This window comes from Streptomyces sp. NPDC012825 (assembly GCF_042900925.1).
Classification (GTDB): domain Bacteria; phylum Actinomycetota; class Actinomycetes; order Streptomycetales; family Streptomycetaceae; genus Streptomyces.
In genome coordinates this window covers 1-56,517 of sequence record NZ_JBIBBZ010000017.1, presented here as the reverse complement: position 1 = coordinate 56,517, position 56,517 = coordinate 1, and the positions used below count along the sequence as shown (strand labels likewise).

The window sequence follows — 56,517 nt, the reverse complement described above, 5'->3', positions numbered from 1 at the left end:
TGTAGGACAGCGTGACCTTGGGGGTCAGACCGCCGGGAGCGGAGGGAATGTCAACCGGCACACTCCAGCCGAAACCACCGGAGTTCCCGCCCGCCGACCACGAGCCGGAGGGAGCCAGCGAGGATGCCTTGAAAGAACCGTCGCTGCCCTCGGCCCCCGAGGTGGCCGCCAGGACGGTGGCACCGGCCGTGCCCGCGGCGAAGGAGGCCGACGCTGCCGATGCCCCGGCCTTGGCCGCGGTGCCGGGCCCGGTGGGCGGCAAGGTGGCGGTGAGGGTGTGGGCGCTGGTGTTGTTCTCAGTGGCCAGCGGGATCTGTGTGCGGCACTCAGACTTGGCCGGCGTGGTCAGGGCACACGTTGGCAGCGTTACTAGCCGCAGACGCGAGGACCATCCGGCCCCGTAGGCGCCGCGGATGGAGCTGTAGTCGATCCCGACCCGAACCTGATCGGCGGAGGCTCCCGCTGTTCGTACCCCACCCAGGGTCATCAGCAACCCATCGATGCCGACGGCGCGAGCAGCGGCACGGTTCTTGACCGTGACCTCCAGGCGGTCCGGGGTACGAGCGGGGTCCGCGGCGCGCGTGGTGGCCGCAGTAAGGCGGACAGGCAGACCGCCCACCGACTGGGCGACGTCGGATCCGGGCTGCACGGAGAGTTCCGCGGTGGCGGGAGCGGGCCAAGCCACGGCTGGCGCCTTCCACGGCAGGGATGGTTGTGGTCTTCGCTTCAAGCCCTTGGGCATGAAGTCTTTGCCCGCGACGGACTTGGTCTGAGGTATAGACGGAGGGCCGGGAACCTCAGCGGCTGCGGTCCATGTGGGCACAGTGAGTAGAGAGACGCTCAGCGCTGCTGAAAGCACACCGACGGTTCCTGTTCGCGCAGACTTCGTCAGTTTCTTTTTCCTGCGCCTATAAAAGGGCATGGCGAAGCCATTACGGAACAGCACGAAGATCCCCACCCCGGTCGTACGTAAATTATTGATGATCAGGCGAATCAAACACCACCTACAGGCGGCCGACAAGGGTGATCGAGAGAGGATGGTCAAGTGTGTCAGGTCCAGGAACCTGCTTTCGTGCGCCACCTCCATCAAGTCGACCCAATCGCCTGACCAGCACGTTTACCAGTCATGTTCACACAAAAGCCACATCTTCGCGGTGCTTCATTTATGGAACTTGAAATTCCACTTGCGCTGCCGAGGACCCTTCGCAAGTCGTTGAAGGTTCAACCGAGCATCCATCGTGCAGAGATGCGTCCTCGTCGGGTTAGAGTCCCCGCCAAAGAGAAGCGGAGATTCTTTCTCGCTTATGGCAGCAAACCGTGCACTCCGGAAAGGCGCCAGTACATGCGCACCACTAGATTCAGACGTGGCAGCAGAGCGGTGGCTCTGGCAATAGCCGCGACCATGACCTTGCCCACCTCAGCGGCTGTTGCTCTCCCCTCTCTGCCCGTAGCTTCGCCTTCGGCCCTGACCGCAGCGGAGACGGACGGCTCACAGGCGCCGTCTGCGGTGTTCGGGGAGGTCGCGTTCGACGAGGCGGCCAGAACGGGCAAGCGGGTCGAAATCCTCGACCGTAGGCAGGAGAGCACTGAGCTCTTCGCCAACCCGGACGGTTCGACCACTCGTCGCTCCTACGGCGTCCCGAAGTGGACGCGGTATGACGGCATGTGGCGCGAGACTGATCCCTCGCTCGTGCGACTGGCCGACGGCTCTGTCGGTCCGGCGGCCCCCAGCTTCTCCATCGCCTTCTCCGGCGGTGGAGACCAGCCACTGGCAACGATGGTCAAACAGGGCAGGAAGCTCGCCCTGACCTGGCCCAGTGTGCTTCCCGAGCCGGTCCTTAGGGGCAGCACCGCCACCTACCTCTCGGTTCTGCCCGGCGTCGACCTGGAGCTCACCGCCGAGGTTGACGGCTTCGCCCAGCATCTAATCATCCGTACGGCTGAAGCCGCCGCCAATCCCGCGCTGCGCAGTATCGAGCTCGGCATGCAGACCGACGGCATCACTCTGGCCGAGACCGCCGACCAACGGTTGCTGGCCAAGGACGAGAACGGTGAGGTCGTCTTCAGCGCCCCCAGCCCGAAGATGTGGGAACAGCCCGCACTGCCGGCTGACGAGGGTCAGACCGGTGCAGTCCCGAAGACGACCGCACGTTCCACCGTTGCGAATCCCGCGCAGCCCGACAGTGCGCCGGTAGCCGTGGACATCAGCGAGGACTCGTTCACGCTCGTACCGGACGCGAAGCTGCTTGCGGCAGCCGATCAGTTCCCGCTGGTCATCGACCCCGTTTTCAGCGGTGGTTATCGTGAAAAGTGGGCGGTTGTCTACTCAGCCACGCCCAACGCCGATTACCCCAACGGGTCAGGCTGGAACTCCTCCAACCCCGCCGACGAGCCCCGGGTGGGCTTCAACGGCACCGGCGACACCGCCTCGTTCTTTGCCATGAACACCGATGGCCTCGAGAACGCGACCATCAATGATGCCAAGTTCGCCGTCATCCAGACCCACTCTTATGAGTGCAGCGCCTCCACCGTCGGCCCTACCGAACTGTGGTCGGCCGGCGGCATCGAAACCGCCCCCACCTGGAACACGGCACCTTGGGCAGCCAGACTCGACTACGCCTCGTTCTACGGCGGTAATGACCAGTTCTGCCCCGGCGATAAGGGACACGACTTCACTAGCGCCGCGCTGAAGGCCTACGTCCAGAAGGCCGCCGACAACGGCTGGGGCACCCTCGTCCTTGGTATGAAGGCCCCCGACAGCTACGCCGGCAACACCAGGGCTTACAAGCGGTTCCGCAACAACCCGGTGCTCGAGGTCGACTACAACTACAAGCCCGTCGTCACGAGCAAGTCCGCCTACGAGGGCTACTACGTCGAGTCCGGAGACGGCAATGTCCCCGTCCCCTGCGGCGGGCGCATCGGCAACAGCGGCATCACCCTGAACGCGAAGGTCAAGGACCAGGACGGCGGAAACGTCACTACCTACTTCACGGTCAAGAACTCCAGCGGCACCGCCATCGCCCTCTCCCCCAACTACGACACCGTGAACGGCTCCGGCGAGGCCAGCGTGATGGTGCCCTACACAAAGTTGGCCAACGGTACCTACACCTGGAGCGTCTACGCCAAGGACAACGAGAACACAACCAGCGCCACAACTGCAGCCTGCTCCTTCGGCGTCGATCTGGTCGGCCCCAACAAGCCTGTCACCGTCCTCGACGCCGACGGCACGAAGGCCGGTGAGGCCACCGACAGCTACGCGGCACGGGTACCGCGCCAGTTCAAGTTCACCAACACCGTCAGCGACATCGACGGCTACTGCTGGGCCATGGACCGCCCGTTGTCCGCAGTGAAGACTCCTCGCTGCCCCAACGGCACATGGGTCGACGCCGGCACCGACGCCAACCACACCGCGACCGTCACCATTACGCCTTTTGCGCACCCTGTCAGCAAGCTGAACGTCGTCGCCTACGACAAGTTCGGCAACCGCTCCATGCTTGCAGGGGGTGACGACCAGGTCTCGCTCACCACAACACCACCGGAATTCATCTACGAAAAGGAAAATTCTGACCCATCTATCGGCAGCAGCAAGCACGACCGGCCTGGTGACCTCAGCGGTGACGGGTTCGCAGACTTCGTCGCCACCGATCCTGACGGCAAGCTGTGGCTCTACCCAGGTAACGGCGCACTTAGTCCCATGGGCGCACGCCAGAACGCCGGTAGCGGGGGCTGGAGCGAAGCGCTTATCGCCCACCGCGGCGATCTGAAGGGCATGTCTTCCAGGGACAGCGCTCCTGACGGCTACGAGGACTTCCTCGTCCGCCTGTCCGACAAGAAGCTCTATGTCTACCCCGGCAACGGAGTGGGAACCCCCTGGTACTACACCCGCAAGGAACTCGCCCACCCGTCCCAGGGCTCGGACTGGAGCGGTCTGCGCCAGATACTCCTCCCCGGCAACATCGACGGTAAGGCGGGCAATGACCTCATCACCGTCGAGTGCATCTACGACGCGAACAAGAACTGCGGCAACGCCCGGCTCATCCTCTACAGCGGCCGTGCCATCGGTGGTGGAGGCCAGGACCAAACACAGCCCTTCGAGTGGGGCAGGCCGGTCGTCCTGGGCACCGGCGGCTGGCGCGATCTCACCAACCTTGCTGTCGACGACGTCAACGCTGACTCCTACGCCGACCTCGTCGCCCGCGACCCCAGCGACGGCAAGCTCTACCTCTATCCCGGTTGTCTCAACGACGCGGTCAAGTGCCCGGGCGGTGATTACAAGCTCCTTCAGCGTAGCGTCTACGGCACCGCCGGTTGGACTCAGCGGCCGCTTCTGACCTCCCCCGGCAACATGCAGGGCGTCCTGCAGAACGCCATGGTCACCACGGAGCCCTCGCCCGACCTTCCACCTGGCCCCGGCAATGAAGCCATCACCTATAACTTCAAGCGGTTCATACCGACCGCCGGCCAGGAATCCGGTGATTTCTGGGCCACCACACCCGCTGATCCAGACACCCCCGTCCAGTACGTGGATTCAGCGGGGAACTGGACGAGCAGACTCTGCCCCACCGGATGCCTCCTCACCTACCCTGGCACACCCACCGGCCATGGAGCGCCCCGTCTTGCGGGCACTGCCGGATGGGCCACTACGATCATCGGCATCTTCTAGCCGACCCCACTCCACTTGCTGACCGGCCGGCTTGCTGTACCTCTCAGGAGGTACAGCAAGCCGGCCCGTCTCCTCTGCGCTGTCGACATTTGGTCGTCCTAGGACGGCCCACGCACCGGCGCAACCACACTCTTCGTGAAGGACGCATGAGACACATAACCCGCCGTACAGCCATGCTCAGCGCGGCTACCGGACTCCTCACCGCAGCAACCCTCCTCACCCCACGTTCAGCGACCGCCGCCGACGATGTGCGGCTATCGGGGTACGACGTGGTGGCGGCGCCGGGATCGGCACCGCGCTTCTACCCCCTCGTAGAATCCGGGCGCGTCACCGGCAAGGTGGTCGTCGCCATCGGCACGCAACCGATGACCGATTCCACGGGCGCGGGCGCAGGCCTCCCCAAGGGATACGCGTTGCGCGCCAACGAGTGTGCTCAGCTAACTGGTTACATCGGTGTTCTCGTCTGTGATGGGCCGACGTACCAGCAGCCCGACACTGTTGTCCCTAAGGACGCCGGGGACGCGACCCTTTACTGGGGGTTCGCTGCTCTGCCCGTCGGTGGTGACCTCTCCGAGACCGTGAAGCAGGCCCGCAGTGCGGGATCGTTCCCGGCGAACGGGCGGCACGGTACCGGCAAGGTCACCGTCAAGTCCCGTGCGCACGCGCTGCTGAACACGACCGGTTTCGACCTTCCGGCCGTCCCGGACGGCGGTACGGTCCGCCAGCAGCTCCGCGTCCACGCCAATGACGCAGGGCAATTGTCCCTTCGTATCGATCTCGCCGAGGGACAGCTCGTCGCCTCCGCGCCGCCCATCCGGATCGGCAAGATCACCACAGGGACGGGCGTCACCTGTGAAATCCGGCAGACGGTAGTACCGGACACCCTTGTCAACCACCTCGTCTGCACCCTTGAAGCCGGGGACCACATCATTGGCTACGAACTCACCAGCGAGAAAGGCCAGTACGCACAGAACCTCCAGGCCCACATCCGCTACGACATCTACGACCAGGGCGTCTGGGACGAGTCCGATGTCAAACAGACCAGCGTTCCGTTCGCCATCCAGGGGCGTACGGTCCGACCCCAGCACAGCCTGCTGGCCCGCGACACAGCAGGCAGGCTCTGGAGTTACTCCGGCACCGGTACAACTACTCGGCCACTCGACGTGCGCTACCAAATCGGATCCGGCTGGCAGACATACACAGCAGTCGCCCCTCTCTCCCCCTTCCGGCAGCCTCTCCATTACCGCAGTGCCGTCAGCCCGTCGGCCCTCACCCAGGGCACAGGCGATCTGGTCGCCCGTGACGCGTCCGGCACCCTCTGGTACTACGACCGTCAGTTCGTCAACGCCAAGCCCTACGCTCCCCGCATCCGCATCGGCTCCGGCTGGAACGCCTACGACCGGCTCACCGGAGCCGGAGACCTCGGCGGTGACAAGCTCGTGGACCTCGTGGCCCGTGACAAGTCCGGCGCTCTATGGGTCTACGAGGGCACCGGCAACCTCACCGGCGGGGCCCGCTTCAAGGCACGCATGCGCGTAGGCGGGGGCTGGCAAGGATACGACCGGCTGGCCGGCGGCGCGGATCTGAGCGGCGATGGACGGGCAGATCTGCTAGCCCGCGACAGGGCTGGGGTCCTGTGGCTGTACAAGGGCACTGGCAAGGCCACCACGCCCTACACGGCCCGTGTTCCGGTCGGTAAGGGCTGGCAGGAGTACGACCAGCTCATCGCCGTGGGCGACCTCACCAATGACGGACACGCCGATGCCGTCGCCCGCGACAAGACCGGGAGCCTGTGGCTGTACAAGGGCACTGGCAAGGCCACCGCCCCCTTCACCGCTCGCACCCGTATCGGCGGAGGCTGGAACACCTACAACCTGCTCTTTTGACCCTCTACCGTGCCCCAGGGCAGAAACCCTAGTCCTGGGGTACCCCTGCACTCGCATCCGCCACCGCAGGCGGGGACTGTAAATCGTTCGGTGTAACTCCCGATCAAGGAAGATGCACCGATGACCAGTGAGAACGTGACCGAGGCCGGGACCGTCGAGCTTGCGGAGCCGAAGTCGTCGAAGGCGGTGGATGACCGGCTGATCGACGAGTTGGTCTCCCGGGCTCAGGCCGAGGGCCTGCAGCTGACCGGTGAGGGCGGGCTGCTGCAGCAGCTGACGAAGCGGCTGCTGGAGTCCGCCCTGGAGGGCGAGATCACCGACCATCTCGGTTATGACAGGTACGATCCGGCAGGGAAGAACGGCGGCAACAGCCGCAACGGCACCCGTGCGAAGACCGTCCTAGAAGTCATCTCATTTGGGTTGTTCGATAGTCTGACGTCGTGGGGATCGTTGAGCGTCTTGTGCCGGATGAGCTGTGGGAGCTGTTCGAGCGGGTGGTGCCGCCTGCTCCGTCTCGGCCGCAGGGTGGCGGTCGCCGTCGGTACGGAGACCGTGAGGTGTTGGCTGCGATCATCTTCGTGGCCACGTCAGGGTGTACATGGCGGCAGTTGCCTCCGTCGTTCGGGCCTTCGGGACCCACGGCTCACCGCCGGTTCGCCGAGTGGAGCAAAGCACGGGTATGGGCCAAGCTGCACCGTCTGGTCCTGGACGAGCTGGGCAGGCGGGGCGAGCTGGACTGGTCCCGCTGTGCGATCGACTCGGTGAACATGCGGGCCCTGAAGGGGGGGAGCTGACAGGTCCGAATCCTGTCGACCGGGGCAAGAAAGGATCGAAGATCCACTTGATCACGGAGCGTACGGGTCTGCCCCTCTCGATCGGGATCTCCGGTGCCAACCTCCACGACAGTCAGGCCCTCGAGCCCCTCGTCCGCGGTATCCCGCCGATCCGATCCCGCCGCGGCCCGCGACGGCGGCGCCCCGCCAAACTCCACGCAGACAAGGGCTACGACTACGACCACCTGCGGCGATGGCTACGCCGACGTGGGATCGCCCACCGGATCGCCCGCAAGGGCATCGAGTCGTCCAGGCGGCTGGGCCGACACCGCTGGACCATCGAACGCACCATGTCCTGGCTCGCCGGCTGCCGCCGACTCCATCGACGCTACGAGCGCAAAGCCAGTCACTTCCTGGCCTTCACCGCCATCGCCTGCACCCTCATCTGCTATCGCCGCCTAGCCAAATGAGACGATCTCTAAGAGGCGCGCTTTCCGGGCCCCATGAAAACGGGCCAAGGGGAAGAAGCCTCTAATAGCTCCCATAACGGCTAGCCGGTGGGCCCCCGGGATCTGGGCGTCACGGTGCACAGGAGGCGCGGATCGCTCTGCCGGGAGCAGGCTTGCTACGACCTATGGGCGGGGTCGCCAGGTGCGGAGCTCAAGGTGGAGGATGTTCGCGTCGGAGTGGATACGTCCGGTTTCGACGAGCCACTGGTGAATGGCGGCGGTGACATCTCCTGCGGCCTGGTCGGTGCGGCGGGCGAAGTCGGTCGCGTCGAAGCCGCCGGTGGCGGAGGAGCCGTAAGAGCGTTCCTCGGTGTGGTCTGCCCGTTGGACGATGTCGCGGCGGATGCCAGGTGAGTCGGTGCGGCTGCCGGAGGGATGGACGAAGGCGGTCCTGGCCAGGCGGACGGTGAAGGCGATGCGGAGCCTGTGCCGGGCGGCTTCGGCGATCAGGGTGCGCAGGCGGGTGGAACCGGAGGCGATGGCCTGGGCTCCGGCGCGGCCGGTGCCGGTTCCGGCGGGCGTGATGAGGACCGCTTTGGTCCGTACCCGGGCGCGGGTTCCGGAGGCGGTGGTGCGGCGGGTGATGTGCGGGGCGGCGATGGCGGCAAGTTCGGCGGTGTCGGTGATACCCGCGGTCTGGACGGCGGTTAGGACGTGGGTGAGGGCGGGGACGAAGGCGGCGCCTTTGTGGCGTGTGTAGAACTGGGAGACCAGGGAGGGGTCCCGGCCGATGATGCGGGCGATGTCGCGCTTGGTGAATCCGGCTGCCTGGAGCTGGTCGGCGAGCTGGGCTGCCTCGTTCAGTTGCGGCTCGGAGGTGGGGCGTCGGCTGGGGGGCATCAGGCCTCCCCGGGCGTGGCGGCTGCGGTCTTGTGAAGGGCGGCGCGGCCGGCGTCGCGCAGGGTGAGGAGTTCGTCCTCGGTGGCGGGTGCGGGCAGGGGGCCGGTGAGGTGGCCCTTGTGGAGGTAGTCGCCGGGCTGGCTGTGGTAGGGCCAGGGCTGGGGGGTGGTGAGGTAGACGGCGTCGGTGCGGAAGGCGATGACGCTGCCGGGCGGGGCGTGGAGGGCTCCGGCGTAGGTGTTGTCGTCGCGGTGGCGCTGGGAGAGCAGGGCGGCGCGGGCGCCGGACCAGATCGTGGCGGCCCATTCGGGGTGGGCGTTGGGGTCGCGGGTGAAGCCGGTGGGGCGCTGCCAGGTGATCTGCTCGTTGGTGAAGCCGATGATTTCGGCGTCGGCGGGGACGTCGTGCTCGTGGGTGCGGGGGGTGGTGCCGGTGACCATGCGGGGGCGCTGGGCGAAGGAGCCGATGCCGTAGAGGAGGAGGGAGCGGACGGCGCGGGATGCGAGGCGGGCGGCGTGGCGCTGGTTGGGGTCGCCGTGGAGGCCGGCCTGGGCGGCGAGTGCGGACCAGGCTTCCTTGAGCTTCTTGGCCCAGTCGTCGAGGGGTTTGCCGTCGTCGAAGAGCAGGCCGTCGAGGATTTCGATGCGCCAGGGCTGGATCGGGTTGGTCAGCGCGGTGTGGATCTCGGGTCCGCCGGCCCAGGTGGTGAAGGTGGTGCCGGGCTTGGCGGGGTAGTGCCAGGCGCGGTCGCCGGGGGCGGGTGCGGGCAGGATGCCGACGTGGTTCCAGGTGTCGGGGACGGTGACACGGACGTGCCAGTGGCCGCAGCCGTAGAGGGCCTTGATCTGTTCCTTCTCGCTCCAGGAGGCGAACGGGGCGGCGGTGATGCGGCGGGGGGTGCCGACGGGTGATTTCCAGGTGTGCTTGGCGTAGGCGAAGGTGCGGTCGTACTCGATCAGGGCGGGTAGCTGGTCGGGGACGGCGGGCGGGGTGATTAGTTCGGTGCGGCCCTGGCCGGCGGTGGCGTGGAGCAGGCTGCGGAGTTCTTCGGACAGCACGGGATAGCCGTCGGCGTACTGGCCGCGAGTGGGGATGGTGCGGGTCCACAGGTCACGGCCGGTCTGGGACGGGGAGCCCATGAGGACGGCGTCGTTCCAGTGGGCGCGCAGGGTCTTCCAGAGAAGGACGAACGCGTCACGGACGACGGCGGGGTCGGCGCCTTCGGGGTCGAACCACTCCCCCACCGAGCGGATCTCGACGTGGAACCGGCCGTTGTCACTCTGGTAGCGGCCGACGGGGTTGCGGGGGTGGACGAAGTGGCCGGCCATCTTGTCCTTGCCGCGGCCGGTGTCGGTGCGCCAGCCGGGAATGGGGGCGTTCAGCCAGGCTGCGGCCGCGTCCTTGAGGAAGGGGTGACGGTCGGCCTGGTGGTGCCAAGGGTCGCCTGCGGTGATGAAGATCCGCTCGGTGCCCTCCGGGATGGCGTGGAAGACGGCCTGGAGAATCGTGGCGGCCGATGCGTCGGGGAGGTTCAGGCGCAGGGTCTGGTCGCGGTGGACCAGGATCCCGGTAGCAGTGTCGAGGAAGACGGTCGAGCGGGCCTGCTGGGTGAAGTTCGGGTGAGTGGAGGCGAGGTTCGAGGTATGGGCAAACCAGCGGTTGCCTTGGGGCCTTGAGGGATCGAGGGCAGTTCTCGCCCGTACCCGGCTGTGGGGGTGTTGTTCGCGGGCTCCGGCGAGGGCACAGCAGTCGCCTCCAGTGCGGCAGGGGTGGTTGCCGTCGGTGCCGCGGGCGTCGCAGGGCGCTCAAGAGGTGTGGTGGCCTCGTCGAGGCGGGTCGCGTGGGCAGGAACGTTGATTTCGGCCTGCTGGCCAGAGGCGGCAGGAAGCGGAGTCTCCCCGTCAGGTTGGGCTCCGGGGGCGGTGAGGTGCTCGGGGGCGAGGACAGGGGCGATCTGGACGATGTCGGCGAGGCTGAGGCCCGCAGCCGGAGCGATGCGTTCGGCGTTGGCCTTCTCGTAGGCGGCGAGCGTGCGGATCCTCTTGTCACGGGCGGCTTCGAGCCTGGCCAGAGCGGCGCGGGCCTTCTTGATCTCATCCCGGTCCGCGCGGAGTTCGGCGAGGACAGCGTTGTAGGTCTTGGTGTCCATCACGGTCCCTCGGGGTCGGGGTGGTGGGTGGAGACGTAGGCGATCGGGCCTCCGGATTCGGAGGGCAGGCGGGCCGCGAGCAGCAGTTCGGCAGCGGCGCGGTCTTCGCCGGTGGTCGCTGTGATGCGGATGCGGGGGCTGACCAGGTCGGTGACGTAGCCGGCGAGCTGCATGCCGGGGAAGCGGTGGCGTCCTCGGTCGTTGCTCTCCCAGTGCTGCAGGCCAGTGAGGACGGCCACGACGTATCCGGCGACGGTGACGGGAAGCACGCGACCCGCGGCAATGCTGGGGGCGTCACATCGCCACCAGCCGGTGAGCCGGTCCAGCACGGCTCGTTCGTCCAGGTCGGCCGAGAATCCGGATCCCGGGCCGTCGTCGGGTGCCTGCTGACTGTCCGACGGTTTGGCCGGCTCGACGCGCAGGACCGCAATCTCGCGAGCGGCAAGGTGGTGCAGCGGGGCATGGCTCCGTGCGGCCAGCGCCTGGACCGCTTCCAGTGGCACGACGACCCGCACGCCCCGGGACGTCGTTCCGGGGATCAGGTTCGCGCGGGTGAGGCGGCGGAATGTGGTGATGGCCATGCCGAGCTCGTTGGCGGCCTGCCCTGTTGTCAGAAGCACGCTCCACCCTCCTTCATGCTCGATCAGATATCTGATTTAGCGCATACTTTAGCGGATGACGGAGCATCGCCTGCAACCAGCGGCCGTCAGCATGTCAGCGTCTCAGAGCCGAGCGCCGCCGCCGGGCGCTGCGGGGTGACCGTGCCCGGCGAACAGGGCGGGCCAGCCAGCGCTTTCCCGTTCACCGGCATGCGAACTTGAGTGTCTGATTGGGTGCGATCTGCGTCGGCTGCAAAGGGGTCCGCCCCTGTTGAGCGCGGGCTCCGTCCGCAGTGCGCAAGGGCATGGCAGCGGCTTACTGATCGTTTCAGAATGATTGCGAGAGCCGCCGCAGGTAGATGATCGAGCAGGCCAGTTCGAGGAGTCCCTGGTGAAGGTCTGCCCGGTGCTCGTAGCGGATGCGCAGGCGCTTGAACTGGTGCAGCCAGGCAAACGCGCGCTCCACGACCCAGCGCACTTTGCCGAGTCCGGAGCCGTGAGCGATACCGCGTCGGGCGATCATTGGCTTGATGCCGCGCTTCCATAGCTGACGGCGGTACTTGTCGAAGTCGTAGCCCCGGTCGGCGTACAGGCGCCGAGGCCGGTGGCGGGGCCGACCTCGCAGGCCCCGGATCGGCGGGACCGCATCAAGCAGCGGCAGGAGCTGGGTGACGTCATGTCGGTTGCCGCCGGTGAGCGTGACGGCCAGCGGGGTGCCGTTGCGGTCGACGATCAGGTGATGCTTTGAGCCGGGGCGGGCGCGGTCGACCGGCGAGGGACCGACGTGATCCCCCCTTTCAAGGCTCGGACGTGTGAGCCGTCGACAACACAGTCGTCCAGGTCCAGCAGGTTCGCCCGCCGGAGCTCGGTCAGCAGGGCGGCGTGCAGTCGGGGCCACACGCCAGCTTCGGTCCAGTCCCGCAGCCTGCGCCAGGCCGTGATTCCGGAGCAGCCCACGGTCTCTGCCGGCACGTCGCGCCAGGCAACGCCGGTCCGCAGCACGTACAGCACGCCTGCGAGCGCTGTCCGGTCGGGAATGCGCAGACGCCCAGGATGGCGACGACGACGCTCGGGAAGGGGCGGCAGCAACGGCGCGATGCGCTCCCACAGGGCATCCGGAACAAGATCAGCACGCATCCGCACAGCCTGCCGACCAAGATCGTCAGATGCAAGATCGCGGACTCACTGAAGCCATCGATAGGATCAGCCGGTGGTTTGGTTCTGGCAGGATCGACATACTGCCGACGCTGCTTTCGCCGCAGCCTGCACCGCAATCGGTCACGGCCCCGACGAGCGTCACGAGGAAGCTGCTGGTACAGCCTTCTGGTGGACTAGCAGCCTTCCTGCGTGGCCTCACGGGGTGATCGTGTTCTGGCGGCATGGTCGGGACTGGCGGTTCATTCCCCTGGATCGTGATGAGAACCCAGTCCGGGGCGGCGCTGAACGACTCTCCTGGCCGGCCGAGCTGCCGCCAGACGAGGCTGCCCAGCGGGTTGCAGAACTGCTCGGGCAGGACCCCTAACGTGAGCCTGAGGTGGGCACAGCTGTCATTCTGAAACGATCAGTTAACCGCACCGCCGACGTCGACGCCCTCCCCGACGCGCACCCCGAGGTCGACTGAGAGGAACTCCGCCGCGTCGAAAAGGGCCGGCGCTCGCCGCTCGCCGCACTGCGCCCAAAGACGAAGGCGAAGGCGCCGTCGGTGTAGGGGCCGGGCAGGCGAAAGGGGCGGCCGCCCGGGGTTCCCGGGTGGCCACCCCTTGTTGGTGTGCCGGTCGGGTCAGGCGGGGGTGGAGGAGGTCAGGACGGGGTGGTCGATGTGGTGGTGCTCGATGTCGACGCCGTACGCGCCGCCCCACGCCTCCCAGACGAGCCGGCCGACCGTCTCCGCCGCCGCGACACTCCTGTGACGGCCTCCCTGGCACGCCACCGTGAGGCGGACCAGGCGGCCGACGGGGACTTCGTCGGCCAGGGCGCGAAGCTGGACGGCGGTCCGGTTGATCAGGGTCAGGGCGCCGGGGGTCTTCAGGACGTGGGCGTAGACGTCGTCGTCCAGGCCGGTGCGATAGCGCATCGTCGGCCGGATTGCGCAGGACACGGCTGAGGTCGAGGTAGAAACCGGTGTCGACGAGGGCATGGGCACCTTCGTGACGGATACCGATCGAGGAGATGACAGCGGCGACCAGGCCGCGCCCGGGAAGGTGTGTGGTCTGCATGTCCCCCAGCCTCGTCCGGCTTCAACGCCTCCGGAAGGAATTGTCCGTTGCCTCCGAGAATACGCAACGAGCAACGAGACGCGGCGTATCGGGGTGTGGGTGCGGGCGAGTCAGCCACGGACGGGCCCAGTTCGTCCAGTTTGCGCGGCTCGCTCAAAGGCGGGTCATACAGCGTGCGGCCGCCAGATCGGGTGCCAAGTCCGGTGATCCTGCGTCAGGTGTGGTGGTTGGTGGTGGGTGGGGTGCGGACGGCGAGGAGGGCGACGTCGTCGGTGGGGTCGGGGGCGAGGCCGGTGAGGAGTTCGTCGAGGAGGGTGTCGGGTCTTTCGCGGGCGAGGGCGGCGGCGTGCTGGCGCAGGCGGGTCATGCCGTTGCCGAGGTCCTCGCCGCGGCGTTCGACCAGGCCGTCGGTGTAGAGCAGGAGGGTGGAACCCGGTGGCAGGGGCTCTACGGCGCTGGTGCGGGGCAGGGTGGGGGCGACGCCGAGGAGGAGGCTGCGGCCGCCTTCGAGGTAGCGGGTGTCGCCGTCATGGGTGATCAGCAGGGGCGGGGGGTGTCCGGCCGCGGCGTAGTGCAGGTCCCAGGGGCCGTTGTCACGGGTGTGGAAGGTGGCGAAGATGCAGGTGGCGGTGGCGCCGGGATAGAGGGTGTGCTGGGCCAGGTCCAGGCGGTGCAGGATCTTCTCGGGGGGTTCCTGGCGGTCGCAGGCGATGCCGCGGATCATGTTGCGCAGCTGGCTCATGGTGACGGCGGCCTTGAGGTCGTGGCCGGTGACGTCGCCGATGATCAGGGCGTGGTCGCCGCCGGGGAGGTGGAAGGCGTCGTACCAGTCGCCGCCGACCTGGGCGGTGGCGTGGGCCGGGGTGTAGCGGGCGGCGATGGTGAAGGGGGTGATGTCGGGCAGGTCGGGCAGCAGAGAGCGCTGGAGACGTTCGGCGATGCGCTCGGTCTCCCGATGCAGGCGGGCGTTGTCGACGGCCAGGCCGATGCGGTGGGCCAGGTCTTCCACCAGCGCCAGATCGTTCACGTCCAGGGCCGGGCGGTCGCTGCCGCGGGTGAGGGTCAGAGCACCGAGGACTTCCCGCCGGGCACGCACCGGCGCGATCACGGCACTGGCGGCATCCGGTTGCGCGAAGCCGGTCGTCGTCCCCGGGTCCAGGAGGTCTCCGGCCTCCGGCTTTCGTGGAGCGGCGTCAAGAAGGAGCGGGCCGGCACCGTTGAAGACCCGGGCCAGGGGATCTTCGGGATCGTGCGGCGGCGGCCGTCTGCTGTACAGGTCGTGCGCGACGGGCCGGTCGGCGCCCTGGTGGGACACGCACAGGCGCTCCAGCTCACGGTGGTCGGTGAGCAGGTCGACCGTGCACGAGGCGCCGAGCCGGTGGGCGATGATCCGGCACACCCGCCGCACGCCCTCGGGGCCGTCCAGAGTGCTGGCCAGGGCCGTGCTGACGTCGGCCAGCAAGGTCAGGCGGTCCAGTGCCTGCTGGAACACCGGCTCTACGTCATATGCGTCCATCACCGCAGTCTGCCCCCTGATCTGCCTCCTTATCGGTCCTGCCAGCCCTGCAGCCGGTTCGCGTCCAGCGAGTGCTGGCCTGGACAGAAAGACCCGAGATCTGCTCTGGTACCTCGCGGGCAGGAGCGGTCAGCACCCGGCTCTGCCGCACTGGCGACGTCGACGCCCTCGTCGACGCTTCCCCCTGAGACCGGCTGAGAGGAACTCCGCCAGGTCCGGGAAGGCCGGCGCTCACCGCTGCGCCCCAAGCCTGAGGCGGAGGCAATGTGGAAACCGGACAGTGCAGCAACGCGAACGCGACGGGCAACGAGACGCGGCGCACCGGCGAGTGAGGAGCGGCGGCGGAGTGCTGTGCACAGCGAGGGAAGGGGAAACGGCCCGGCGGTACTGCGTCCCAGAGCGCATCTGGGCACCGGGCCTGACCCGTGCACGCCATATCGGCACGGGCTGGCACGGACCCTACCCGTTCCAAAACGGCCGATCGTCATCTTCGCAGCGAGTGCGGTGCCGGTCAGGGGTGCCGCCGCTGTGGTAAAGGCGGCCGGTCCTCTCCGAGGCCGGGCTCGCGCACCTCGCCAGGGCGCGGATCGTACAGCGCACGGCCAGGAGAGTGCATTGCGGCGGCCCTCCGGCCCGAACAGCGTGTCCCGATGTGCGGGTGGAGGCGGGTGCTGGTGGAGTTTGTTGTGTCCCTGACCTCCGTTTCCTGGAGAGAGATCATGCTGTCTTTCCATAAGACCTTCGTGGCCGTCGCCCTGGCCGCCGCCGCGGTGATGACCGGCTCCGATATGGCTTCGGCCGACGACTACTCCGGGCGGGGTGAGGAGCCGATGTACTACGGGCAGTGCAACGCCGCCGTCACGCAGGTCGGCGCGGTGAACGTCAACCAGGGTCCGGTCTGCATCGACTTCGGCCCCCTCTACGAGGAGGACGAGAACAAGGGCGGTGGCAGCGGTGACATGAACTTCAACTGCAACGCCGCCGTCACGCAGGTCGGCTGGGTCAACGTCAACCAGGGTCCGGTCTGCATCAATTTCTGACCCGCGCATTGGCAAGCCGGCTGCTCCGCACCGCCGTCGTGGGCACGCTCGTCGCGGTGAGCCTCGAGGACGATCGAGAACAGCCGCGTGCGATCGGGAAGAGCCGGCATCCGCCTGCTCGCGTCGCAGCGGTCCGCGCAGGAGGCAGCACCGGCACAGAGGCGGATCGGAAGAGGCGGTTGCCCGGGGAGACCCGGGCGGCCGCCTCTTCGCTGCGCCGCGCCCACCCGCTCACGCCATTCGGATTTCCAATCCTGAGCGTGGGATGTCTGGGTTTTATCTGTTGGTCGCCTTGCTCCCTCTGCTTGTGCTCGTGGCGGATCTCTGTGTCTGTCTGCCTGCCAGGGCCGCTGCAGCGAGAGTGGCGGCCAGGAATTCGGAGGTGATGGAGGCAAGTCCAAGGGGTTCGGTCCAGTTTCCTACGTCGTCAGCGATCTGCGGGAGTGGGGTCAGCCGGGATACCAGGTAGGCGAGGACGGCGGCCACGGTCACCACTACAACGGCTGTCCAGACCAGCACGGTGTCGTACCGCAACAGCATCGGAGCCAGGCCGAAGCACACGACGGTCAGCACGATGAACAGGATCCCGATGTAGGGGGCTTCCTTGAGGTGGCCGGGAGTGACGGGGATGTGGACGATGCCCGCGATCAGCAGCAGTGCAGCGGCCGGGAACCGTACTGGGTGGCGAAGCGGTGTGTGCCGTGAGCGTGACCGCGGGGAGGGCGCGGAAGTATGTCGAGCCATGGCGTCTCCAGGGTGCTTGGCCGCAAGAGGCTCACGGACGGCGGCTGCAGCAGGTGGCGCGTGTGGCGCCATCCGTGCGCGTGACGGCAGAAGGCATCCAGGTGGCTGGCCTCATGAGGGGATGAGTCGTGCGGTGATGACGAGGTTGGATCGGTAGGTGCGGGAGGTGCTGTCCCAGTCGGCGCAGGTGATCAGCGTCAGGGTCGCGGTGGTGGTGGGGCCGTAGACGTGTCGGGAGGGGAAGGCGTTCTTCGCCCAGACCTCCATGCCGGTGACGGTGAAGCGGGCGGCGCTGCCGTCGCGGCGGCTGACCGTGAGGGGGAAGCCCTTGCGCAAGGCTCCCAGCGCGTAGAAGGCGGCGGGGCCCGCGCCGGAGTCGACGTGGCCGACGGCGATCGCGTTGCCTCTCTCGCCCGGTGTGACGGATCCGGTGTACCAGCCGGCGTGATCGGGGTCTGCGGGCAGAGCGATGGAACCGTCGGCGGCCCGGGTGACCCTCTCAACCTGGGTGCGCAGGCCGATCCTCGGACTGCTGATGGCGACAGGTTCCGAACGGGGCAGGGCCGCATTGTGCGGTTGCGGGGACTGGCGCTCTTGGACGGGTGCGGTGCGGGCGCTGGGGGGCGGGGCCGGGGGTGGCTGCGGCGCGGTCATGGCGGCGGCGAGGAGTGCGAGTGCGCCGGTGGTGAAGGCGGTGGCCGCCGCGGTGTAGATACCGCGGCGGCCACGGGGCCGGAAGCCGGTCATACGTGCCGGTGCCGGTCAGCTCTGGCGGCTGGAGCGGCGACGCAGGTACAGGGTGCCCACGGCAGCGGCGAGCAGGCCGCCGGCGGCGCCCAGCGCGATGGTGTCACCGTCCTGTGTGCCTCCCATGCCGCCGGCGACTGCTCCGGCGGGGGCCATCTTCAGCGGCCCGCACAGAGCGGGATTGGTGGCCTCGGAGGGCAGCGTGGGGTCGAGGTCGCTGGCGCCCAGCACGTTGTCGTACTTGCCGTTGCCGTTGAAGTCGATGCCGTGCACCACGACGACCGCGTTCTCGGCCCGCAGCTCCTTCGCGGTCTCGTCATCGACGGTGATGGTGCGCTGGTAGGTGTACGAGGAGCCCATGGGGAAGCGCGCGACGGCCAGGGCGGAGTGGTCGGCGCCGGTGTCACCGGAGGTGGTGAGCGAGGCGCCGATCTTGCCGTAGAACGGCAGGCCATCCGTGGTGTTCAGGCTCAGCTGCCCGTTGTGCTTCTTCGCCGCGGACGCCGGCGGGCACTGGCCCTTGGCGCCGATGTGGAAGTGCTGGGCATGCGGTGCGTCCGCCAGCAGGCCCTGGGTCTTGATGGTCACGGTGGCCTGGTTCCCCTTCAGGTGCACCATCGCCGTCCCCGAGCCGGTGACCTTGCTCGTCGGTACCGGGGAGAGCATCGCGTGCAGCTCGTCATCGCCGTGCGCAGTGCCACCCGCGAACGCTACCGGGGCCAGGACCAGTCCGGAGGCTATCGCCGCCAAGGCAACCACCGACGTGGCCGTCGTCTTCTTCATGCGTACTCCAGCTAAGAGTTGGTACCGGCTGCCCCAGAAGCGATGAGGACGTGCGCGCAGAACGCATACCGGTGCTTCACGTGACAGCTTCGACACCTACGCGTGGAACAGCCACCGCAGACAGCCATTCGAGGGAAAGCCCCAGCGGACCACATACAGGCGTGCCCGGTGAAGCACGGCCGACCCAGGGATTCGTCCAGGTCACCAAAGACCTCCTGCCTGCTCACGCCGAAGCCGATCAGCGGCGCGGGCTCCGGCATCTTCGCCAGGACCTCCCACACCCCCGGGTCGTGGCCGACATGCGCCAGGTCACCTTCATGGACTCCACCGGCATCAACATCCTCATCGCCGCCCACCACACCCTCACCCAGGCAGGCGGCTGGCTCCGCCTGGCCGGAACCACCACCGCCGTCATGCGCACCATCGGCATCGTCGGCCTCGACAGCGTCATCGACTGCCGCGAAACCCTCAGCCAGGCCCTGAACGGCTGATACTCCCGCCGCGTGCCGGACGCGGCTGGCACGCGGCGGCGCTGAAGGGCTCGGTTGTCCGTCAGGAGGTGGCGCGACGCAGAGGTTCGAAGGTGGCGCTGGTGGCGAGGGCGTACACACCTTTGTGGAACAGGTCGGTGACCAGTTCCTGTTTCCGCCATTTCCACGGCCAAGGGGCGATACCCAAGCTGCGGTACAGGACAACGTCGCCGCCCCACACGAGACCGTAGAACACGGCGGAGGAGGCCACCGGCCCCAGACCGGTCAGGCCCAGGGCCCCGCGGAGCGCTCCCATGGCAGTGCCGTGAGCCCAGTGCACAGGGGTATTGAGCCACTGCGCAGCCACCTCGTCGTCCTTGCTGCCCGCCACAGCCGCCCCGACCTGGCCGGGAACCGTACTGCTCGCCCTGCCGGTCAGCCGCTGTTCGATCTTCTCCGAGACGGTGAGGACCGCGGTGCCGACCGTACCGGCAGCAAGGCCCAGACCGAGGCTGAATGCGACCTTCATCGTTGCTGCCTCTTCATTTAACGGGGAAGGGTAGGCGGGCCGGGCAGGCAGTGCGCCCTGGAGGCACGGCGGCCGGCGCGGGTGTTCGGGAGCGGGACTTCGTGCTGTCTCCCGCCTGGAACCCGGCGCTCAGCCAGGGCCGCCGCGGCAGTGGCGGCATCCAGGAGAATGCCGAACTCCTCCAGCGCGATGCGGCATACCGTCTCCGCATCGGCAGGATGATCATCGGTGCGGCGGGCGTGGGCGAGCGCGGCAGCGCCGACGGCGAGGAGCTGCTCGCGGCGGGCAGCGTCGGGGTCGTGGAGCGCGGCCAGGATGTGCCGCCACAACATCATTGCCGCCTCCTCTCTCTCACCGGGATCACCGGACCGTGCTCGCCGTCGTTCGCCGCTGCCGGGCCTGGTCACCCTGTCGATGCCGACCGTGTCAGCCGGTGGGTCGCAGGCGGGCGAAGACGACGAGGTTCTCGGTGTAGTCCTTCGCCGTACGGTCGTAGGCGCCCGCGCAGGTGATCAGGCGTACGAGGGCTTCGGAAGTGTCGTCGTAGACGCGCCGGTCGGGAAAGTCGTTCTTGTGGAAGCTTTCCACGGAGTCGACGAGGAAGACCGCGGTGGTGCCGTCGGCGCGTGCGACGTCGAAGGTGTCTCCGGCACCGAGTTCGCCGAGACGGGCGAAGACGGCCGGGGCGGTGGCGGTGTCGAGGTGGCCGGCGATCAAAGCGGTGCCCTGTTCCCCGGGAGAGGTGCCCGAGGCGTGCCAGCCGACCAGGTTGGTGTCATCGGCCGGAGGTGCCTCCAGAGCCCCGGACGGTCCGATCTGCAGGTCAGTGAACGGCGCGTCCACGCCGATCTTGGGAATCCTCAGGCGTAGAGGAGCCGACCGCGGCATCGCCAGGCCGGCCGGTGGGACGGTACTCGGCGAAATCTGGCGTACGGCGTTCGGGGCGGGCGACACGGCAGGCTCAGGTGCGGCCGCCGGTGCGTTCCCGACAGCGGGAACAGCTGTGGGCCGGAGCGGCACGGTGGCATCCTGGGTGAACATCCCCGGGCCGAAGAGGACCAGGAGCACAACCAGCACCAGCGTCCAGAACACCGTGGGTACAACCCACCGCACGGCACGCCGGGGCCTTCCCACAACAGTAGGGTCTGGCCGGGTTCTCACCAGGCACACCTTTCGAACGCGCTCGACAAATCCGGAGCCATTAGGCGGAAAACAGGCGGGACCGGACGCACGGGCTCCCTTCCCGGGAACCCGTGCGTCCGGCCGGGCGTCACGCCGCTGCGCCGGTGGCCTTCTTGCGGCGGTAGAGGACGAACGCGGCCACTCCACCGGCCAGCACCACAGCGCCGGTCACGTTCGTGCCACTGCCCGCGAGGCCGCCACCGCCGGTGTGCATGCCGCCCTTGGGCTTGTCGTGCTCCTTGCCCCAGTCCTTCTCGTGGTCCTTCATCTCCGGCTTGGACTCATGCTCCGGCTTGGACTCGGTCTCCGGCTTGGACCAGTCGTCGGCGTTCACCATCGTGAGCGCGCCACCACCGGTGTGCATGCCGCCCTGGGGCTTGCCGTGATCCTTCTCGTGCTTCTCGCCCTTGTCATGGTCCTTGGACCAGTCGTCGGCGCTTCCCATGGTGAGCGCACCGCCACCGGTGTGCATGCCGCCCTTGGGCTTGTCGTACTCCTTCTCGTCCTTGTCGTGGCTCTTGGACCAGTCGTCGGCGTTCACTGTGGTGAGTGCGCCGCCACCGGTGTGCACACCGCCGTGCGGCTTGCCGTGATCTTTCTCGTCCTTGCCGTGGTCTTTCTCGTCCTTGTCGTGCTCGCCCTTGTCGTGGTCCTTGGACCAGTCATCGCCACCGAGGAGGGACAGGGCGCCGGAGCCGGTGTGCATGCCGCCGTGCGGCTTGTCGTGGTCGCGCTTCTGGCTGTGGGCGGAGTCGTCCTTGGACCAGTCGTCGCCGGTGGCGAGCGCGTACGCGCCGGGCGTGGTGACGGCCAGGGCGGCAGCGGTGGCGGTGGCGGCGAAGAGAATGCGGGCAGAGCGCATCGACGGTTTCCTTCCGTGCGCTGCGTCGGCCGACCTGTTGTCAACTCTTCACACGCAGCGACATGGCTCACCGTCAGCCGACTTCTGCTCGCCTGCCACTTGAGGTGGTGCATCCGGGCAGCTGACGTGGTCCTGCAGAGCCGAAAGGGTGTCAGCAATGCGTTGGTGGCGGTGTCGGCGTACTGCTCCGCCGCGACGGTGACGGGGGGCTCGGGCACCCGCCTGGCAAGGCCAGCGACCTGAGCGCGGTTGGGGCGGTGTCCTTCATCGCACCGGCTCGATGCCGGGGACTTTCGGCACGCTCTGCGGTACTGGCGCAGGCGGTGGGTCCTGCAGGCAGCAGAGCAGTGAGGCCGGCAGCACTCCCTGCCAGCCCAGCAACCGTGTCTCGGGCTGTCCCGGTTCATGGCGTACCTCGAGACCGGGTACGGAAGTGCTCTGCCAGTCGTCGGGCAGCCGGGTACGGGGTGGACCGGTGGCGGAGCGGAGCGGCCCGCCACCGGCGCCTGCACCGGTCAGTGCTGGTCGAGCGGGAGGGCGATGTCGACGACCTGTCGGTCCGCGGGGAAGGAGCCGACGAGGTCGGCGCGCCCGCTGAGGACGTTGACCTGGTAGAAGCGCTGCTTGCCGCCGACCGACAGGGCCGCGAAACCGCGGTTGGTCCCGTTGGAGGGCTTGTAGTAGATGTCGAACCCGGCCGAGGGGCCGGTGTTGACGCCGAGGTTGCCGGTCGGCGCGAGGGTGCCGGCGTTGGCCGGGGACTGCAGCGAGACGCGGTCGTTGGTGGTGTCGATGTCGAACAGCGTGGTCGCCGTCGCCGCGTCGAGGTCGTTGTTCGTGTACGCCGCTCCCGTCACGCCCAGGGCCGTCGAGGGAGGCGTGGTGGGGTTGGTAAGGGTGCCGTCGACGGTGGTGGTCCTGGGGGCGGCGGGGTCGTCGATGTTGTGACGCAGGTTCTGGCCCGTGTCGCTGATGACGCGCAGGCGGTTGGCCGCGGGGTTGAAGTCGACTCCGAAGTACCGGCCCTGGAGGGCGACGGTCAGCTGCGAGACCTTCATGGCCCGGGCGTTCTTGTCGAGGGTGTAGATGCCTCCTCGGTCGCCGACGCCGTACAGCTTGCCGTTCTGGACGCGGAAGTCGATGCCCACCAGCCTGCCGTCGCCCTTGAGGCCGGCGACCTTGCCCAGGGACCAGGTGTCGGCCGGGTCGCGGACGTCGAATCCCACCAGGCGCTGGTCGGAGGTCAGGCCCACGCTGATCAGACCGTGGTGCGCGGCCCGGTCCCGCGGCGCGAACGGGCCAGTGTCACCGCCCTGCGCCGAAGCCATGACGGGAGAGAGCAGGGAAGCGGCCACCGCAGCAGCGGCGACAGCGGTGGTGGCGGCGAGTCGAGTACGCACGAGAGAACTCCGATCGGCGGGCGGCCTGCCTCCTTGATGAGGACAGTCCGCAGATCCTTCGACACCCCGCCCTGCCAAGGATCGGTCTCAAGGACCGTAGCCCCCGGACAGCCCGCAAAAGTCCTACCGCCACGCCCACCCACAGCCCAACCACCGGCCCTGCCCAAAAAAGGTAGAAGACACGGGGCCGTGCGGGCTGTGCGAAGGGTGAGTGGGGCAGAGAACGGATCCGGGGCTCCTGCCCCTTGTTCACCCGCACGACATGATCCGTATCTGGTCCTGCCCGGTGAATCTTGATTGCTTGGACGGTGTCGGCAAGGCGGAGCATGGCGATCAGGAAGCTGGAAGCTGTGTCTCTTCACTTGAGGTGAGCAGGCGTTCTCGTGCCTGCAGGACTGCCGATGATCCGTTCTGGAGGTGCTGCACCGTTCATCCCGTTTAGCCGTCAGCCGATAGTAGCGCGGTGGAGTGTTGCAGGTCACAAGTGCTGACGTGTCGTCACGTGCAACCGTCTCTGTTCCTCGCTGGTCGTCGTTCCCGGTCGCACCGGTGTACCTGGAGGTCTTGCCGGTGCGTCTCCCCCGAACCGTGCCGCCCGTGGCGGCACCCGAACCTCTCTAGGGTTTTCATGAAGCTCCGTCGAGCCATGGCTGTCGCCGCGGCGACAGTCGTCCTCGCCCCTCTCACGCTTCTGTCCGCCACCGCGGCCGTTGCGAGTTCCGGACCGGTCGCCGAAACGACCAGCCCGGCCCCCGAGACTCCTTCAACCACCGAGCAGAGCACCGCCCCGGCCCAGGACACCTCCTCGCCCGCCCCCGAGCAGGAGCAGGAGCAGGAGCAGGAGCAGCCGGCCGCCGCGGGAGACGAGACGGCTCCCGCGCCCGGGCAGAGCACGGCGCCGGGTGCTTCGGCCACTCCCACCCAGGCGGCCGCCACACAGTCCTCCCCCGCCAAGAGCACCAGCGCGCCTTCCCCCTCCGAGACGGTGACCTCCCCCGAGGACATATGCAGCGGGGAAGAGGAGCCGACGGTCGATGAGGACCTGAGCACCGCCCTGTCCGGGCTGCCCTCCCAGGTCGTCGCCGGCAGCGGATTCCACGCGTTCAAGCTCAATGTGATCAACAAGGGTGACAGTGCCTACCAGCGGGTCGACCTCGGCGTCTTCGCCGCCCAGGTCGACGCCGACACCTGGGAGGAGACCACCGGTCACCTCACCTTGCAGTTCAAGAACCCCGACACCAGCCAGTGGAGCGACATCTCTCTCGACGCCGACGACGAGAGTGCCGGTTACCTCGGCTACACCGACGTGCGCGCTAAGGAGGCCCTCTCCATCGACATGCGTCTGAGCGTCGACAAGGAGGCGCCCGCGGGCCTCGGCATGGCCATCACCATCGGCCTGTACGCCGACGACCGGGGCAACTGCGTCTTCGCCGGCGACCAGACGTTCTACGAGTTCGACATCCTCGCCGCCGGCACCGAACCGGACGACTCCAGCGCAGCCGAACCCCAGGAAGGCGGCAAGAAGCCGATCCCGGACAAGCCCGCCGGCAACACCGAACTCAACCCTGACAGCGTCCTCGCCGAAACCGGAGCCGACTCCCAGCTCCCCGTCATTGCCACCATCGGCGGTATCGCGATCCTCGCCGGCACAGGCGTCGTCTTCGCCCTCAAGCGCCGCCGCCCCACCACCGCCTGACCGCATCCCGGCCCCAGCCGGACACCCGAGTGCCTACCGTGCTGCGGCACGGGAGGCACTCGCCGTTGAAACGGTCGTCCTCATGCCCGCCCGACGCGGCAAAAAGAGCGACTCGCTGAAGATCGGTGCCGCGCGAACCGGAGCGGGGCGGCCGGACTGTCTGTATCGCTGTCCGGGAAGTCTGGTACCGGCCCGGGCCGGCCGTGCGGCTGTGCTCGCGGGCGTGCTCCGAACGGGTGTAGACGCCGTAAGAGGGCCATCCGTTGTGTCATGTGCGTCGAATGCGTGGTGTCGACGGCCCGGTAAAGGTGGGGCCGGCGATGACGCGTCACCGTGGCCAGCCCGCCGCCGGTGGCGCGTCTGCCGCATCCGTATCCCTTATGAACGGGGTTACGGGAGGCGGTCTGCCGCAAGAGCTGCTCTCCTCCTGGCAGAGGTGCCGCTCGTGTGGCGCCGTCCAGGTCCCGGGTGTTGTCACTGTCCGGCCGGGATCTGGGCGGCCTTTTCCACCATCGGCCACCAGGCGGCGACCGGGTCGGGCCGGATGGCGGAGGTTGCCGCTACGAGGTGGGGGCGCCGGTGCGGCGCCGGGCGATGACGCGTGCGCCCAGGCCCAGGCCGAGGCCGGCCAGGAGCAGAGCGGTGCCGGCTGTTGCGCCGCCGGTGGGCAGGGTCGAGGCGGCGAGGGCTCCGCCGCCGGTGTTCATGCCGCCGTGCGGCTTGCCGCCGAGCTGGACCGCGAGGTCGGTGACCTGCAGGGCGTGGGGGAAATCGCCCCGGTGGACGGCTTTGCCGGTGAGCAGGTCGATGCCGTAGAGGCGGGCCGCGCCGTCGGTGTGGAGGGTGGCGTAGCCGTGGTTGGTGTTGTGCTTGGGGTCGTAGTGGATGTCGAAGCCGGCCGACGGTCCGGCGTTGACGCCGAGGTTGCCGGTGGGGGCGAGGTTCCCGGCGTTGGCCGGGGACTGCAGGGCGACGCGGTCCTTGGCGGTGTCGATGTCGAACAGGGTGGTCGCCGTGCCGGCCGCGAGGTCGTTGTTGGTGTAGGCGGCACCGGTGACGCCGAGGGCGGTCGGCGTCTGGGTGGAGGGCGGAGTGGCGGGGTTGGTCAGCTTGCCGTCGACCGTCGTGGTGCGCGGGGCGGTCTCGTCGTCGAGGTTGTGGCGCAGGTTCTGCCCGGTGTCGCTGATGACACGCAGCCGGTTGGCGGCCGGGTTGAAGTCCACGCCGAAGTACTCGCCCTCCAGCGCCACGGTCAGCTGGGAGACCTTCGTGGCCTTCGCGGTGTGGGTGTCGAGGGTGTAGACGCCTCCCTTGTCGCCGACTCCGTACAGGTGCCCGTCCTGGACCCGGTAGTCGATGCCGACGACCTTGGCGTCGCCGGACAGGCCGTGCACGTGGCCGAGGGAGCGAGTAGCGCCCGGGTCCCTGGTCGAGAAGGTGACGAGCTTCTGGTCGTGGGTCAGGCCGATCGCGTGCACAGCACCGCTCGTGTCGGCCTCGCCGGCGGCTGCCGTCACGCGGGCGGAAGGGCCGGCCGGCAGGGCGGCTGCGGTGGCCGCGAAGGCCAGCGGGCTCAGGACCACGGCCGCGACGACAGGGGCGAGAACGGGTATGCGCATGACTCTCTCCTACAGGGCTGGGGCCGGCCGGACGCCGGCGTCACCAGCCGACACAAACACCCACCCCGGCCCCGGGCCCGTCCCATACGGCCAAACAGCCCCAACCCGAGAACCGCACGTGTCACCAAGCACGCCAACCGAGTGACACCCTCTCAGCGGGTAAACCCGGTATCCGCTTCACCTGGCCCCTCCGCGCGCCCACACCTCCGGTCCCCCGCTGCACGCAACCCTCCAGGCAACGGTTTCCGTCGGAACGTCGCGCCTGGCGACACCGGTTCGCAGCACGTACAGCACGCCGGCGAGTGCCACTCGACCGAGAACGCGCGGGCGCCCTGGGTAGCGACGTCGTCGTTCGGGAGTGGGTGGCAGCAGCGGGGCCACGCGCTCCCACAGATCGTCCGGAACAAGATCAGTACGCGCCCGGACACCTTGCCCACCATGACCGCCAACGGCAAGACTCGCAGCTTGACTTGGTCCAGAAAGTGCCTGCGAGGTGGCGGACGCGAGCCAGATCAGTTCAGCGACGGCGGGACCCAGGCGTGGTGACGCAGGATCATATGTATGGCGACCCTGGACGGTGTCAGTCGCATCGCCGTGTTCCGCAGGGTGACGGCCAGCGGGTGGGACAGTTGCTGACCCATTTTCCCGGCCTTCCGGGCGGCCACTGCGACCGCCTGGCTCTGCGGCCGGCGCTCGGCGTCGTAGCGGGCGAGTGCGGCCTCGACGGTGGACTCGGCATCGAGGGCGGCGCTCAGAGTGACCGCGTCCTCCAGGGCCTGGCAGGCGCCTTGTCCCAGGTTGGGGGTCATCGCATGGGCCGCGTCGCCGAGCAGCGCGATCCGACCGACCGCGTATGAAGGGAGAGGTGTGCGGAGTTCGTTCACGTCGTGATGCAACACCGCCTCGGGCCGGGTCGCGTCGAGCAGCGCGGGGATTGGGGCGTGCCAGGTGTGGAATCGTCGGCGCAGTTCGGTCAGCGGGTCGGCGAACCGCGTACCGGTGGGGAGGCTGAGGACGGCGTGCCACTCGGCCCTCCCGTCCAGGAGGGCGATGTGTCCGAACTCCGCGCCCCGGCCCCAGGTCAGCTCGAAGTCGGTACGCAGATCGACCGCGTGCTCGGTGATCGCCCGCAACACCGTCGAGCCGCTGTGGACCGGGCCGGGGTGCTCTGGGAAGAGTTGGCTGCGGACTGTGCTGCCGACACCGTCGGCCGCCACTACCAGATCGGCCTCCAGGACCGTGGTGCGGTAGCCGACGTGAACCGTCTCCGGGCCGACCTGCTCGACCGTTGCCGCCTCGGAGCCGATCGCCAGTGCCCTGGCGGGCAATGCTTCGCGTAGCAGTCGGTGCAAGGTGGAACGGGGGATGCCCATGATCGGCGTGCCCACCGCCTTCTCCAGTGCCGAGCCGTCCATCCGGGCAAGCCAGCCACCCCGGGGCGTTCGGGTGCCGCCGCTGTACTGGCCTCGCGACGCGTCCCGAACCGCCCCGCCGACCCCGAGTTCGTCCAATGCCCGCAGGCCGTTGGCAGCCAATGAAATGCCTGCTCCCGCGTCCTCGAGCAGGGACGAACGCTCAAGGACCGTCACGTCCCAGCCGATGCGGTGCAGGCCGATCGCGGCGGCCAGCCCGGCAATTCCCCCTCCGACCACCACTGCCGTGTTGACCATGGCGGAGCCCCCTTCTTCTACACTTGTAGAAAACGACTCTACCCCGAGTCTCTACGGGTGTAGAAAGGGGTCATGGCTTCGGATCGGTGCACCCTTCTTGCAGATGCAGCTCTCGACGTCCTCGCCGAGGAAGGGATGCGCGGCCTGACCCACCGTGCGGTCGACCGCAGAGCAGCCATGCCGCCCGGCACCACCTCGGCCTACTTCCGCACCCGCGCCGCTCTGCTGGTCGGACTCGTCGTCCGCTTGGTCCAACTCGACCAGGCAGAACTTCACACTACGGCCGACGAGTTTCCGCCCCTGCGTACCGTCGAGGAACTGGTGGATGGCATGGTGACGCTCACCCGACAGCGACTCACCGGCGAGGGTCGCCGACGCTCGCTCGCCCGCCACGCGTGCACCGTCGAAAGCGTGCGCGACAAAGAGCTGCGCGAGATCCTCGTGCCCCGGGAGAACGCCGGGCGCGAGGCCGTCCGACTGTTCCTCGTCAAGCACGGCGTGACCGACGCTGAGAACCGCACTCATACTCTGCTGACCTGCATCGACGGGCTGGTCTTCGACCGACTGGTGAACGGCGGCGAAGTGCCGCGCGAAGCCCTCGAAGGACTGGTCGCCGCCGCGCTGCGTTAGGCCCAGGCGTCCCCGGTCCCACTCGAAACAGCTGGCAGCCATAGCCGTCTCCGCTGCCTGCGAACCTCATTCTGAAACGATCAGTTACTGATCTTTTCGTTAGTTCCGTGGGTGTGGCGGCCGTGCTGGTGGGATTCTGGTGTGGTGTCTTTCAAGCCTTTGCCTGTCGTTCCTCCTTTGACGCGGCCGCAGTTGGCCGAGGCCCGGCGTGTGCAGGCGGCCCAGCTGTTCGATCAGGAACGTTCTGGTGCTGAGATCGCGCGGATGCTGGGAGTCAGCCAGGAAAGTGTGCGGCGGTGGAAGCGGGTCTGGGAGGAAGGCGGCGCCGACGGGTTGCGTCGGCGTCCGGCCAGTGGTCGTCCGCCCAAACTGGACGATGTCCAGGTCGAGCAGGTGCGGACCGCGCTGGAGCAGGGCGCCCAGAAGCATGGTTTCGAGGCCGATCTGTAGACCCTGGAACGAGTCGGCCTGGTGGTCGAGCGGGTGACCGGAGTGGTCCTATCGCGGGCCTCGGTGTGGCGGCTGCTGACCGGGCGGCTCGGATGGAGTCTGCAGCGGCCAGAACGGCGGGCGGTCGAGCGAGACGAGTCCGAGATTGCCCGCTGGGTTGCGCACGAGTGGCCGCGGATCAAAAAGGGGCCGTGAACACACGTGCCTGGATCGTGTTCCTCGACGAATCAGGAGTGTCACTACTGCCGCAGGTCCGCCGTACCTACGCGCCTCGCGGCCGCACGCCTCTCCTGCGGTACCGGCTGAATTGGAAGCGGGCCTCGATGGCCGGCGCCCTCGGTTACCACGCCGCCGACCCTGACCGAGGCCCTCGGTTGTGCTTCCACCTCAAGCCCGGCAGCTACGACACCGCCGCCGAGGTCTTGGAACAGATGAAGGTGTTCTACCGCGGGGAGTGGGTGGTGCTGGTCTGGGACGGGCTGTCGGCTCACTGGAGCCGGGCGATGCGTGCCTGGGTCGCCGAGCAGGACTGGCTCACCCTGGAGCGATTACCGGCTTACGCACCCGAGCTCAACCCGGTGGAACTGCTGTGGTCCTCGCTGAAGAAACGCGAGGTCGCCCACCTCGTCGGCGACCACCTCGCCGACGTCGCCGACGCCACCGAACAGGGCATTCGCCGGATCAACACCAACCCTCAACTGCCCTGGTCCTTCATCGCCCACACCGGCCTCACCCTCCACCCATCAACCCCATAGAACTAACGAAAAGATCAGTAAGCGTCGGCGGCGCCCTGGCACGGTCCGGCGACCACATTGGGTAAGCCCGCGGCCTCCCCTGGAGGGAGGGGAGGCCGTTTTGTTCAGGGCGGTTGCCCTGCGGCTGTTTTTTGAAGTTGGCGGATCTGCGGTCGGCATCCTGCTCTCAGCCGGACGGCACAACCGGTGGTGCTGTCAGTGCTCGTCCTTGTACTCGTCCTTGTGCTCGTCCTTGTACTCGTCCTTGAAATCGCCGTTGATGCAGGTGTTGCCGAAGGCCGGGTTGAGGAGGCCGACGACGTTGACGGTGTTGCCGCAGATGTTGATCGGAATGTGAATGGGCACCTGGACGACGTTGCCGGACAGCACGCCGGGAGAGCCCACGGCAGCACCCTCGGCAACGGCGTCAGCGGCGGCCATCCCGGCGCCCCCGGCCACCACGGCACCAGCGGCGAGGGCTACGGCTACCGACTTTGCGAAACGCGACATGAAGATCTCCTTGGAAACTGGACCCGCAGGTAGTGCGGCATGGACACCCCCCCAACAGCACGACCCTCCCCCCGGTCACAGAAGTTAGGCCGAATGGTCGCCTGTCCTTCCCTCCGCCGGCCCCAGCACCGGATGCGACGGAGGTCCTGGCGGCCTGGTCGGCATACGGCTGATGTTCCGTGTAGCACTGCGGGGCACGGCGGGCGCCGTCGCACGGATGAGTACATGCGGTGCGGAACAGGTTGGTCTGGTCATGCCGGTGAGGCCGCCACGACCGTGGTCCCGGCGGTGGCTTCCCTCGAACGTCCGCCTGCGGTGGCCCGGCGTGACCGAAGAGCCGACGCCGTCCGACGCCACGTCCTTCGGTCAGCCCGTCAGGCCCCTCCGGAAAACATCGGTCAGGGCGTGCCGCCGGAGTAGTAGAAGCGACATCTGACGCCGGGCCCAGATGTGCGGGGCTCGCCGGGACGCGGGTCGTACAGCGCACGGCCGCCGGGCCACCGACCGAGCTCGGTGATCAAGGCAACGCCGTCGTCGACCTCCTCGACCCGCCACCCGTGAATGTCCAGCAGCAGGCCGTCCAGTGGGCCGCCGACGAGTTCGGCGTAGGTCCGGCCGGGCTTCGGTCCCGGGCCCGGGTCGGGGTCGTCGTGCTCCGCGCCGTAGACGCGGCCGCGCAGCAGCTGCTCGTCACCGTCCATGCCGGACAGCTTCCCAGCCGTCACCGGCAACGCGGGCTGTCCCCGCGTTGCCGGTGACGGCGGTCTGCCCGGTCAGGTGCGGAAGCGTGAGAGCCAGCCGCCGGTCTTGTGCGCGGCGGCCTGTTCCTCGGCCTCCTGGCGCAGGCGTTCTTGCTCGACCGGCGGGTGCACCCGCTCGTACTCCTCGTCGGGTGCGGACCAGCGGGTGCGCCACAGCGGGCTTTCGAAACCGTCGGTGTCCTTCTCCTTACGCAGGAAGAACCGCAGGTACTTGTCGAACTTCGCGGCGATGAGGGCGGCTTCCTCGGTGCAATTGTCCACCTCGATGAACAGCAGCGGCACCCCCGCCTGCGAGGCGGTCAGGACCATGTCGGCGCGGACGCTGCCGATCGCGGGATTCTTCCAGGTGCCCTTCACCGGGAGCGCGACCTCGGTGGCGTAGGAGGCGAGCGTGCCGATCCCGTCGGACGCGTCGACGGCGGCCTGGGCGGCGGCGACCGCTTCGGCCGGCTCCCCCATGACCTTGTTCAGGTCCGGCTTGGGGCGGATCAGCGCGATGACCGTCTCGTTCACCGTCATCGCATGCGAGGCCCCGGAGCGGCCAGCGCTCTTGGGCATGCCGCCCATCTCCTCCATCTCGCGGTCCAGCTCGATCGCGGCGGCGGCCAGACCGTCCTTGGTGAGCAGCCGGGTCTCCTCACCGCGCCGTGTGCGGCCGCCGTCGATGGCCAGGCCGTGGCGCCGCAGGTCGTTCAGTGCCGCCCGGTGGGAAGCGGTCCGGGCTTCCTTCTGCTTGGCCGGTGTCGGCTTGAGGGTGTGCCGGTAGGTCAGGTGCGGCAGGGACAGCCGCTGGATCTGATCGGCGGTGGCGACCTTCAGCACGCCCAGGACGCGCAGCACATCGGCGCGCAGGTCGTTGCTGGAGCCCGCCTCGTTCTCCTTGCGCTTGCCCGCCGTCAGGCCCGCCCTCCCCGCGCCCGCGACCCGCCGGCAGCCGGACGCCGGTCCCCGGCGGTGGAGGGGTCCGGGCGCCGGGACCCGATGATCTCCCTCCCTGGTGACAACTCATTCAGGTTGTAGGAGAGATAAGAGGGTTGTGACAATGCGGCGCGGGCCTGGAAACCCGTGCTGACAAGGGGAAATGCCGGGTGGGTGGCTGCCGGGCACGCAAGTGGCTTCGGCAGTGGGAACGCAAGCGCCGGCAGCAGCGCCTCACCAGGGCTCGCCCAGCAACCGGAGCCCCGGACACGACCGGGCCAGGCGGCATGAGCGTGAGGGGCCGGACTCCAGGATCGCGGCCGCACGGGGCGGCGGGTAGGGGTGGATCGGTCGGGTACGGACACGGTGTCCTCGTTCCTCCGGCCTGTCGGCCGGGTCGGTGAGCGTCCGGCCCGTACGCGAAGGTGCGCGCGAGCCGGAACCACCGTCGGAAGGACCCCCTTGTCCGCTGTCTGACGCTCCCCGCCGACTGGTGTCCGATTCCTCCTTGACTAGGCCCCTGTCGTGCAGGTTTGTCCGTGACCAGTGCCACAGGCGGCGGCGCCGTCTCCGCGTGCGCGTCCTCTGTCCACAGGGTCCGGCTCCGAGGGTGTGATCGACAGGCCGGGCGCAGCGGGCGCCCGGCCGGCGAACAGAGGAAGCCCGTCATGACGCCGTCGCAGAAGACCCAGCTCGCCCCGGAGCAGATCCTGCGGGCCGCCGACTACGTGGAGCTGGTCTGGCGGGAGCAGGGCAGCGAAGAGGAGGACAGGGCCGCCCTGGCTCAGTTCCACGCCGACGGCCCCGAGCTGGCGCGGCTGATCGGTGAGTTCGGTGCGCTGCTGCTGGCCGACCACCTCACCGCCGTGCCCGACGAGCACGCCGACTGCGAGTCCGCGTACGTCGCCGGGAAGCTGGTGACGGTGGCGAGCCGGTACCTCGAGCGGTGGTGCCTCGCGAGCGGGGCCGGGGCGCACACCGCGTGGATCACGGCCGGGTTCCTGATCAAGTGCATGCAGGAGGTGGACACCGTCCACCAGCACCTCGCCGATATCCGCCGCGACGCCGCCTTCGGGTAGCGGCCACCACCTGAACCACTCGGACAGCACACCATGGTGGGCTCCACCCGGTGGAAGAACCGGCGCTCCACCGGGTGGAGTCCACCCAGTGGCGGCCACTCCCCCACTGGGTGGGCTCCACCCGGTGAGCTCGACTGAGTGAACCTCTGCCAACTTGAAATAGCAGGTCAAAGGGCTGGTGTGACCGGCTTCCGGTTTGCTCACGCTGGTCGCGGGCGGGTGTCTGAGGCGTAGATTGTTAGCCAGCGGCCTCGGGGGCGGGGTTCGGGAGTGGCGTCATGTCGGCCCTTCGCAGAGGAGCGGATTCACGCCTGGGATCATGAGCGGATGGCCGAGGAACCGAACCCGATGTCTAGCCTGTGGCCGCTCGTGCCCTCCGAGGCTAACGGTTGGCTGCTGGAGCTGTGCGGCGATGGCATCACGGGGTTCATGCCTCCGGCGATGCCTGACGCCGTGTGGGTGCTCAACGCCATGTACGAGCACAATCTGGGGCCGGCCGATGTGTCGTACCACGAGTACCACCAGGCGCGGCTGGCGGACGGGGGTGTTCAGCCGCACGTCGTCGGAGGCATTGACCTTGACGCGGTGAGCGTCGCCACGGGGGGAGGGCTCGGCCGCGCCGAGCATCCAGGGCCCGGTTGGCGAAGGCTGCGCTGGGCCGACCTTGCCCGGCGGAGCGGCGACCCGGTCGTGGCCGACGGGCTGATGCCCTCCTACCGTTGCTTTCCCTCGGCCAAGAAGGAGGGCAGCTGGCCGCTGGGCATGGTCCCGCCGACCGAAGGGAGCCTGGACCGTGAGACCTGGAACCGGCTGATCGCCATCCTCACCCAGTTCAGCCCTGCGGGCCCGGACACCCGCTGCCTGGCCTACTACAACCCGATGACGCTCGGGGCCATCGACTTCGACAACCTTCACGTGCGCGCGGGCCGGATCGGCGATGCCGAGATCCTGTACGGCCAGTCCGAGGCCGACTTCAGCCCGTCCAACCTCTGGGCCGAGGACCGCTCGTGGGTCCTGTGCACCGACTACGACCTGTGGGGCACCAAGGTCGCCGGGCCTCCAGCCCTCATCAACGCATTGCTGAACGACAGTGAAATCGAGGCGGTTCGTCTGCCTTGGGCGCACTGACGACGAGCTGCTTGAAACCTTCTCCAGCACGGAGTGCGGGCTCGTTCCAGTTCCTGACCGCGGAGGCCCGATGACCCCTACGATTCTGCTCATGCTGGATCCCGAACTGCTGGAACGGATCACCACGCGCCGTGCGGAACTGGACGAACTCGAAGAACAGCTGGCCAAGCAGTTGGCAGAAGTGCGGGCTGAGCGGGACGAGGTCGCTGTCGCCGAACGCGTCCTTGAACGGATAACCGGGCAGCTCGCTGAGGAGCGTTCCTCAACCCGCCCGATGCCGGGGCAGGTGGGCGGACGGGCAGTGATGCTGATTCCGCACCGCGAGCCTGGCGTGGAAGAGGATGCCCTGCCGTGGGACTACCAGCGCATCATCGCGGCCGTGCGGCAGGCCGCCGGACCAGTCATGGCCCGTGAGGTCGGCGAGGTGGGGGGGTGGACGTCAGCGTGAAGGCCAAGCTGGAACCGCTACGCAGCAAGCTGATCAAACTCGTCGATCGCGGCTGGCTGCGCAAGCTGCCTGACGGCCGGTTCACCACCCGCCTGTGACTAGGAGTACCGCAACTCGCAGCGGTCCGGCATGGGCGTAACCGGGGTGCCCCCGGCGGCCGTTGGAATTGTGTGACGAATACCAGAAAGCGCGCCGAGGACACCCGCCCGCTTGTCTACCAGTGCCGCCTGCCGCTGTCCGCGCGTACCGTCAACCACCTCGCCGACCTGCTCAGGCGCCATCTCAAGACGATCCGGTCCAGGTGGCGGATCCTGCCGCCGGGGAAGATCGCGGTGATCGTCCTGGCCGTACTACGCCACGACCAGCGCCTAGCCGACATGGCCGATGGCAACAACGTGTCCGAGTCCACCGTCCGACGCTGGCGCGACGAACTGATCGGACTGCTCGCTGCCCAGGCCCCGCGCCTCGACCGCGCCCTGAAGAAGGTCGCCAAGCAGGGCGGGGAGGTGGTCCTGATCGACGGCACCCTCATCCGTACCCAGCGTCGCACCGGCAAGGCCGACCGGCGGAACTACTCCGGCAAGCACCGAAGCCACGGCCTGCACTTCCTCGCCCTGACCGACGAGAAGGGCCGCCTGATCTGGATATCAGCCGCCCGGCCCGGCCGCACTCACGACAACACCGCCGCCCGCCACGACCACATCCCGGCCCATCTGCGTGCCGCCGGCCTCGGAGCGTTGGCCGACCTCGGCTTCCGCGGCCTGGACAACGACATCCTCGACCCCGTGGTCGTCACCGGCTACATCGCCACTCGTACCCACAAACTCACCCCCGGCCAGAAGGAAGCCAACCGTGTCCTCGCCGTCGGACGCGCACCGGTCGAACACGGCTTCGCCCACCTCAAGAACTGGCGGGTCATCACCAAGCTCCGCACCGATCCCGCCCACGCCACCCGCCTCCTGCGCGCCTTGCTCGTCCTGACGAACCTCGAGATCAACCGCTGACGGATGATCTTCTCCTCAGACTCCCGCCCACGACCAGCACGAGTACCCCAGGGACCGGTCACACCAGCCCTTTGACCTGCTATTTCAAGTTGGCAGAGGTTCACTGAGTGGAGGCCACTGAGTGGGCTCCACTCAGTGGATGGTGCCCGGCATCGTCACCACAGCCAGGCGCTGGAGTGCCGCACTCGGGACAAGGCGCGGGCGTCACGGTGCGCGGCGGCGTTGCCGATCCGGCTTTGCCGGGAGCGGGGCCGACGCGAGTTCCCGGCGGCGAGACGGCGCTTGGCTGCTTGCTGGAGTCGCTTGCGCTGCTTGCGCAGCTCCGCCTTCTTCGCGGCCTCCGACTTCGGCTTCCTCGGGCGCTTCCAGATCGGCTGCCACCCCAGCGGCTCGTCGGGGTCGGGCTCCTGGTCCTCGGTGAGCGCGGCGGCCATCTGCTCGCGGGCGGCACGGGCACGGGCGAGTGCGTCGTCGAGGTTGGGGCGGTCTTCCGGGGTGTTCACGTGATGCCTCCTGTGGTTCGGCCCGGCGCAGGTTGGATGCCGGAGTGCTGCGTGTGCGGCTGCGGTGTCGTCGCCGAGGTGGGCGGCGGGCGTGGGCGGCTTCGCGTGCCCGCCGGCTGTCCTGGAGCGTGGCGATCATCTGCGCGCGGGCGACTTCGAGGGTCTGGTGGGTCTGCTCCACCGCGTCGACGCCGGTCTCCGGCTCCGGGAGACGGCCGTCCTTCCGGCCGTCGCGGAAGGGCCGCTAATGCGACGGCCTCGAGGCGGTGGGCACCGCGACGGTGTACGGGCGGGGGCGCGAGCCCAGACGCTCCGCTCGCCGGGCGGCGCGGACCCGGGCGGCCAGGGCCCCGGCGGCAAGACGGGCCCGCTCGTACGGCGGGGCGGACCTTTTGCGGGTGAGCGGGCGCAGCACGGCCTGGTCCTCGGTGTCACGCGGGTACAGGGCGCGCAGATCGGCGGTCATCCTCCGGCCGCGCCCGACGGGGCGGGTGTAGTCGTCGAGAACCCTCTGCACGATCTGTTCGTCCAGGCCGGGCTCGTGGCGGCGGCCACGCAGGGCGTAGGAGAGGTGGCGGCGGGCTTCGGCGAGCAGGTGGTGGTGTGCGAAAGCACCGCGCATCACATACACCACAGCGACGACGTCGACGGCCGCCAGGACGACGTCGACCACCGGCCGCACCCGGGCCCACACCGCCGCGGCCGCCGCCCGCACCCGCTCGGCGAGCCGGTAAACGGTGCAGGCGCCGAACGCCCGGATCGCGGAGGTGCGCCATCGGCTCCGCAGCTCAGTCAGCGACAGCAGCTCGGTGCGCTTGGGCGGGCGGGTCTGGTCGGCAGCCTGACAGGCCAGCGAATAGGAGGCCCGCTCCCCCGGCGCGTGCCCCTGCCGCTCCTTGTACTTGGCGGTGAGGACGGACAGGGCGTCCTCGATCTGCTGGCGGCGGGTCGACTGCCAGCCGATAAGGCGTCGGTCGATCCCGGCTATGTCCATCACAGGCCGGCGCCCCGGGGTCACCTCACGCGGCTCCCACGCCCACCCGAGCCGCACCGTCACCTCCTCCATGAAGTGCAGGGTGTAGAGAGTGTCGGCGGCGACGATGTGAGTCATCAGCGAGTCCGCCGACAGGTTGCCCCACTTCCCGTCGTGCGGCCGCCGGGCACGGACCGACACCACCGCGTGGTCGTGCAACAGCGGTTTCGACTCGGCAGCGCGGGACTCGTAGTGCCGGAACACCGCGACGATCAGCCCGTCCTTGACCCGGGCCCGCTGCTTGCCGCCGGCCTTCGAGCGGATCTGTGCGACCGACTCCTCCAGCCACGCCAGGGTCTTGTCCCGGGCGATGTCCTGGCACAGCTCCAGCACCAGACGGGTCTCGTCACCTCCGAGCGCCCATGCGATGTGGGCCGTCGGCGGAGGCCGGAACACGAGGTCGAAGGCCAGCCAGGACGTGCGCTTCTTGGCCTTGTCGGTCGTGGCCGACTGGTTGTGCTCGATGGGCCTGCCCAGCACGGTCGCCCGCCGGGCGCGGGCCGGGCCCTCGCCCTGCGCCAGAAGCTCGCGCTCGATCCGGTCGGCGTCCGGGTGCCTGCCCTCCCCCAGCAGCAGCTCGGCCTGCCGCTCACTCACCACGTCCCCAGCCACCAGGCCAAGCGCGGCCAGGCCCCGGCCCCTCCACACACCCGGCGGGACACCGGCCTCGTCCTGGGCAGCGCGCAGCGGCGTGCCTACGGCGCGGTGGCCATCACCGACCATCACGCCACGGAAGAGATAGCGCACCCCGGCCCCCGGGCGAACTGGCGACATGCTGATCATCGGCCCATGGAACCCCCGCGCTGACCTGCACAAAAGCGTGATCCGGGGTCCATCCCGCCGGGCGGGAGCTCATCACCAGATCTTCACCGGCCCGCCCGCCAGACGGGCCGCCGGATGAGCACGCGACAGTAAGCCGCCGGTGTGTGCACAGTCCGCCGCATGACTACTGAACTGCTCCACGGAGACCTCTGCCCGCTGTGCCGCCGCCCTCTCAGGCCGCGTCCGACCACCGTCGTCCGCTCGGCCGGCGTGCCGTATCCCACCCGGACCGACTCCCTGCCGCACTGCGACAGCTGCACCAGCGACCCGTTCAACTCACAGAGGTGGTACGACGCGATGAACGCCCGCAACGAGAGCTGACCCGGACCGTGCGAATGCTGCGCCACGACCTCATCAACACCACCCAGCACGACTGAGCACCATGTAACCGACGCCCTTCAACACGAACAGCCACCACCGGCCGACCGGCCGGGGACTTCGTGTGTCCTGGAGGAATTCCACGCCGACGTACGAGGCTCTTGGCAGTGCCTGCCGAAGGGCGCGGACCTCCGCACGTTCATCCAGGCCGACCTGGACATCACCGCCCACGAGCTCAACCACCGCCCGCGTAAGATCCACGGTTATCGCACTCCGGCAGAGTTCTACGCTGACCTCCTGAACAGCGGTGATGCGCTGACCGCTTGAGCTCGCCGTCGGCCCAGACCGAGTTCGATCGCGCCATTGCCCGCATCGGCCTCCACCTCGACGTACGGCTCCTCCCGGACGTGCGAGCTCAGCTCACCCGGACCGAACCCAGGCTCGATGCCTCCATCTCTCCCAGCACGTCCGCCAGGACCGTGGGGCGATCGACGGCTCGAAGGCGTTACAGCGGGTGTTCCTGCTCAAATCCAGGTCCCTCGCGGATCGTGCCCTGTCACGTGAAGAACGACGACGGCTTCTACGCCGGTCTTCTCCGCCCGATCGAGCACCTCCAGGGCCGCCATCGGAGTGACCGGCGACCGGCCCGGGGCGCCCACCCCGCGAACCGGGCCGCAGCGGCTGTCGCCAACCCGAAGCGCTGCGGGCGCCCCCGGGTCCATCGCGGAAAGCGGCACTCGAAAAGACGAGCGACTTGACGCGCGGCTTGCCCCGGGCGGAACCGGAGCCCAGCATGGAGGAGCCCCTCGCGGCCCCTAACCACGGAGGATTCGCATGGTCTCGTATTTCGAGAACAGCGCCGACACCCTCGTGTCAGACGCGCTCGCGGGCTTCGCACGTTCCCACGCGGACCTGCTCACTCTCGATCCCGACCACGGATTCCTCCTGGCCCGCGCCACGTCCCCGCGCCGGCGTGTCGCCCTGCTGTCCGGCGGCGGCGCGGGACACGAGCCGATGCACGCCGGGTACGTCGGACGGGGCATGCTCGACGCCGCCTGCCCCGGACGCGTCTTTGCCTCACCGCACAACCGTCAGGTCTACGAAGGTTCGCTCGCCGCCGCCCGCGAGGAAGGCGTCCTGCACATCGTCAAGAACTACACCGGTGACCGCATCAACTTCGGCATCGCCGCCGAGCGCTTGGCCCACCGGGGGGTGCCGTGCGCACGCGTCCTCGTCGACGACGACCTCGCCTCCGAATCCGAGGAGATCGTCTCCGGCCGCCGGGGAACCGGCGGCACCGTCCTTCTGGAGAAGATCCTCGGTGGTGCCGCCGACACCGGCCTCGGTCTCGCTGAACTCCAGGAGCTCGGCACGCGTCTCGCCTCCCGCTGCCGTACGCTCGCCGTCGCCTCGGCCGCCCATACCGCCCCTGTCCTGGGCGGCCCCGCCTTCGAGCTCGCCGTCGGCGAACTGGAGTACGGCGTCGGCATCCATGGGGAGCGGGCCAGGTCAACCGTCCGCCATGGCACGCTCACCTCTCTGGTCGAGCGGATGACAGGTGAACTCCTCGGTGCCCTCGCCCCGGGGCCGGGCGCCGCCGTCATCACCATGGTCAACGGTCTCGGTGCGGTGACTCCCCTGGAGCTGTACGCCGCTCACGGTGAGTTGGCCCGGATCCTCGACTCCCGGGGAGTCGCCCCTGCCCGCAGCCTGGTCGGCGACTACGTCACGGCCCTCGACATGCGCGGTTTCTCCCTCACCCTCCTCCTCGCCGAACCGACCGACCTCGCCTTCTACGACGCGCCCGTGCACACCGCCGCTCTGCGCTGGTGAGCAGACCCGGTCCGGCGACCCGCCGATCCGTCCGATCACGAGAACGGGAGCAGCACCTTGGCCACCGCTGACGAGGCACTCTCCGCCGATGCCTGGATACGCCGCTTCGCCGGTACCGTACGTAGTACCGAAGCCCAGCTCACCGCCCTCGACCAGCAGGTCGGCGACGGCGACTTCGGCACCAATCTGTCCGCGGGCACCACCGCCGCCCTGACGCGTCTCGACGCCCTCGGTGCTCCTGGGGACGCCGAGGCCCTGGAAGCCGCTGCCACCGCCTTCCTCAACGAGGTGGGCGGCACCAGCGGCCCCCTTTTCGGCCTGCTGCTCCAGTCACTCGCCACTTCCGTCGCAGCCCTGAGTCTCACCACCCCCGCCCTCGCCAAGGGAGTCGCGGGGGGACTGGCCTCCATCCGTCGCGTCGGTGGGGCCGCGCCCGGTGACAAGACCCTGGTCGACGCCCTCGCCCCCGCGGCCGGGGTATTGGAGGCCCTCCCCGACCGGACCCCTCCCACCGCCGCTTTGAACGCCGCCGCAGAAGCCGCCTGGCAGGGCGTGCGCGACACTACCCGGCTCCGCGCCCGCATGGGCCGCTCCAGCTACGTTGGCGAACGCGCGGCGGGCGTCCCCGACCCGGGAGCCGTGGGAGTTGCTCTCCTCTTCGCCTCGGCCGCCGGGGTCGTCGGGGACCTGGCCCCATACGTACACGCCTCGTAGGCTTCCGCAGGCCGGTCGTCGCAGCTCCCGGTCCCGTCTTCGGTCCACCGCCCCTAAAAAGGCATCCCCGGCCTGGAATTGCGGTCCGGTTCACCCCTCCGGAGTATCCGTCCGGCGCGGCACCTGCCTCCGCACCCAGTCCAGGAGCACCGGCGAGTGCAGCGCGGTCACCCACAGATCGACGCGGGAGGCGTCCTCGTCAGGCCGCGGTCCCACCCCGAGGACCTTCAGTCCGGCCCGGCGAGCCGACTCGATCCCGGTCGCCGAGTCCTCCACCGCCAGTGCGCGCTCCGGCTCGGTACCGCAGAGCCGGGCGGCCGTCATGTAGACGTCGGGCCAGGGCTTGGGCCGCACGCCCTCCGGAGCGGTGGTGTCCGGACCGTTCGCCACCCTCTGCGAGGTGGACGAACCGGAGGGCTCCGTGGGAACAACCACATGGGCGAAGTAGCGCAGCAGGCCGGCGCGGCCAAGGCTCTCTTCCACGACCTGCGACGGGCAGTTGCTGGCCACTGCCAGCGGTAGCCGTCCTGCGAGGAGCCGGACGAAGTCGACCGCTCCGGGCATAGTCACGGGGTCGTCGGCGACCAGGGAGAGGAAGTGCCCCAACAGCGACCGGGCCAAGTCGTCGGCGAGGTCGGGCTTGTGTGTCTCCTCGGCCATCAAGCGCCCGCAGTCGACGTAGTGCACGCCCTTCGCGCGGTCGGCGAATCCCGGCGGAGCCGTCAGCCCGAACTCGCGAAAGGTACGGGTTCGGGCGTCCTGCCAGTGCCGTTCGCTGTCCATCAGGGTGCCGTCGCAATCGAGGACGACGGCTTCGGGGGACCAACCGAGAAGGGGATGCGCCTGGGTGGTCATGCGGCCTCCGGGAAAGAAGCGGTCACGCTTGTGACGTGACCGGTTCGGGCAGATTGGGGTCTCCCGGCCAATGGGCGGAGCACCGAACTTGGGCACCACCTGACAAAGTAAGGACATCACGTCCATACAGCAGCAAACGGGAAACATCGTGGCCGCTACGTTATTTTTGCGATCAGAGTGACGCAATCACCGCTTCGAGTGCTGGACGCGATGACTGAAGTGGGATAAAGGACGCACTCCCACTGGTTTTGATGTATCGGCTCGAGATCCGGTTAACCCGCTGGCACGAAGCGCAGTTGGCGCATATGCGCGAGGCAACGGGCGCGGGCTGAACGGGAGGCGACGCCTTCACCCGGACGGCCGGTCCACGCGCCAGAGAACAGACAATGACCACTCCAGGGAATGAGCGCCCGCACAAAAGAACCATGCTTGCGGACGGGGCGACGAATTACCACCGGCGTACGCGGGCGCACTACCTTCTCGGTCGTCACGAAAACACCGAGTGGAAGTGAGCGGCGCATTGCAGCAACGAGCAAGGGCGACCCGCAGAGCACTGCTGGAGGAGGCCGCCCGCCTCTTCGCCGAACGGGGATACGCCGGTACCAGCGTCAACGACATAAGCACCAGCTCCGGCCGGACCAGCGGGTCCGTCTACTTCCACTACGCCAGCAAGGAGGGAATCGCCCTCGCCGTGGTGAAGGACGCATTCGCCACGTGGCCCCATCTGGGCGCACGCTACGCCGACCGTTCCGTACCGCCGCTCGACCGGCTGGTGTCCCTCAGCTTCGAGATCGCGCACGCGCTCATAGAGGACACTGTCGTGCGCGCCGGCGCACGTCTCTGGGCGGAGCGCGACACCATCGACGCTCCCCTGCCCGATCCCTTCACCCTCTGGACCGCCGCCACCACCCGTCTCCTCGCCCAGGCGCGCGCCACCGGCCATCTCGCGCACAGGGTCCGCCCCGCCATTGTCGCCCCCGCCCTGGTCCGCGCCTTCTTCGGGCTCTGCACCCTCACCGAGGCGCTGGAGGACCGCCGCCTGGTCGCCGCGCGTCTCGCCGACTGGTGGCACATCACCCTGCCCTTCCTGCAACGCGATACCGATTCAACGGGCGTGCTGAGCCGGGCGCAGGCGCAACAAATGGTGCCGACGATGCGGAGGATCCCAGCGGCAGCCCCGGTGCAGCACTCGACCGCGATCCCGTAGCGACCGGCGAAGGTCGTAACGCGCGGGGTACCGCCCGATCCCGGCGTCCCGGCCGTCACCCGGTCCACGTCCGTGCGTCCGCCGCTCCCGGTAGCCCAGGATGCAGAGAGGGGGCGACAGACACCACGAAGACGGGCGATGGACCGTGCAGAACCGACCTTCCGGCTCTGCGTATCGCGCGCGGCGACCCGTGCCGTTTGGGTCAGAGCCAAAGCCACAGGCCGATGTCGTTCGTCCTCGCCCTCTGGGTCGCCGGTGTCCCAGTGCGGGGAGCCCTATGGGTCGCCGACGGCGGTGTCCAGGAGGTCCCAGGCGGTCTGCTCGGCGTGCTCGGGCAGGGCGGCGAGCGCCTTCGCCGCGGCCGCGGACAGGCGGACCGCGTAGGGCTGGTCGCTCACCCGCGTCTGCCGCGGATCTCGGCCGGGTCCGCGAAGCCGGAGTCGTCCTTGCCGGAGGCGAGGAACGCCTCGGCTGCGGGGGCGAGGCGGGCCTGCCAGATCTGGACGACCTCGTACAGGGGGGCGAGGGAGAAGGTGCCGCGGGACTCCTCCAGCGCGGCCGCCCACTCCCCCTCGAAGGCCGGCACCCACCGCTGCGCGCGGTCGCTGCCGCGCAACTCGGCGAGGAGCTCGACCGGGACGCCGGGCGCGGGCGCGTACGGCGGGGCGGGAGCGTGGTGGCCGGGCTGCGCGCTCATGGAGTCCTTCCGGCGGGTCGTCACCCCACGGTACGCGTGCCGCTGCGGCCTCGTCCCGCTCATCCCGTCCCCCGGCCGCAGGGGCGCGCGCCACCGGTACGCACTACACCTGCCTGTGGAATATGACGCGATCCGGCTGCGAAGCACGGTGGTTGTTGCGCATCGTGGTTCCGGGAAGTCCCGGGTGCGGTGCCCAGGGCGCAGGTGCCGAGGTGGAAGGGGTGTTGTGGTGTACGGGGTGCGGGAGGGGTGGCGGCGGGAGGGGTTCGAGTCGCACGAGGGTGCGGTCGGGGTGCTGCTGGCCGACGGCAGCGAGCCGGGACCGGTCTTCTTCGACCTGGGCAGCGGCAGCACCTTCCACGAGTCGACCTCGTGGTGGCACTACGACGGTGAATTCCGCCGGCCCACCGCCATTTCGATGCGGGGGCGGTGCGCGTGCGGCTGGCGCGGGGCGAAGAGGTACGTCATCGACTGGGAGAAGGTGCGCGAGGACGACGACCCCGACACCTACGACACCTCAGGCCCCTACGGGGAGTGGAAGGCCCACCTCGACGACGTCGCCGGGCGCGCGGTCGCCCTGCCCAAGGACCTCGCAGCGCTGCTGGGTCAGGTGCGCGAGCGGATCGACCGGATGTGGCTGGAGGACGATACGACGCGCGGGTACGCGGCGATGCTCAGGGTCTGCGGTGCGCTGGAGGCGATTGTCACCGAGACCGGCCCCGAAGCCGCCCGGGCCCTGGCCCGTGAGCACGACGAGGCGATGCCCGCGGTCGCCGAGGCGCTGGGCATGACCGAGAAGGCCGCCCGCACCCGTCTCCTGCACTACGAACACCTCGCCTGGAAATGATCCCTGTCCGTCTGACCTGTCGTAGTTCTGGTGGGTGGGCCCAGGCATATGGACGGCCCGCACCAGATGGTGCGGGCCGTCCATATGCCTGGTTCAGCGGGTTGCGGCCTCGTTGCTTTCCTGGGCGGTCAGTGCGGGCCGGCTGGTGTGCCGTCGTGGGGGCGGCTGCTTGCCGGGGCTGTCGGGCTGGCCGGCGGCTGCGTCGAGCAGGGTTTTGATCTTGTATGCGAAGGCGGGTCCGGGCAGAGGGAGTTCGCTGTCCGGTTCACGGAGGTAGCCGACGGCGACGGCGGTGGGCATGTAGTTCATCAGCTCGGTGACCACTGCGGAGCGCGGCCGCGTGATGTGCTGGGCCAGGGTGCGCAGGACGCGGACGATCGTGCCGGTGGAGGCCTTGTCCTCGTGGCGCAGGACGACGGGGACGTCGTTCCAGCGGACGGTGGTGTTCACCTGGCGGGTTGAGGGCTTGTCCTCGTCGGTCTGGGTGTGCCACCAGCGGGCGGTGTGTGTCTCGCCGAGGGCGAGGTGGTGCAGGTAGAGGCAGTAGGCGGCGCCCGGCTGGCCGGCGCCGGCGGCGTACTGCCACCAGAACCTCGCTCCCTCGTCGGTGTCGGTCAGCTGCAGGACGCATGCCAGGACCAGGGCGCTGCTGGGTTCGGGGACCTGGTCGGTGACGAAGGCGGAGACCGCGGTGGCGGGGGTGTGACGCACCAGGGTCTCGCACAGGGCGCGCAGGTCTTCGGCTGCGTCCGCCGAGGAGGCCGTGGGCCGGCCGGGGGTGACGGGGGGCTGAATGGGCGGTTCAGGGTTATGGGGTGGGAAGGCGTCACGGGGCACGGCGCGGTCGTGGACGAGCAGCGCCCTGGAGAGGATGTCGTCGAGCGTGGTCATGGGGTGGTTCCTCCGGTCGGGGGCGGGAGCTCGATGGTGTCTTCCAGGAATCGTTCGGCGTGGCGTTCGTTGGACCGTACGGAGGCCAGCGGGATGCCGAGGAGGTCGGAGACCTTGTGGGCGCTGAACCCGCACAGGCGGCGCAGCACCATGACGTCGAGCTGGGTCTCGGGCAGCCGGCTGATGGCCGCGAACAATTCCATGCTCTCGGCCAGCTGCGCCATCTCCCCCTTCAGGGAGGTCTGCGCGCGCAGGGCGACGGTGTCGAAGGCGGCCTCGCCGAGCAGGGGCCGGCGGTCGCGGTGGTCGGCCTTGGCCTTTACCGTGGCGCGCAGGATCTCCCAGGCGAAGCGGCGGGTGTCGGGGCTGGCGAGGGCGTCTCCGAAGGACAGCCAGAGGATGGCGAAGGTGTCCTCGACCGCGGCGTCGCGGGCCTGGTCGGGTAGGAAGGCCCCGGCGTAGCGCCGGTAGCCTTCCGCGACTATCGAGCGCAGCGCGCCGTGCTCCAGGGGCGGCCCGGTGGGGGCGATGGTGACGGTGTTGTCGGTGGACCGCTCGACCCAGTCCTTGCTCTTGCCAGCGTCCAGGGCTGCCTGCTTCCACAGCCGGTGCAGCGGCCAGCCGGGGATGCCCAGTTCCTCGGCCAGGCGGTGGATGACCTCCCAGCGCGGGTAGTGGCCCACGCCGCGCAGCAGCTCGGAGAGTTTGGACTTGGCCAGCAGGATGCGGAAGCTGAGGTCGCTGAGGGTTCGTCCGCTGGACAGGTAGTGCCCGCGGATCGGTTCCAGCCAGGCTCGGTGGGAGCTGCCGACCGTGGCCGCGATGGGCCCCAGCTTGCGTCCGGGGCGCACCGGGACCGGCTCGGGGTCCGGTCCCGGTGCGCTGAACAGGGTCGTCACGGGGCGCCACCGTCCTTGTCGGGCACCGCCTCCACGCGGTGCCCGGCGGCCGGGACGGCCCTCGAGCGGACGCTGCGCAGGACCTGGGTCACGGTCAGGCCCAGGATCGGAGCCGCGGCGGCGATCAGGGCCGCGTGGCCCATCGCCGCCATCACCACGCTCCAGCCGAACACCACCAGCGTCAGCGCCATTGCTGCCGCCATCTGTTTCGTGCTCATCACTTCTTCCTTGGTGTCGTGTCGCAGCCATCCGGAAGGCCACGCCGAAGAGGCCCCTTCAACAGGCGGGTGCCGAACCGCTGTTGAGGGAGCCTCAGCATGGACTGTGATGAGGGCATCACGCGATGTGATCAAGGAATCGCGGAACATTAGAAGTCGCGGACGGTCAGCCGGCGAGCCGGAGGTGACCGTTCCCGTGCACGTAAAGCACATCGGATAAGCCATGGGGGCGAAGTTCCCGGTTTTCCTTGCATTCGCGCTGGGGACCCCCTCATATGGAGGCAGCACACCTTGGTGTCGCCCTTCCATCCGGAAGAGGTGCGTCCCCGCGTGCCGACGCAAGGGGGACGTGCCAGCCCGTTCTCGCCCGGCCTGAGATAGAGGCCGGGCGAGAACGGGGCACCCCTCACGGGGAAGACGACCGTAGCGCAGATGACCGACAGCCCCTGTGCGCCCACGCGAGATGACCACCCCCGGCAGGTGGTCCCAGATGGGGCGCGCCTGTGCCCCGCGCAGCAGGGCGCGGGACACAGGAGGGCGGCGGATCGACAGGGGTGGACGCAAGTTCGGTGCGGACCGCCGGGTGCCGCCGCCCGGTATGTGGCCGAGGGCCGCTCAGTGGCGTCGGCCTTCGGTGATCAGACGGTGAAGCGGCCGGGGTCGGCGGCCTTCCAGTCGGCTGCCCAGGAGGCGGGCGGCTCTGCGAGCAGTTGTCCCGGGTGGAGCCATTCGTAGAGTTCTTCGTAAGAGCGTTCGGTAACGGGGTCGATGCGTCGGCGGAGCATGTGCGGGCGCAGTTGTGCGGGGTCGGTGACTCCCATGGATGCCATGATCTGCAAGGCGCTGGCCACGGTCGCTTCCTGGAAGCGCTGGACGCGCAGCGTCTTGTCGGGAACATGGATCGCGCGGGCCCGGCGGGGGTCTTGGGTGGTGACGCCGGTGGGACAGGTGTTCGTGTGACAGCGCTGGGCCTGGATACAGCCGACGGCGAACATCATCGCCCGCGCGGCGTTGCCGTAGTCGGCGCCCTGCACCATGCGCTTGACCAGATCCGTACCGGTGGCGATCTTCCCGCTCGCCCCGATCCTGACGCGGTCGCGCAGGCCGACGCCGACGAGGGCGTTGTGCACGGTGAGCAGACCCTCGGTGAGCGGGGTGCCGACGTGATCGGCGAACTCGAGCGGCGCCGCGCCCGTTCCGCCCTCGGCTCCGTCCACCACGATGAAGTCGGGAGTGGTGTCTTCCTCCAGCATGGCCTTGCACACGGCGAGGAACTGCCGGCGTGAGCCGACGCAGAGCTTGAACCCGGCGGGCTTGCCTCCGGACAACTCCCGCATCCGGGCGATGAAGCGGACGAGTTCCCGCGGAGTCGAGAAGACCCGGTGATACGGCGGGGAGACGACCGTGCGGCCCTCGGGCACGCCCCGGACCCGGGCGATCTCGGCGTTGACCTTGGCTCCCGGCAGGACACCGCCGATGCCGGGCTTCGCTCCTTGCGAGAGCTTCAGGGACACGCACTTGACGTGGTCATGGGCAGCTTTGTCGGCGAACTGGGACGGATCGAAGTCGCCCTCGTCGGTCCGGCAACCGAAGTACCCCGTTCCCACCTCCCAGACGAGGTCGCCGCCCGGGCGCAGGTGGTAGTCGGAGAGACCCCCTTCACCGGTGTCCTGGGCGAAACCACCCGCTGCGGCGCCCCCGTTGAGCGCGAGGACCGCGTTGGCCGACAGGGAGCCGAAGCTCATCGCCGAGACGTTGAGCAGCGCCATGTCGTAGGGGCGGTCGCAGCCAGGCCCTCCGATCCGTACCCGGGGAGCTGTCTCGGGTACGGGACAAGGTGCCATGGAGGGGATGAGGAACTCGTAGCCTGCCTCGTACACGTCCCGTTCGGTGCCGTAGGGCTCTTCCGCATCAGTGCCCTTGGCGCGCTCGTAGACGATGTTGCGCACATCCCGGTCGAAGGGGCGGCCGTCGTAGTTCCGCTCGATGAAGTACTGCTGAAGCTCCGGACGTATCCCCTCCAGGAGAAAACGGGCGTGGCCGAGGACGGGGTAAGTGCGCAGCACCGAGTGCCGGCGCTGCAGCAGATCCCATGCCCCGAGCAGACCCAGGAGAGTAAGCGGAACACCGGCGAGCCACCACAGGGGCGAAGCCTCTATCCCGGCCACGGCTGCCGCGACTGCGGCGCAGAGGATCAGTACGACGATCACTACACGTATCACGCGGTCCGCCTTGCCCAGCGGCAGGTCGTCACGCCCTTCACCGGCCCAAAGATGCCTAAAGTCTTCGCACAGGGCCCGTGATGCCGTGGCCGTCCGTTTGCAGGCTCGTACGGTCGCTGACCGGTCCTGAAGTCGTACGGGTCCTGGTCCGCGAGCAGGTTGAGTCAATGCCCGCGATCACCGAGGCGCTGGGCATGACCGAGCAGGCTGCCCGCATTCGCCTCCTGCACTACGAGCGCCCCGAACGCTGACCAGTCGGCTTAACCGGCCGGCGGGGGGGCTCGTACGGTCTCGTCCTCTCGGGTGAACCCGAGCACGACAAGGCGGAGCGTTTCTCCTTCGCATCCCAGCGCCTCGCGCGGTCGATGACAGCCTCCGCCGCGGCGTATTGCCAGGCCCGGGTCCGCTATGCCTACGGGTGTGATCACCAACCTGCTGCGCGGCGCTGCCGCCTTCTGCCTCGCCCTGCCCCCCCTCACGCTCCCCTCCCTCACCGCTGCGGCCGCGGCCGCGGTGGTGGTGCCGGTTCCAGAAGTGCTGCCGCTGGAGGACGCCGTCGGCAAGCTCCCCGTCGCCGAGGAGGACCGCACCGGCTACACCCGCACCTCCTTCCGGCACTGGAACACCGGCCTCGACGCGGCCGACGGCTGCAACACCCGCAACGAAGTCCTCCTCACCGAAGCCGTCCAGGAACCGGCCGTGGCGGCCGGCTGCAAACTGACCGGCGGAAGGTGGGTCTCGTACTACGACAACGTCAAGGTGGACGAGGCGGGCAAGCTGGACATCGACCACATGGTCCCCCTCGCCGAGGCCTGGGACTCCGGCGCCAGCACCTGGACCTCCACCAGGCGCGAGGCCTACGCCAACGACCAGGGCGCCGCCGCCTCCCTCGTCGCCGTCACCGCGCGCACCAACCGCTCCAAGGCCGACCAGGACCCCGCCACCTGGATGCCGCCCCTGCCCGACGCCCACTGCCGCTACATCGGCGAATGGACCGCCACCAAGCTCCGCTGGGACCTCGCGGTCGACCAGACCGAAGCCGAGGCGCTGAAGGTGTACGCCGAGGCCTGCGAGACCACCATCGTCCACTACAACCCCGCACCGTAGGTCGGCCGTTCCGGGAAGACGTCGTGCCCCGTACCGAGGTCACCGGCGTAGTGGCTGGCAGGGGCCGCAGCCCGCCACTTCAAACTGGCACGGTTCGGTGTCTTTCTCCCGCACGGTGACGAAGGCGAGCAGCGGAACGACGCGCTGGAGCACGGCGCACAGACCTGGCTGTATCAGTTGTTTCCTTGCTTGATGGCGAGAGAGCAGGTGGTTCAGAGCCAGTTGCGCCGTTTGAAGGCGATGTAGAGACCAACGCATACGACACCCATCAGGGCTAGGGCGAAGGGGTAGCCGAAGGCCCAGCTGAGTTCGGGCATGCGGTCGAAGTTCATGCCGTAGATCGTGCCGACCAGAGTGGGGGCGAACAGGATGGCCGCCCATGAGGAGATCTTCTTGACTTCTTCGTTCTGCGCGTGGCTGGCTTCGGCCAAGGCTTTCATCTCTTCGTTCTGTTGCTGGCCAACGAGGGTGGCGTTGACGGTGAGGATTTCACCCAGGGCTTGCTTGAAGCCGTCCACGCGTTCGGTGACTTGGGTGGCATGATCGGCGACGTCGCGCAGGTAGCGGCGCAGTTCCTCGTCGATGTGGTACTTCTCGAAGCCTGCTGACAAGCCGCCCAGGATGCCGGCCAGAGGGCGGGTAGCCCGTTGGAACTCCACCATCTCGCGCGAGAGCTCGTAGATGCGGCGGGAGACACCCGGGGTGTTGGTGAAGACTTCGGTCTCGATCTCGTCGATATCGTTTTGCAGACCGGCGACGACGGGAGCATAGCCGTCCACGGTTGCGTCAAGGATTGCGTACAGCACCGCCTCGGGCCCGAGTGCCAAGAGGTCGAGGCTGTCTTCCATGCGGCTGCGCACTGCGGCCAGGTCAGGGGCGGCGCCGTGGCGGACGGTGATGACGAAATCGCGGCCGACGAAGAGGTGCAGTTCGCCGAAGTCGACCTCTTCGGCGGCGTCCATGTAGCGGGCGGCACGCAGCACGACGAAGAGGGTGTCGCCGTAACGTTCCAGTTTGGGCCGTTGGTGGGCTTCCAGCGCGTCTTCGACCGCGAGGGGATGGAGGTCGAATTCCTCGGCAAGTGAGTACAGCTCGGCCGGGTCGGGCCGGTACAGCCCGATCCACGCCATGTTGCCGGGTTGCTCGCGCAGCTGGCGGAAGGTCTCCGCCAGACTGGGGTGGGCACTGGTGCGCCGGCCGTTCTGATAGAGCGCGGCCGTGATCACGCTGTTGTCCTGGTCGGACCGGGCGGTGTACGGGCCGAGGACGGACTGCTGGGGAGCGGGTGCAGTTGGGGGAGACTTGGCGGGTTTTCCGGGGGTGAAGGCTCGCAGGCCGCGCAGACGACGCTCAGGCATGAGAAGGGAGCCCTTTCAAAGGCAGTGAGATCGGGAGTGACGTGGGATGCGGTTATGCCGCGAGGCACCACTCTCCGGCTTCTCTACGGGTTCCCGGTGCGAGTCGCAGCGCGCGGCGTACGGCGGAGGGGCTCACCTCTCATCGCGGGCCGTACCACCTTTCGATGCAGGAACGGGTGTAACGCTGTTCAGCATCGCGCATCTCGCTTCGCATGGGCCTGGCCGATGTGGGCCGGGGCCGCTGTAGTGTCCGGCGTCGGAGACCGACGGGGTACACCCATCGGTGCTTGGTAACCCTTTCCAGGGGCCCGCAGCACCGATGGGATCCGGCTCGGTTTCCGGGAGGAGGGGTCAGTAACGCAGGGCGGCTGCGATGCGCTGGTGTCCGGTCAGTGTGCCTTCGGGGACGAAGCGGACGGTGGCACCGGAGGCGAGGGACTCCTCCACGAGGGTGTCCACGAGGTCGGTGGCGACATCGGCCGGGAGTGCCTCTTGGTCGACGGCGGCACCACCCCCGGTGAAGTCGGGATCGCCAGGTGTCGGGACGAGCCGGAGGCCGCGGCCGTTCGAGGAGACCGTACCGGCGGCGTGGAAGGACTCCTCGACGACGAGAAGCCGGATCCGGTGGTCGACGGCCCCAGCCCACACGTCCTGTACTCCTTCGGCGTACTGGTGGCGGTCGCGAGCCTCATCGAGAGCCTGGAGCGCCTGCTTTGTCTGTCGCTCGCGGAATTCCTCCCGGACCGGCTCCAACCGCTCGGCGAGGACGGGCAGGCTCTGCTCCTCCATGCCGACCAGCTCAAGCTGGCCGGCCACCTGCTGGGCGTGCTGAGTGACCGCGTCGAATTCGGCCAGCACTTTGGTGCCGCCGATGAGGAAGAGCGGCAGTTGTCGTTCGGCGAGGGCTCTGGCGAGCCGCTCGTCGATGGCGCGCATGTGCTGCTGGATGCGTTCGTCGCGGGCTGGGGACGGAAAGAGGTCGATCCTCCCGGGAAGGGCGTCCTCGGCATCGGGGATCTCGGGCTCGGCCGGAAAACCGTATTCCTCGACCTCGACGAGGCGGTCGGCCGAGCCCTCGCAGAGGCGTGAGGTGCCCAGCGACAGGACGAGGACCCAGTACGGGGCCAGCCGCTCGTAGGCGGCCACCAGGTAGCGGGTCAGGAATGTCTGCGCGAACTCGACGCGGGTGGGGATGTCTCCCTTTCCGGCAAGTTCCCACACCTGGGTTTCCTCGCCGGGCGCCACAAGCACCTCCAGGCCGTCTGCGGCGTGCAGGAGCACGTCGTGCCGCGCCAGGACCACCTGGTCGTCGAGCTTGGCCTCCAGCTCCAGCCGCTCCTCACGTCCTACTTGCGGATCGGCCGCGAGCTGCCGGCGTGCCTCGGCGAGTAGGTTCTTCAGCCGAACCCGGTCTTCTTCCACACCGCGGCGCGAGTGGGCCGGCATGACGAGGGAGATGGCGGGGTACCGCCGGGGCCGCCGCAGGTCTGCCAGAACGGCGGGGGTGAGTCTGCTGACGTGCATGACACGAGCCCTTCGGTGCGAGGACGTACTCCTTCAGGTAATCAACGGAACGCCGGTACGGCGAGTCCAGAGAGGCCGAAGAGGCAGCCGGGTGACCTCAGGCGGAGTCCTGGAGCGCAGAACTGTCCGGCGAGACCGGGGACGCCCCGCGCGCCCGTACCTCGATGGAGTCCAGGATCAGGCCCAGCACGGTCTCGAACTGGTCGTTGTCGTCCGCTTCTGCCAGATAGGGCGCGGCTGCGGCCAGATGCGGGTACCGGGCCGGCGGCACAGCCAGGTACTCCCGGCGCCACGCCATCCGGTCGCCCTCCAGCGCGTCGCTGTCGAGCGCGGCAGAGGCTGCCTCGTAGGAGGAGAGGGCCAGGGCCGTATCCACCAGTGCGCGGTAGTAGCGCGCCGCGTCGCGGTCGTCGAAACCTGCACGTTGCAGTGCGCCGATGACCACGTCGGCGCCGTGGAACTCCGCCGAACGTCGCGAGACGCGCGCCGTCACGAGCAGGGCGACCTGAGGGTGGGCCAGGCACGCGGTACGCACGCGGCGGGCCAGCGACTCAAGCGTCTCTCGCCAGGTGTCTGCTGGTACGAAGCTCTCCATAGCCTCAGCGATCAGCAGTTCGGCCAGCCCGAGCAGAATCTCGTCCTTACCGGCGAAATGGCGAAGCACGGCTGTGTGGTTGGCTCCCAGGTCCGCCCCGAGCCGGCGCAGGGTCAACGCGTCCGGCCCCTCACGCTCCACCAGGGTGAGCGCAGTGTCCAGGATGAGCTTCTGGTTCAGCACGGTGGACGGTGGACGCCCGCGCCGTGCCTTCGGCTCGGCCGACGATCTGGGTTCCGTCATGGCGGACATTCTATCGGCCGTCCTTGCGGGGCCCGGTCCGCTCAGTCGCGGCTGCTGAGCCAGGAGACGAGGGAGGTCAGTGCGGCCACGGTCTCGGCGTCCCGCCCGGTGTCGTCCGCCGTGGGCCAGGCGCTGGTCTTCACCACCACCACATCGGCGACCGGGTCGACCCACAGGTACTGGCCATGGATGCCCAGTCCGGTGAAGGCACGGTGTTCGCCCCCCAGTGTCCACCACTGGTTCGCGTAGCCGTAGTGGCCGGGCAGGCCGGGACCCAGCGCCCCGACCGCCAGGTGCGAGTCCTGGGCGCCGCGGCTGCGTTCGGTCCAGGAAGCGGGTATGACCTGTCGTCCGTTCCAGGTCCCGCCACGGGCCATCAGCATCCCAAGGCGCGCGAGATCGCGGACCGAGGCGTTGAGTGAGCCTCCACCGAGCGCCGTGCGCGGATGCCGCCGGGACAGGAAGTAGTAGGCGTCGTGCTCCGCGCCCATGGGGCCCCAGAGGCGTTCCGCCGCGTAACGGGCCAGCGAGACTCCGGTCGCCGCTTCCAGCACCCAGCCCAGTACCTGTGTGTCGAGTGTCGAGTAGTTGAACACAGAACCCGGCGTACCGGCACGCGGCAGCGAGCGGATGACATCCAGGACCGAGCCGTTGCCGGTCACGGCCCGTTCGAAGCGGCTGATCGGCGCGTCCGGGTCGGCGTAGTCCTCGACGCCGCCCGCGCCGCTGCACATGTCCAGCAGATGTGCCACCGTCGGCCCGTCGTAGGCCGATCCCGTCAGCTCGGGCAGGTAAGAGACCGCAGTCCGGTCCAGTGAAGAGAGGGCCCCTTCCTCCAGAGCGATGCCGATAAGCATCGACGTCACCGACTTCGTCAGGGAGAAGAGCTGGAACCGGGACCGCGGGGAGGCGAACAGGCCGGGATAACACTCGTGCACCAGGACTCCGCGGTGTACGACGGCGAAACCGGTCGTGTGCGTACGCCGGTGCAGATCGTCCAGTGTGCGCTGGCGCCCGGCGTAGTGGTAGGTGCACTCCATGGGGCGCTCGCGCCAGAGAAACGGCTGCGGACGGGCCGATCGGCAGACCGGGTCGGTGGGCATCAGCGCCGACATGTGGGTGAAGGCCCACTCGTTGAGAGGCCGCGAGGTCGCCAGGGTGGCCTGGTTCCGCCACAGCCAGGCCATCCCCGCTGTCAGGCCCACTGCCGCCCCCGTGAGCGCCGCGCCCTTGTGTTTGAACACCGTCATGCCGTCCCCACCCTTGATCCACTGAATTATGAACCAATGGTGACACCGATGGTACAGAAAGGCAATGCCGGACCGTCCGGTTCCGTTACGCCGGTTCCGTCACGGCTGAACCCCCGGACGGCCGGCCACCTGGTTCGATCAGTGCGGGCGCAGGTAGTGGTCCATCGGATAGGTCATGTACGGCAGCGGCTGGAGACGGTCGACGGTCACGAAGCCCGGTTCGGCGTTGATGACGGTGGGCACGCGCTGTACGGCGCTCGCGCAGGTGTGCCGGACCGTGTCGGGGCTCGCGACCGCGAAGGCCGTATCGGGTTCGCCGAGGATGCGCCAGTCGCACATGTCGCCCTCGCCCGGCCCGTACACCTTGCCGATGCACTGGGTCTCGATGACCGGGCCCTGGAAGGTCTCGGTGGTGACCACGGCGCTCATGCCGATGGCGTCGCCCTTGGGGATGATGCCGTCCATCGTCTCGGAATGGATGTCCTGTTCGTGGAAGACGGGGAGGGCGCGCTGGGTGGTGCTCTTGATGGTCCAGCCCATCACGCTGCACAGTGCCTCGTTGGAGTTGCGCACGTAGGCGGGGACGATCTCCGTCGGATGGGCGATGTCCTGTTCGAACTGCGCCGCGGTGAGTCCGACACCGTGCGCCTTCGCCAGGGCCGGCCCGTAGTGGTCCACGTTGTAACTGACGGCGCCCTCGATCCGGTCGATGCGGTGCACGCCTCCGGCAACGGTGGCGATCATTCCGACCCAGAACACGTCCTGCATGCCGCTTCCCGCGACCGTGCACCCATGATCCTTGGCCAGCCTGTCCAGCCGGTTGGTCAGGGCGGGCGAGGTCGTCCAGGGGTAGAGGCACTCCTCGGCGATGGTCACGACGTCGAAGCCCTGCCGGACACACTTCTCGATGTGCGGGTAGACGTCCTCGAGAAAGCTGAACAGTGTCACCAGCACGACATCGGCGTCGCACTCGTCGAGGACGGCGTCGGCATCGGCGCGGACCTTCACACCGAGGTCGAAGCCGAGCCCGGCGAGTTCACCGACGTCCTTGCCCAGCAGAGCGGGATCGGTGTCGATGGCGCCGACGATCTCCGCGCCCTTCTCGTGCAGATAGCGAAGGGTGTACCTGGACATCTTGCCGCAGCCGTACTGGATGACTCGTATCTTCTCCATCGTCGTTCTCGCCTTCCTCTGGACGGCCGTTGTGACGGTGCTGGAGGTGGATCAGAGCTTGGTCCACGCCTCGGTGAGCACCGAGCGCAGGATGCCCTCGATCTCGTCGAAGGTGCCCTGGTCGGCGATCAGCGGCGGGGCCAGCTGGATGACCGGGTCGCCGCGGTCGTCGGCACGGCAGTACAGGCCGTTGTCGAACAGCGCCTTGGAGAGGAAGCCGTACAGGACGCGCTCGGTCTCCTCGTCCGTGAAGGACTCCTTGGTGACCTTGTCCTTGACGAGCTCGATGCCGTAGAAGAAGCCGTTGCCGCGGACGTCGCCGACGATCGGCAGGTCGTGCAGCTTCTTCAGCGTCGAGAAGAAGGCGTCCTCGTTGTCCAGGACATGCTGCGTGAGATTCTCGCGCTTGAAGATGTCCAGGTTGGCAAGACCCACTGCCGACGACACCGGATGACCGCCGAAGGTGTAGCCGTGCAGGAAGGTGTTGTCACCCTTGTAGAACGGCTCCGCGATGCGGTCGGAGACGATGCAGGCGCCGATCGGGGAATAACCAGAAGCCATGCCCTTGGCGCAGGTGATCATGTCCGGGACGTAGCCGAACTTGTCACAGGCGAACATCGTGCCGAGGCGGCCGAAGGCGCAGATCGTCTCGT

At 68.6% G+C, this 56,517-nt stretch carries 52 protein-coding genes and 5 pseudogenes (1 of these 57 only partly in view); 21 read left to right on the top strand and 36 right to left on the bottom strand.

Annotated features, from left to right (window positions below):
* Positions 1-685, bottom strand: partial view of an RHS repeat-associated core domain-containing protein gene (locus ACFY7E_RS26915; RefSeq protein ID WP_389489130.1) — the start only. Its footprint begins 5,513 nt before the window's first position; the window shows 685 of its 6,198 coding nt (coding positions 1-685); its start codon is at positions 683-685; the stop codon falls past the left edge of the window.
* Positions 686-1,402: 717 nt separating this feature from the next.
* Between ACFY7E_RS26915 and ACFY7E_RS26910 the strand changes: the two genes are divergently transcribed.
* The 4 genes and pseudogenes from ACFY7E_RS26910 (at position 1,403) to ACFY7E_RS26895 (ending at position 7,792) form a co-directional block, all read left to right on the top strand.
* On the top strand, positions 1,403-4,663 hold the full coding sequence (locus tag ACFY7E_RS26910) for a hypothetical protein (protein ID WP_389489128.1): 3,261 nt from the start codon (positions 1,403-1,405) through the stop codon (positions 4,661-4,663).
* 173 nt (positions 4,664-4,836) lie between these two features.
* Positions 4,837-6,549 carry an FG-GAP repeat domain-containing protein gene (locus ACFY7E_RS26905; protein WP_389489126.1) on the top strand — a complete coding sequence of 571 codons (1,713 nt, stop codon included), beginning with the start codon at positions 4,837-4,839 and terminating at the stop codon, positions 6,547-6,549.
* 120 nt (positions 6,550-6,669) lie between these two features.
* Positions 6,670-6,951 (top strand): annotated as a pseudogene (locus ACFY7E_RS26900) (transposase); the annotation flags it as partial.
* Positions 6,952-6,995: 44 nt separating this feature from the next.
* Positions 6,996-7,792, top strand: a protein-coding gene (locus ACFY7E_RS26895; RefSeq protein ID WP_389489259.1) for an IS5 family transposase whose coding sequence is annotated in 2 segments (ribosomal slippage) — positions 6,996-7,332 and positions 7,332-7,792 — 798 coding nt in all. Because the reading frame shifts where the segments join, the coding sequence is not laid out codon by codon here.
* Positions 7,793-7,954: 162 nt separating this feature from the next.
* Here ACFY7E_RS26895 and ACFY7E_RS26890 read toward each other — a convergent pair.
* The 6 genes and pseudogenes from ACFY7E_RS26890 to ACFY7E_RS26865 all read right to left on the bottom strand — a co-directional run bounded on the left by ACFY7E_RS26890 (position 7,955) and on the right by ACFY7E_RS26865 (position 15,151).
* A complete protein-coding gene (locus tag ACFY7E_RS26890) occupies positions 7,955-8,671 on the bottom strand; it encodes a helix-turn-helix domain containing protein (protein WP_389489124.1) in 717 nt (238 codons plus the stop codon).
* Positions 8,671-10,820: pseudogene (locus ACFY7E_RS26885) on the bottom strand (hypothetical protein). The gene ACFY7E_RS26890 and the pseudogene ACFY7E_RS26885 overlap by 1 nt, the downstream one beginning before the upstream one ends.
* Complete coding sequence (locus tag ACFY7E_RS26880) at positions 10,820-11,440, bottom strand: helix-turn-helix domain-containing protein (protein WP_389489122.1); 621 nt, start codon at positions 11,438-11,440, stop codon at positions 10,820-10,822. The pseudogene ACFY7E_RS26885 and the gene ACFY7E_RS26880 overlap by 1 nt, the downstream one beginning before the upstream one ends.
* A 307-nt stretch (positions 11,441-11,747) precedes the next feature.
* Positions 11,748-12,556, bottom strand: a protein-coding gene (locus ACFY7E_RS26875) for an IS5 family transposase (RefSeq protein WP_389489120.1) whose coding sequence is annotated in 2 segments (ribosomal slippage) — positions 11,748-12,217 and positions 12,217-12,556 — 810 coding nt in all. Because the reading frame shifts where the segments join, the coding sequence is not laid out codon by codon here.
* Between the two features lie 643 nt (positions 12,557-13,199).
* A complete protein-coding gene (locus ACFY7E_RS26870) occupies positions 13,200-13,493 on the bottom strand; it encodes a hypothetical protein (RefSeq protein WP_389489119.1) in 294 nt (97 codons plus the stop codon).
* Positions 13,494-13,849: 356 nt separating this feature from the next.
* Positions 13,850-15,151: a PP2C family protein-serine/threonine phosphatase gene (locus tag ACFY7E_RS26865; RefSeq protein WP_389489117.1), complete on the bottom strand. Its 1,302-nt coding sequence runs from the start codon at positions 15,149-15,151 to the stop codon at positions 13,850-13,852.
* Between the two features lie 719 nt (positions 15,152-15,870).
* Here ACFY7E_RS26865 and ACFY7E_RS26860 point away from each other — a divergent pair.
* A complete protein-coding gene (locus tag ACFY7E_RS26860) occupies positions 15,871-16,191 on the top strand; it encodes a hypothetical protein (protein ID WP_389489115.1) in 321 nt (106 codons plus the stop codon).
* Positions 16,192-16,467: 276 nt separating this feature from the next.
* Here the strand turns inward: ACFY7E_RS26860 and ACFY7E_RS26855 are convergent, their stop codons facing one another.
* From ACFY7E_RS26855 to ACFY7E_RS26845, 3 genes are all read right to left on the bottom strand, one after another.
* Positions 16,468-16,764 (bottom strand): hypothetical protein, encoded by a 297-nt coding sequence (locus tag ACFY7E_RS26855; RefSeq protein WP_389489112.1) that lies wholly within the window; start codon positions 16,762-16,764, stop codon positions 16,468-16,470.
* A gap of 282 nt (positions 16,765-17,046) precedes the next feature.
* Positions 17,047-17,682 carry a sortase domain-bontaining protein gene (locus ACFY7E_RS26850; protein WP_389489110.1) on the bottom strand — a complete coding sequence of 212 codons (636 nt, stop codon included), beginning with the start codon at positions 17,680-17,682 and terminating at the stop codon, positions 17,047-17,049.
* Between the two features lie 15 nt (positions 17,683-17,697).
* The gene (locus ACFY7E_RS26845; protein ID WP_389489106.1) at positions 17,698-18,465 is read right to left on the bottom strand and encodes a hypothetical protein; all 768 of its coding nucleotides are present in this window, start codon (positions 18,463-18,465) and stop codon (positions 17,698-17,700) included.
* A 50-nt stretch (positions 18,466-18,515) separates the two neighbouring features.
* Between ACFY7E_RS26845 and ACFY7E_RS26840 the strand changes: the two genes are divergently transcribed.
* Positions 18,516-18,956 carry an STAS domain-containing protein gene (locus tag ACFY7E_RS26840; protein ID WP_389489103.1) on the top strand — a complete coding sequence of 147 codons (441 nt, stop codon included), beginning with the start codon at positions 18,516-18,518 and terminating at the stop codon, positions 18,954-18,956.
* Positions 18,957-19,017: 61 nt separating this feature from the next.
* On the opposite strand, the gene ACFY7E_RS26835 is transcribed toward ACFY7E_RS26840, so the two are convergent.
* The 5 genes from ACFY7E_RS26835 to ACFY7E_RS26815 all read right to left on the bottom strand — a co-directional run bounded on the left by ACFY7E_RS26835 (position 19,018) and on the right by ACFY7E_RS26815 (position 22,908).
* Positions 19,018-19,464, bottom strand: coding sequence for a hypothetical protein (locus ACFY7E_RS26835; protein ID WP_389489100.1), 447 nt, complete (start codon positions 19,462-19,464; stop codon positions 19,018-19,020).
* A gap of 17 nt (positions 19,465-19,481) precedes the next feature.
* Entirely contained in the window at positions 19,482-19,799 is a 318-nt protein-coding gene (locus ACFY7E_RS26830; protein WP_389489098.1) for a hypothetical protein, read from the bottom strand.
* Between the two features lie 91 nt (positions 19,800-19,890).
* Complete coding sequence (locus ACFY7E_RS26825) at positions 19,891-20,505, bottom strand: class F sortase (RefSeq protein ID WP_389489256.1); 615 nt, start codon at positions 20,503-20,505, stop codon at positions 19,891-19,893.
* A gap of 229 nt (positions 20,506-20,734) precedes the next feature.
* A complete protein-coding gene (locus tag ACFY7E_RS26820) occupies positions 20,735-21,508 on the bottom strand; it encodes a hypothetical protein (protein WP_389489096.1) in 774 nt (257 codons plus the stop codon).
* Positions 21,509-22,023: 515 nt separating this feature from the next.
* Positions 22,024-22,908, bottom strand: a complete 885-nt coding sequence (locus ACFY7E_RS26815) for a DUF4394 domain-containing protein (RefSeq protein WP_389489093.1) — start codon at positions 22,906-22,908, stop codon at positions 22,024-22,026.
* A 646-nt stretch (positions 22,909-23,554) separates the two neighbouring features.
* Here ACFY7E_RS26815 and ACFY7E_RS26810 point away from each other — a divergent pair.
* Complete coding sequence (locus ACFY7E_RS26810) at positions 23,555-24,604, top strand: LPXTG cell wall anchor domain-containing protein (RefSeq protein ID WP_389489091.1); 1,050 nt, start codon at positions 23,555-23,557, stop codon at positions 24,602-24,604.
* 728 nt (positions 24,605-25,332) lie between these two features.
* Here ACFY7E_RS26810 and ACFY7E_RS26805 read toward each other — a convergent pair.
* The 3 genes and pseudogenes from ACFY7E_RS26805 to ACFY7E_RS26795 all read right to left on the bottom strand — a co-directional run.
* Positions 25,333-26,223 (bottom strand): annotated as a pseudogene (locus ACFY7E_RS26805) (DUF4394 domain-containing protein); the annotation flags it as partial.
* A 213-nt stretch (positions 26,224-26,436) separates the two neighbouring features.
* Positions 26,437-26,655: pseudogene (locus ACFY7E_RS26800) on the bottom strand (transposase); the annotation flags it as partial.
* A gap of 80 nt (positions 26,656-26,735) precedes the next feature.
* On the bottom strand, positions 26,736-27,893 hold the full coding sequence (locus ACFY7E_RS26795; protein WP_389489089.1) for an FAD-dependent monooxygenase: 1,158 nt from the start codon (positions 27,891-27,893) through the stop codon (positions 26,736-26,738).
* A 72-nt stretch (positions 27,894-27,965) separates the two neighbouring features.
* On the opposite strand from ACFY7E_RS26795, the gene ACFY7E_RS26790 reads away from it, so the two are divergent.
* The 4 genes from ACFY7E_RS26790 (at position 27,966) to ACFY7E_RS26775 (ending at position 29,728) form a co-directional block, all read left to right on the top strand.
* Positions 27,966-28,523 (top strand): TetR/AcrR family transcriptional regulator, encoded by a 558-nt coding sequence (locus tag ACFY7E_RS26790; protein ID WP_389489087.1) that lies wholly within the window; start codon positions 27,966-27,968, stop codon positions 28,521-28,523.
* 141 nt (positions 28,524-28,664) lie between these two features.
* Entirely contained in the window at positions 28,665-28,973 is a 309-nt protein-coding gene (locus tag ACFY7E_RS26785; RefSeq protein WP_389489085.1) for a helix-turn-helix domain-containing protein, read from the top strand.
* A gap of 3 nt (positions 28,974-28,976) precedes the next feature.
* The gene (locus tag ACFY7E_RS26780) at positions 28,977-29,168 is read left to right on the top strand and encodes a winged helix-turn-helix domain-containing protein (protein ID WP_389489254.1); all 192 of its coding nucleotides are present in this window, start codon (positions 28,977-28,979) and stop codon (positions 29,166-29,168) included.
* A complete protein-coding gene (locus tag ACFY7E_RS26775; RefSeq protein ID WP_389489083.1) occupies positions 29,165-29,728 on the top strand; it encodes a transposase in 564 nt (187 codons plus the stop codon). Before ACFY7E_RS26780 ends, ACFY7E_RS26775 begins: the two co-directional genes overlap by 4 nt.
* Before the next feature lie 195 nt (positions 29,729-29,923).
* On the opposite strand, the gene ACFY7E_RS26770 is transcribed toward ACFY7E_RS26775, so the two are convergent.
* From ACFY7E_RS26770 to ACFY7E_RS26760, 3 genes are all read right to left on the bottom strand, one after another.
* Positions 29,924-30,217, bottom strand: a complete 294-nt coding sequence (locus tag ACFY7E_RS26770; protein WP_389489079.1) for a chaplin — start codon at positions 30,215-30,217, stop codon at positions 29,924-29,926.
* A 398-nt stretch (positions 30,218-30,615) separates the two neighbouring features.
* A complete protein-coding gene (locus tag ACFY7E_RS26765) occupies positions 30,616-30,918 on the bottom strand; it encodes a hypothetical protein (protein ID WP_389489076.1) in 303 nt (100 codons plus the stop codon).
* Between the two features lie 72 nt (positions 30,919-30,990).
* Positions 30,991-31,818 (bottom strand): replication-relaxation family protein, encoded by an 828-nt coding sequence (locus ACFY7E_RS26760; protein WP_389489074.1) that lies wholly within the window; start codon positions 31,816-31,818, stop codon positions 30,991-30,993.
* A gap of 746 nt (positions 31,819-32,564) precedes the next feature.
* Between ACFY7E_RS26760 and ACFY7E_RS26755 the strand changes: the two genes are divergently transcribed.
* From ACFY7E_RS26755 to ACFY7E_RS26740, 4 genes are all read left to right on the top strand, one after another.
* Positions 32,565-32,975, top strand: coding sequence for a hypothetical protein (locus ACFY7E_RS26755; RefSeq protein WP_389489072.1), 411 nt, complete (start codon positions 32,565-32,567; stop codon positions 32,973-32,975).
* Positions 32,976-33,302: 327 nt separating this feature from the next.
* On the top strand, positions 33,303-34,103 hold the full coding sequence (locus ACFY7E_RS26750) for a hypothetical protein (protein WP_389489070.1): 801 nt from the start codon (positions 33,303-33,305) through the stop codon (positions 34,101-34,103).
* A gap of 91 nt (positions 34,104-34,194) precedes the next feature.
* Entirely contained in the window at positions 34,195-34,551 is a 357-nt protein-coding gene (locus tag ACFY7E_RS26745) for a hypothetical protein (protein ID WP_389489068.1), read from the top strand.
* A gap of 170 nt (positions 34,552-34,721) precedes the next feature.
* Positions 34,722-35,555 (top strand): transposase family protein, encoded by an 834-nt coding sequence (locus ACFY7E_RS26740; protein WP_389489065.1) that lies wholly within the window; start codon positions 34,722-34,724, stop codon positions 35,553-35,555.
* Between the two features lie 155 nt (positions 35,556-35,710).
* Here ACFY7E_RS26740 and ACFY7E_RS26735 read toward each other — a convergent pair whose 3' ends face one another.
* Positions 35,711-36,058, bottom strand: a complete 348-nt coding sequence (locus tag ACFY7E_RS26735; RefSeq protein WP_389489061.1) for a hypothetical protein — start codon at positions 36,056-36,058, stop codon at positions 35,711-35,713.
* Positions 36,055-37,814: pseudogene (gene mobF, locus ACFY7E_RS26730) on the bottom strand (MobF family relaxase). Before mobF ends, ACFY7E_RS26735 begins: the two are co-directional and overlap by 4 nt.
* Before the next feature lie 219 nt (positions 37,815-38,033).
* Here mobF and ACFY7E_RS26725 point away from each other — a divergent pair.
* The 3 genes from ACFY7E_RS26725 (at position 38,034) to dhaL (ending at position 40,778) form a co-directional block, all read left to right on the top strand.
* On the top strand, positions 38,034-38,234 hold the full coding sequence (locus tag ACFY7E_RS26725) for a hypothetical protein (protein ID WP_389489059.1): 201 nt from the start codon (positions 38,034-38,036) through the stop codon (positions 38,232-38,234).
* An 831-nt stretch (positions 38,235-39,065) separates the two neighbouring features.
* On the top strand, positions 39,066-40,064 hold the full coding sequence (locus ACFY7E_RS26720) for a dihydroxyacetone kinase subunit DhaK (RefSeq protein WP_389489056.1): 999 nt from the start codon (positions 39,066-39,068) through the stop codon (positions 40,062-40,064).
* 57 nt (positions 40,065-40,121) lie between these two features.
* Positions 40,122-40,778 carry a dihydroxyacetone kinase subunit DhaL gene (gene dhaL / locus ACFY7E_RS26715; RefSeq protein WP_389489053.1) on the top strand — a complete coding sequence of 219 codons (657 nt, stop codon included), beginning with the start codon at positions 40,122-40,124 and terminating at the stop codon, positions 40,776-40,778.
* 90 nt (positions 40,779-40,868) lie between these two features.
* Here dhaL and ACFY7E_RS26710 read toward each other — a convergent pair whose 3' ends face one another.
* Entirely contained in the window at positions 40,869-41,633 is a 765-nt protein-coding gene (locus tag ACFY7E_RS26710) for an HAD family hydrolase (RefSeq protein WP_389489050.1), read from the bottom strand.
* A gap of 520 nt (positions 41,634-42,153) precedes the next feature.
* Between ACFY7E_RS26710 and ACFY7E_RS26705 the strand changes: the two genes are divergently transcribed.
* A complete protein-coding gene (locus ACFY7E_RS26705; protein WP_389489047.1) occupies positions 42,154-42,840 on the top strand; it encodes a ScbR family autoregulator-binding transcription factor in 687 nt (228 codons plus the stop codon).
* A gap of 275 nt (positions 42,841-43,115) precedes the next feature.
* Here the strand turns inward: ACFY7E_RS26705 and ACFY7E_RS26700 are convergent, their stop codons facing one another.
* Positions 43,116-43,238, bottom strand: coding sequence for a hypothetical protein (locus ACFY7E_RS26700; RefSeq protein WP_389489044.1), 123 nt, complete (start codon positions 43,236-43,238; stop codon positions 43,116-43,118).
* Positions 43,235-43,537, bottom strand: coding sequence for a DUF6247 family protein (locus tag ACFY7E_RS26695; RefSeq protein ID WP_389489042.1), 303 nt, complete (start codon positions 43,535-43,537; stop codon positions 43,235-43,237). Before ACFY7E_RS26695 ends, ACFY7E_RS26700 begins: the two co-directional genes overlap by 4 nt.
* Before the next feature lie 226 nt (positions 43,538-43,763).
* Here ACFY7E_RS26695 and ACFY7E_RS26690 point away from each other — a divergent pair, with 226 nt between their 5' ends.
* Positions 43,764-44,384 (top strand): hypothetical protein, encoded by a 621-nt coding sequence (locus ACFY7E_RS26690; protein ID WP_389489040.1) that lies wholly within the window; start codon positions 43,764-43,766, stop codon positions 44,382-44,384.
* Positions 44,385-44,477: 93 nt separating this feature from the next.
* Here ACFY7E_RS26690 and ACFY7E_RS26685 read toward each other — a convergent pair whose 3' ends face one another.
* From ACFY7E_RS26685 to ACFY7E_RS26670, 4 genes are all read right to left on the bottom strand, one after another.
* On the bottom strand, positions 44,478-45,275 hold the full coding sequence (locus ACFY7E_RS26685) for a hypothetical protein (protein WP_389489038.1): 798 nt from the start codon (positions 45,273-45,275) through the stop codon (positions 44,478-44,480).
* Positions 45,272-46,174: a sigma-70 family RNA polymerase sigma factor gene (locus tag ACFY7E_RS26680; protein ID WP_389489036.1), complete on the bottom strand. Its 903-nt coding sequence runs from the start codon at positions 46,172-46,174 to the stop codon at positions 45,272-45,274. The genes ACFY7E_RS26685 and ACFY7E_RS26680 overlap by 4 nt, the downstream gene beginning before the upstream one ends.
* Positions 46,171-46,392 (bottom strand): hypothetical protein, encoded by a 222-nt coding sequence (locus ACFY7E_RS26675; RefSeq protein WP_389489034.1) that lies wholly within the window; start codon positions 46,390-46,392, stop codon positions 46,171-46,173. Before ACFY7E_RS26675 ends, ACFY7E_RS26680 begins: the two co-directional genes overlap by 4 nt.
* Positions 46,393-47,030: 638 nt before the next feature.
* Positions 47,031-48,614 (bottom strand): FMN-binding glutamate synthase family protein, encoded by a 1,584-nt coding sequence (locus tag ACFY7E_RS26670; RefSeq protein ID WP_389489031.1) that lies wholly within the window; start codon positions 48,612-48,614, stop codon positions 47,031-47,033.
* Positions 48,615-49,034: 420 nt separating this feature from the next.
* Between ACFY7E_RS26670 and ACFY7E_RS26665 the strand changes: the two genes are divergently transcribed.
* On the top strand, positions 49,035-49,721 hold the full coding sequence (locus ACFY7E_RS26665) for an HNH endonuclease family protein (RefSeq protein ID WP_389489029.1): 687 nt from the start codon (positions 49,035-49,037) through the stop codon (positions 49,719-49,721).
* A 212-nt stretch (positions 49,722-49,933) separates the two neighbouring features.
* Here the strand turns inward: ACFY7E_RS26665 and ACFY7E_RS26660 are convergent, their stop codons facing one another.
* From ACFY7E_RS26660 to ACFY7E_RS26635, 6 genes are all read right to left on the bottom strand, one after another.
* Positions 49,934-51,079, bottom strand: coding sequence for a magnesium and cobalt transport protein CorA (locus ACFY7E_RS26660; RefSeq protein ID WP_389489027.1), 1,146 nt, complete (start codon positions 51,077-51,079; stop codon positions 49,934-49,936).
* Positions 51,080-51,430: 351 nt separating this feature from the next.
* Positions 51,431-52,525, bottom strand: a complete 1,095-nt coding sequence (locus tag ACFY7E_RS26655) for a hypothetical protein (protein ID WP_389489025.1) — start codon at positions 52,523-52,525, stop codon at positions 51,431-51,433.
* Positions 52,526-52,700: 175 nt separating this feature from the next.
* Positions 52,701-53,441 (bottom strand): TetR/AcrR family transcriptional regulator, encoded by a 741-nt coding sequence (locus tag ACFY7E_RS26650; RefSeq protein ID WP_389489023.1) that lies wholly within the window; start codon positions 53,439-53,441, stop codon positions 52,701-52,703.
* A 41-nt stretch (positions 53,442-53,482) separates the two neighbouring features.
* Positions 53,483-54,691, bottom strand: a complete 1,209-nt coding sequence (locus tag ACFY7E_RS26645) for a serine hydrolase domain-containing protein (RefSeq protein ID WP_389489021.1) — start codon at positions 54,689-54,691, stop codon at positions 53,483-53,485.
* Between the two features lie 138 nt (positions 54,692-54,829).
* The gene (locus ACFY7E_RS26640) at positions 54,830-55,864 is read right to left on the bottom strand and encodes a dihydrodipicolinate reductase (RefSeq protein WP_389489019.1); all 1,035 of its coding nucleotides are present in this window, start codon (positions 55,862-55,864) and stop codon (positions 54,830-54,832) included.
* A 51-nt stretch (positions 55,865-55,915) separates the two neighbouring features.
* Positions 55,916-56,517: aminotransferase class III-fold pyridoxal phosphate-dependent enzyme (locus tag ACFY7E_RS26635; RefSeq protein ID WP_389489018.1), on the bottom strand; the 602-nt coding region annotated here is incomplete at its 5' end.

Coding starts and splice junctions, on each gene's coding strand:
- ACFY7E_RS26725 (WP_389489059.1), top strand. CDS start 38,034: ATGACTACTGAACTGCTCCACGGAGACCTCTGCCCGCTGTGCCGCCGC.
- ACFY7E_RS26825 (WP_389489256.1), bottom strand. CDS start 20,505: ATGTTCACCCAGGATGCCACCGTGCCGCTCCGGCCCACAGCTGTTCCC.
- ACFY7E_RS26910 (WP_389489128.1), top strand. CDS start 1,403: ATGACCTTGCCCACCTCAGCGGCTGTTGCTCTCCCCTCTCTGCCCGTA.
- ACFY7E_RS26660 (WP_389489027.1), bottom strand. CDS start 51,079: ATGCCTGAGCGTCGTCTGCGCGGCCTGCGAGCCTTCACCCCCGGAAAA.
- ACFY7E_RS26710 (WP_389489050.1), bottom strand. CDS start 41,633: ATGACCACCCAGGCGCATCCCCTTCTCGGTTGGTCCCCCGAAGCCGTC.
- ACFY7E_RS26835 (WP_389489100.1), bottom strand. CDS start 19,464: ATGAAGGTCGCATTCAGCCTCGGTCTGGGCCTTGCTGCCGGTACGGTC.
- ACFY7E_RS26685 (WP_389489038.1), bottom strand. CDS start 45,275: ATGACCACGCTCGACGACATCCTCTCCAGGGCGCTGCTCGTCCACGAC.
- ACFY7E_RS26655 (WP_389489025.1), bottom strand. CDS start 52,525: ATGCCGGCCCACTCGCGCCGCGGTGTGGAAGAAGACCGGGTTCGGCTG.
- ACFY7E_RS26675 (WP_389489034.1), bottom strand. CDS start 46,392: ATGAGCACGAAACAGATGGCGGCAGCAATGGCGCTGACGCTGGTGGTG.
- ACFY7E_RS26755 (WP_389489072.1), top strand. CDS start 32,565: ATGACGCCGTCGCAGAAGACCCAGCTCGCCCCGGAGCAGATCCTGCGG.
- ACFY7E_RS26790 (WP_389489087.1), top strand. CDS start 27,966: ATGGCTTCGGATCGGTGCACCCTTCTTGCAGATGCAGCTCTCGACGTC.
- ACFY7E_RS26645 (WP_389489021.1), bottom strand. CDS start 54,691: ATGACGGTGTTCAAACACAAGGGCGCGGCGCTCACGGGGGCGGCAGTG.
- ACFY7E_RS26830 (WP_389489098.1), bottom strand. CDS start 19,799: ATGATGTTGTGGCGGCACATCCTGGCCGCGCTCCACGACCCCGACGCT.
- ACFY7E_RS26720 (WP_389489056.1), top strand. CDS start 39,066: ATGGTCTCGTATTTCGAGAACAGCGCCGACACCCTCGTGTCAGACGCG.
- ACFY7E_RS26750 (WP_389489070.1), top strand. CDS start 33,303: ATGGCCGAGGAACCGAACCCGATGTCTAGCCTGTGGCCGCTCGTGCCC.
- ACFY7E_RS26695 (WP_389489042.1), bottom strand. CDS start 43,537: ATGAGCGCGCAGCCCGGCCACCACGCTCCCGCCCCGCCGTACGCGCCC.
- ACFY7E_RS26860 (WP_389489115.1), top strand. CDS start 15,871: ATGCTGTCTTTCCATAAGACCTTCGTGGCCGTCGCCCTGGCCGCCGCC.
- ACFY7E_RS26890 (WP_389489124.1), bottom strand. CDS start 8,671: ATGCCCCCCAGCCGACGCCCCACCTCCGAGCCGCAACTGAACGAGGCA.
- ACFY7E_RS26845 (WP_389489106.1), bottom strand. CDS start 18,465: ATGAAGAAGACGACGGCCACGTCGGTGGTTGCCTTGGCGGCGATAGCC.
- ACFY7E_RS26640 (WP_389489019.1), bottom strand. CDS start 55,864: ATGGAGAAGATACGAGTCATCCAGTACGGCTGCGGCAAGATGTCCAGG.
- ACFY7E_RS26795 (WP_389489089.1), bottom strand. CDS start 27,893: ATGGTCAACACGGCAGTGGTGGTCGGAGGGGGAATTGCCGGGCTGGCC.
- ACFY7E_RS26765 (WP_389489076.1), bottom strand. CDS start 30,918: ATGGACGGTGACGAGCAGCTGCTGCGCGGCCGCGTCTACGGCGCGGAG.
- ACFY7E_RS26865 (WP_389489117.1), bottom strand. CDS start 15,151: ATGGACGCATATGACGTAGAGCCGGTGTTCCAGCAGGCACTGGACCGC.
- ACFY7E_RS26650 (WP_389489023.1), bottom strand. CDS start 53,441: ATGACGGAACCCAGATCGTCGGCCGAGCCGAAGGCACGGCGCGGGCGT.
- ACFY7E_RS26850 (WP_389489110.1), bottom strand. CDS start 17,682: ATGACCGGCTTCCGGCCCCGTGGCCGCCGCGGTATCTACACCGCGGCG.
- ACFY7E_RS26905 (WP_389489126.1), top strand. CDS start 4,837: ATGCTCAGCGCGGCTACCGGACTCCTCACCGCAGCAACCCTCCTCACC.
- ACFY7E_RS26820 (WP_389489096.1), bottom strand. CDS start 21,508: ATGCGCTCTGCCCGCATTCTCTTCGCCGCCACCGCCACCGCTGCCGCC.
- ACFY7E_RS26810 (WP_389489091.1), top strand. CDS start 23,555: ATGGCTGTCGCCGCGGCGACAGTCGTCCTCGCCCCTCTCACGCTTCTG.
- ACFY7E_RS26745 (WP_389489068.1), top strand. CDS start 34,195: ATGCTGGATCCCGAACTGCTGGAACGGATCACCACGCGCCGTGCGGAA.
- ACFY7E_RS26770 (WP_389489079.1), bottom strand. CDS start 30,217: ATGTCGCGTTTCGCAAAGTCGGTAGCCGTAGCCCTCGCCGCTGGTGCC.
- ACFY7E_RS26870 (WP_389489119.1), bottom strand. CDS start 13,493: ATGCGCTATCGCACCGGCCTGGACGACGACGTCTACGCCCACGTCCTG.